This window comes from Methylobacterium sp. CCH7-A2, from assembly GCF_001557075.1.
Lineage (GTDB): Bacteria > Pseudomonadota > Alphaproteobacteria > Rhizobiales > Beijerinckiaceae > Allobosea > Allobosea massiliensis.
Genome location: NZ_LSKN01000177.1, coordinates 57,672 through 111,952 on the forward strand (window position 1 = coordinate 57,672; position 54,281 = coordinate 111,952).

Consider the following 54,281-nt stretch of genomic DNA (forward strand, 5'->3'; position numbering starts at 1 on the left):
CCACACGGTCTCGAACGCCGATTCCTGGCCCTTGACGACCTTGAAGCGATTCATCGCGATGAACATCGGGACTGTCCTGTGCTGAGCCGGCCCGTGGGTCCGGTGGTGAGAATGCCGCGAGCGAGCCGATGGCACCGCGACATCCTGCCGGATCGGTACCCGTCGCCCGCTCTTGACCGCTTCTAGTAAAGCTGAATATCAACGTCAACAACGCCGAGACTAAAATCAGTTTTGAATAATTAAAAACTGACAGTTTACTTGGCTTCGTTCAGTCATGACGGCGGTCGCGCCCCGGTCATCCGGTCGGCGCTGCCTGCGATGGGAGATCGAGTGATGCGCTTCCCCACCCTGCTTTCGGATCGACCGGGCCGCCGGCCTGCGGGCCGGGAGCTGTCCGCGGCGATCGGGCTGAGCCTTCTGGCCGCTGCGAGCCTGTTGGGCGCGTTCGGCCTGCCGGGCACCGCCTTCGGCCAGGCGCCGCAGCGGATCGTGGCCGTGGGCGGCGTCGTCACCGAGGTGATGTATGCGCTCGGCCTGCAGGACCGTCTCGTCGGGGTCGATTCCACCAGCCAGTTCCCGGCGGGCGCCCTACGCGACAAGGCCAATGTCGGCTATGTCCGGGCGCTGTCCGCGGAGGGCGTGCTGTCGCTCAAGCCGTCGCTGGTGATGCTGATCGACGGCGCCGGCCCTCCCGGCGCGGTGTCGCTTCTGGCCGAGACCGGCGTCACCATCGCGCGCATCCCCGACGAGACCAGCCCGGAGGGCGTCGCTGCAAAGATCGAGGCGATCGGCGCCGCGGTGGGGGCGGCCGCGCCGGCCGCGCGCCTGGCGGCGCAGACGCGGGCCGGCTTCGCCGAGCTGGCGACCCTGCGCAGCGGTATCGCCAAGCCGCGCCGCGTGTTGTTCGTGCTCTCGGTCCAGAACGGCCGGGTGATGGTCGGTGGCCGCAACAGCTCGGCCGACGCGATCATCCGCCAGGCCGGTGCGGTCAACGTCGCGGACGGCATCGAGGGCTACAAGACGATGACCGACGAGGCGATCATGGCCGGCGCGCCCGACGTCGTGCTGATGATGAGCCACAACGTCAACCACGCCACCTCGCCGGACGCGCTCTTCGCCATGCCCGCTTTCGCGGAGACACCGGCCGCGCGCCAGAAGCGTCTGATCGCGATGGACGGGCTCTATCTGCTTGGTTTCGGTCCGCGTACGCCGGCTGCGGCACGTGACCTGATGGCGGCGATCTATCCGGAGGCGTCGATCCCGCCGCTCAAGACGGCGCAGGCGCAGTGACGCTGGCCTCGCCCTCTCTTCCGAGCCTGCCGGCCGGGCTGGCGAGCCTCATCGCGGGGCGGCGGCGGCTGGCGGTGATCGCCGCCCTGGGGCTCGGCTTCGGCTGCCTCGGCCTGACGCTGCTGGCGATCGGGCAGGGGGCGATTGCGATTCCGCCAGGGCGTGTGGCCGAGATCCTGTGGGCGCGGCTGACGGGAGACGCCGCGTTGCTCGAGGGGCGCGATGTTCTCGTGGTGATGAACATCCGGCTGCCGCGTGTGCTGCTCGGCCTGCTGGTCGGCGCGGGACTCGCGGTCTCCGGCGCGCTGATGCAGGGGCTGTTCCGCAATCCGCTGGCCGACCCAGGCCTCGTCGGCGTCTCGGCGGGCGCGGGGCTGGCGGCGGCGGCGACGATCGTGCTGGGAGACCGTTTCCTCACCGGGACGCTGATGAAGCTGCCCTTCGCAGTGCTGCCCTTCGGCGCCTTCTGCGGCGGGCTTCTGTCGACGCTCGCGCTCTATCTGATTGCCACGCGCGAGGGACGCACCTCCGTGGCGACGATGCTGCTCGCGGGCGTCGCGCTCGGCGCGCTCGCCGGGTCGCTGACGGGCCTTCTCGCCTTCATCTCGGACGACCGCCAGCTGCGCGACCTGACCTTCTGGTCGATGGGCAGCCTCGGCGGGGCGAGCTGGACCAAGCTCTCGGCCATCGCCCCAATCATCATTCCGCTGCTGCTCGCCATGCCGCTGCTGGCGCGCGGGCTGAACGGTCTGATGCTGGGCGAGGCGGAAGCCTATCATCTCGGTATCCCGGTCCAGCGCATCAAGGCGATGGCCATCCTGCTGGTGGCGCTCGCCGTCGGCGCGAGCGTGGCGGCGGCGGGGCTGATCGGCTTCGTCGGGATCGTCGTGCCGCATCTGGTGCGCCTCGCCGTGGGGCCGGATCATCGTCTCCTGCTGCCGCTGTCGGCGCTAGGCGGGGCGATCCTGCTGGTTGGCGCCGACATCGTCGCCCGGCTCGTGGTCGCCCCGGCCGAATTGCCGATCGGCATCGTCACGGCGGCGATCGGCGCGCCCTTCTTCCTGTGGCTGCTGCTGCGCCGCTCGGGGTCGCTCGATGGCTGAGACCGCAGCCAAAGAGAGCTTTATCGAGGCCCGCAGCCTGAGCTTCCGGGCCGGCGGGCGCGACCTCGTGCACGAGGCCTCGCTGGAACTGGCGCCCGGGACGACGACGATCCTGATCGGGCCCAACGGTGCCGGCAAATCGACGCTGCTCAAGCTGATGACGGGGGAAGCCAAGCCCTCCGGTGGCGAGGTCCGCATCGACGGGCAGGCGCTCGCCGCCATCCCCGCCTGGCGGCTGGCCTGCCAGCGGGCAGTCATGGCTCAGCATGCGCGGCTCGTCTTCCCATTCAGCGTCTACGAGGTCGCGAGCCTCGGCGTCGACGGCATCGGCCGGGCGATGACGCGTCTGCGGCGCGATGCGCTGGTCGGCGAGAGCCTCGCGGCCGCAGGCGTGCTGGATCTGGCCGGGCGGGCCTATCAGACCCTCTCCGGCGGCGAGCAGCAGCGCGTGCAGTTCGCCCGCGTGCTCTGCCAGATCGAGGCAGGGCGCAGCGTCGCGAGCCGGCAGGCGCTCTTCCTCGACGAGCCGATCGCCAGCCTCGATCTCTGCCACCAGCTCGCCTTGCTCGACATGGCGCGGGCCGTCGCATCACGCGGCGTCGCGGTGCTGATCGTGCTGCACGATCTCAACCTCGCCGTGACCTATGCGGACCATCTGGTGGTGATGGACCAGGGGCGGATCATCACGCAGGGCGCCCCCGCGAAGACGCTGGACGACGCGCTACTGCGGCAGGTGTTCAAGGTCGATCTCTCGCTGAGCCGGGCGCCCGTGCCGGGGTTGCCCTTCCTGCTACCGCAGCAGCATCGTGTCAGTCCCGCTGTCTGAAGCTGCCGCGGTTTAGCGGCGATTCATCCTGAATCCAGCCTTCACCATATCGTTCAACCGCCGATTCAGCGCTGCGGTCGCAGCCTTCCACCCGGATTTTCGGGAGGGAGCGAGCAATGATGTCGAGGCGCGCCGCGATGGAGACGGTTCTGGCTGCGGTGGTCGCCCTGCCGGTCTGGGCGGCGTCGGCCGGCGCCGGCGAGGCCCGCGAGATCGTGCAGGCGCCCGACCCGCGCTATCGCCCCGGCACGATCGTGATCCGCACCGGCGAGCGAAGGCTCTATCTGGTGACGGCGCCGGGCGAGGCGATCCGCTACACCATCGCCGTCGGCAAGGCCGGCAAGCAGTGGCAGGGCGTCAAATACGTCGAGGAGATGCAGGTCGATCCGGCCTGGTCGCCGCCGGCCTCGGTGAGGCGCGACAATCCGCGCCTGCCGGACGTCATTCCCGGCGGCTCGCCGCGCAACCCGATGGGGGCGCGCGTGATCGGGCTGGGGCCGGGCGGCGAATATGCGATCCATGGCACCAACATGCCGGGCACCATCGGCACGGCGGCCTCCTATGGCTGCTTCCGCATGCACAACCACGATGTCGCCGATCTCTACGAGCGCGTCCGCATGGGGACGCCGGTCGTCGTGCTGCCCTAGCGGCTAGAGCGGCACGCCCGAGGGCAATGGCTGCCCCGAGAAGAAGGCCTCGAGATTGCGCAGTAGGAGCGCCTGCTGGGCCGCCTGGGCGCTGTCGGCCATGGCGGCGATGTGCGGCGTCAGCACGGCGTTGTCGAGCGCCTTGAGACGGTCCGGCACATGCGGCTCCACCTCGAAGACGTCGAGTCCGGCGCCTGCGATGACGCCCTGTTCCAGCGCGTCGCAGAGTGCCTCCTCGTCCACGGCGATGCCGCGCGAAATGTTGATCAGATGGCCCTGCGGCCCAAGCGCCTTCAGGACTTCTGCATTCACGGCATGGCGGTTCTCGGCGCTGGCGCGCACCGCGACCATCAGCACATCAGACCATTCCGCGAGCCCGGTGAGGCTGCCCTCATAGCGATAGGGCAGTTCCGCGCGCCGTAAGCGGTTATGATAGGCGATCTCCATGCCCAGTGCGGTCGCGATGGCGGCAATACGGGTCCCGATGGCACCCAGCCCGTAGATGCCGAGCCGGCGTCCCCGGAGCCCCGGCACGATCGGCATGCGCTCGACGGCGTTGCCCTGCCAGCGCCCGGCGCGAATGAAGCGGTCGCCCTTGCCGATCTGGCGCACGCTGGCAAGCATCAGGCCGATCGCGAATTCCGCCACCGCGTCGGCATTGGCGTCGGCCGCGTTGCTGAGGAGGATGCCGTGGGACTTGGCATGTGCCTGATCGACTCCTTCGATGCCCGTGCCGTAGCAGGCGATCAGGCCGAGATGGGGCAGGGCATCGATCAAGGCAGCGTCCGTGCGCCAGCCACCGACGGTCAGAAGCACGCGTGCGGCCTGCGCGCCCGGCGGCAGGGCCTCGGGAACGGGCCGATCCATCGGACCCAGCACGACGTAGTCCTGCTGCAACCGCGCCACCAGCCCGGCTGGCATCTTCGGGGCCATGAGGAGGGTGGGCTTCATCGTCATATCGTCTCCGGTCGATGCTGCATCGCAGCATTCCGGAGGTTCTGCCTCAAGCGCCAGCGGCGCGCAGGTGCCATCCTTCTGATGCATCCCGGCCGAATGTTGCGCTGGGTCAAAAATGCGCCCGTGCGGGCCTGTGCCTATCGACAGCGCGTTAATCCGCGTTAACGTTTGGTCGCGCGATAGACACAACCGGGCGCGGCGCCGCTCGGAGCAAGAGGGGCTCACGATGGACCATCTGGCCGACGTCAAGAAATTCGCCAAGAAGCCGCTCAATGAGGCGGCCTTCGCCGGCATGGCGAAGTCCTACGCACTGGTGATGAGCAAGCCCGACACCCGCTACGTCGCCTGTTCCGACGCCGCCGAGCTGGAGCGCGTCCGCGAGAACTTCCTGAAGAAGAAACTGGGCCTCAAATCCGCGGATCTCGACGCCTCGCTGAAGGCGATCTGCGAGCACATGAAGGCCGACAAGACCAAGTCGCGCCTGACCTTCTACTACCTTCTCGCCGAGCATTACGGGAAGCTCGACCTGTTCGTGAAGAAGTAGGCCGGGCGCCGTTTTCGGGCGAAGCCCGGGTCGAGCCCGAGCAACGTCCGGGGGCGCCTCTAGCGATACAGATCCGTCCGCGTCAGCGGCAGGCCCGAGGCGCCCTTGCGGCGCTTCGAGGCCAGCGTCTGGTTGACCAGCGCGCCACCGCGCTCGAAGGCGAGCGAGCAGCCCGCAAGGTAGAGCAGCCACATCCTCGTGCGCTCCGGCCCGATCTCCGCCTCGGCCTGAGCGCGGTTGGCCTGCAGCCGCTCCCACCAGAGCCGTGTCGTGCGCTGGTAGTGCTCGCGCCAGCCTTCGACGTCGTGGATCTCGAAGCCATGGCGCTCGAGATTGGCGATCGACATGCCGAGATGGTCGAGTTCGCCGCCGGGGAAGATGTAGCGCACCAGCGCGCGGTACTCGGCCGGCATCTTGTTGAAGGCTTTGTCGGTCTTCTTGGCGCGGCGCGAAATGCTGTGATGCAGATAGAGCCCGCGCGGCTTCAGCAGCCGGTTCACCGCCTTGAAGTAAGTGGGGTGGTTGCGGATGCCGACATGCTCGAACATGCCGATGGACGAGATCTTGTCGAATTCGCCCTCCATCTGGGTAAAGTCCTTGAGGTGTAGCGTCACGCGCCCCTGCAGCCCGAGCCGCTCGACCTTCTCGCGGGCCAGAGCCAGCTGCTCCTCGGCGAGCGTCACGCCATGGGCCTCGACGCCGTAATGCTGCGCGGCATGGCAGACCAGCGCGCCCCAGCCGCAGCCGATGTCGAGCAGGCGGTCGCCGGGCTTCAGGCGCAGTTTGCGACAGATCATGTCGAGCTTGTCGCGCTGGGCGCGGTCGAGATCGCCATGGTCCTCGGTGAAGTAGGCGCAGGTGTAGACCATCTCGGCATCGAGAAAGAGCCGGTAGAAGGCGTTCGAGACGTCGTAATGATAGGCGATGTTGGCCTTGTTGGTCGCCGGCGCGCCGTCGCGGGCGATCTCGTCGCCCCGCTTGTGGTCGACCGCGTCCGGGGCCGCGCCCGGCGCGAAGAGGAAGCGGCGCAGGACGTCGAAAACGGCGCCCTTCGGGATGGTGCGCGCCAGCCGGCCGATCTTGCCTTCGGGGCGTGCGGCGGCGAGATCGAAGACCGAGCCGTTTTCCAGCGCGATGCGGTCGGTCACATGCAGGTTCAGCAGCGTGTCGAGCTTCGGCTTGCGGATCAGGGCCGCAACGGCGCCGGGGTCGCGGATCGCAATGGCGAGCCCGTCTCGTGGCCATGTCGCCGGGACGACGCTGCCATCCCAGAGCCGGAAGCCGAGCTTCAGCCCCAGCTTCTCATGCGCCTGCGCCAGGAGATGCCGCAACGCTGCAAGACGCTTCTGCCCGGTATCCATGCTGCCCCACCGCACCGATGCCTTCGTCCTGTCTGCCGACGCCATGTCGGCTTGGCAACCCGCCCAGACGCAGAGCCGGTGCGATCTCACCTCTCGTCTCGCGGCGCACAACAAGACCGTTCCCGACTTTGATCTGGATCAATCTTGCGGCGGGTTGGGCTGCGTGTTGATATATGACGCATCGGCGTGACCGGCGGCTGGCGGCCAACGGTCATTTCGATGAAGCTGGCGGTGATCCATTTCTGGAGGGGGTCTCGCAGGGTGGTTGGCGTAATCCTTGCGTCTGCCAGTCCCACAGCCGGAGCCTGTTGGTGCCCGGCAATATATGAGTTGCTTCGCCCTCTGGCCTGTTCGTCCGGGGCGTGACGTCAGGCCGGCTGAGGAGGCGGCCGGAAGAGGAGGCGGGGCGCACGGGAGCGCCTGCCTGTGACGAAGACAGCGTCCTCGTGCCGGTACGGGCCATCAAGGCCGGTCGGTGCGGCAGGCCTGGGTTGCCTGTGAAACGACCAACATCACAACAGAGGGAAAGGCCACACCATGACCGGATTCAAGACCATCGCCGCCATGATCGCCACCGCCGCCAGCCTCGTGCTGGGTTCGCAGGGCGCGCTGGCGCAGAACAAGATGGAACTCAACATGGCGACGCCCTGGGCGGGCGGGCACTGGCTCGACATCGGCGCCAAGAAGTATGCCGAGAATGTCGAGCGCATGACCGAGGGGCGGATCAAGATCAACGTCTTCCCGGCCGGTGCGCTCGGCCCGGCGCTGAAGGTTACCGAGACCGTGCAGAAGGGCGTCGCCGATATGGGCCATGCCTGGCCGGGCTATGACTGGGCGGTCGACCGCACGGGCGCCATCTTCTCCGGCTGGTCGGCGGGGCCGAACCCGGAAGAGATGATGATGTGGCTCTACAATGGCGGCGGGGCCGACCTCTGGAAGCAGTGGCGCAAGGAGAAGTTCGACGTCGTCGCCTTCCCCTGCGGCGTGCTGGAGACCGAGTTCTTCATGCATTCCCACAAGCCGATCCGCACGGTCGAAGACATGAAGGGCCTCAAGCTGCGGACCTCCTCCTCCTGGGCCGAGATCGCGCCGATGCTCGGCGCCTCGACGGTCGTCCTGCCGGGCTCGGAAGTGTTCAGCGCGCTCGAGCGCAAGGTCGTCGACGCGATCGAGTGGGGTGGGCCGGGCAGCAACCTGTCGGAAGGTTTCCACAAGGTCGCGAAGTACATCATCATGCCGGGCCTGCATGCGCCGTCGGGCGCGCATGACTGCATCTTCAACAACGCGACCTGGGCCAAGATCGGCGACAAGGACAAGCAGCTGCTCGAACTGGCCGGCCGCCTGACGGTGCTCGACACCTATCTCGGCTACGCCAAGAGCGATCTCGACGCCTACAAGCAGATCAAGGCGAGCAATATCGAGGTGATCCAGGTCGAGCCGAGCCTGACCGCGGCCGTGGTCAAGGCGTCCGGCGAGTGGGCCGAGAAGCAGGCGGCGTCGAATGCCTGGTTCAAGAAGGCCTATGAGAGCCAGAAGGCCTTCATGGCGAGCGTCAAGCCGCTGAGCGAGTTCCGTTTCGCCGTCGGCTCGCGCTGACCTTCCGCCCGCGGCGGCGGCCCTCGCGGTCGCCGCCACGGGCCCTCCTGCGCGAGGTTGCCATGCCCGTCGTCCGTTTCATCAATGCGCTGTCGCTCTGGTCGGGGCGCTTGGGGGCGCTCGTCGTCGTCCCGCTGGTGCTGGCCATGGTGTTCGAGGTCGTCAGCCGCTACGCCTTCGCCGCGCCGACGCAATGGGCCTTCGAGCTCAGCTACATGATGATGGGCACCATCTTCCTGCTCGGCCTGTCCTATGCCGTGCTGATGGACCAGCACGTGAACGTCGATTTCATTCATCAGGTGCTGCCGCGCCGGGCCGTCGCCGGCATCGACGCGGTCGGCTACCTCATCATGGCGGGGCTGCTGGCCTGGCTGACCAACGCATTGGTCGGCAATGTGGCGAGCGTCTACCGGACGGGTGAGGGCACGGGGCTTTCGGCCTGGAACCCGCCGATCTGGCCCTATCGCGTGATCTACGTGATCGGATTTGCGCTGTTCGCCCTGCAATGCTTCGCGAAGGCGATCGAAAATCTGCTGGTCGTCTTCGGCCGCACGACGGAAAGCCCGGCCCGATGACCTCCCAGACCGTCCTGTGGATGTTCCCGGCCCTGCTGGGGCTGATCTTCCTCGGCTTCCCCGTCGCCTTCTCGATGATGATCGCGGCGCTCGGCTTCGGCCTGATGCGTTTCGGCGGCACGCTGGTGCACCAGTTCGCCCAGCGTATCGACGACATCGCGACCAATTACGTTCTGGGCGCGATCCCGCTCTTCATCTTCATGGGCTCAATCCTCGAGCGGGCCGGCATCGCCGAGCGCCTGTTCGACGCGCTCTATATGTGGACGCGGCGGCTGCCGGGCGGGCTGGCGATCGCGGCGCTGCTGATGTGCACCATCTTCGCGGCGGCCAGCGGCGTCGTCGGCGCAACCGAGACGCTGGTCGGCATGCTCGCCATTCCGGCGATGATGAAGCGCCATTACGACAACAAGCTGATCTCGGGCACAATCTGCGCCGGCGGGTCGCTGGGCACGATCATCCCGCCATCGGTTCCCGTGGTGGTGCTAGCGCCGATCGCGACGCTGCCGATCGGCGATCTTCTGGCGGGAATCCTGTTCCCGGGCCTGCTGATGTCGGGCCTGTTCATCGCCTATATCCTTATCGCGTGCGCGGCGAGGCCGCATCTCGCCCCTCCGGATCCCGAACCCGATCCGCGCGGCCTGGCCGAGAAGATCCGCTTCACGCTGAGCGCGCTCGTGCCGCCCGCCTTCCTGATCTTCACCGTGCTCGGCACGCTGTTCATGGGGCTGGCGACACCGACGGAAGCGGCCGCCTGCGGTTCCTTCGGCGTCATTCTGCTCGCCATCCTCTATCGGCGCCTGACCTGGTCGCTGCTGTTCCAGGCCTGCAAGCAGACGGTCTCGCTGACCGCGATGATCCTCGCGATCGTGCTCGCGGGCGGGATGTTCTCCGGTGTCTTCTTCGCCTCGGGCGGGATGGCCGCCACCAAGGGCATCCTCGACGCCTTCGGATTGTCGCCCTGGTCCGTGATCACCGTCATCCTCTTCGTCGCCTTCATCCTCGGCTTCCTGGTGGATTCGATCTCGATCATCCTGATCATCGTGCCGATCGCGATCCCGCTGGTGAAGGGCTTCGGCATCGACCCGCTCTGGTTCGCGGTCGTGCTGCTGGTGATGCTGCAGACGAGCTATCTGACGCCGCCGATGTCGCCGTCGATCTTCTATCTGCGGGCGATTGCGCCGCCGAGCATCCGGCTGCAGGACATGTACTGGGGCGTGATCCCCTTCATCCTGTGTCAGCTCGTGGTACTCGGCCTGCTGCTGTTCTTCCCGGCGCTGGCGACCTGGCTGCCCAAGGTCATGTATGGCTGATGGTCGTGGGACCACTCCGCTGGTGACGGCGGCGAAGCGAGAGCGAGACAGACGATGATCTATGAAGAGCGCGACTATCGGATCAAGGCCGGCAAGCTGGCCGAGTTCGTGAAGCTCTATGGCGAGTACGGGCTGCCGCTGCAGAAGGAGCATCTGGGCACCTTCATCGCCTATTTCACCACGGAGATCGGCGAGCTCAACCATGTCGTCGCGCTGTGGAGCTACAACAGCCTCGATGAGCGCGCCGCCAAGCGCAAGACGATGCTGGCCGACCCGCGCTGGCAGGACTATCTCAAGCGCGTCGACGGGCTGATCGACATCCAGAACTCGCGCATTCTGACGCCCGTCGTCTATTCGCCGCTGCAATGAGCGCGGCGTCTCCGACCGGCGCGTCCGGCGCCTTCACCGTCACGACGCCGGATGGCGCCGTGTTGCAGGCCTTCGTGGAGGGGGCGGGACCGGCGCTGCTGCTGGTCAGCGGGCTCGGTGGCACGGCAGGGTTCTGGAAAGGCACTACGGCGACGCTCGCGCGCTCCTTCCGGGTGATCCGGTTCGATCAGCGCGGCATCGGCGCGAGCACGCGGGGCAGCGCAACCTGCACGATCGATCAGCTCGCGCGCGACGGCCTGAGCGTGCTCGACGCGGCGGGCGTCGAACGGGCCGTCCTGCTCGGCCATTCCACCGGCGGCTGCATCGGCCAGGCGCTCGGGCGGATCGCGCCGGAGCGGCTCGACGGGTTGATCCTCAGCGCCACTTGGCTGAAGCCGAGCCATTATATGGGCGCGCTGTTCGGGGCACGGCGGGCCATTCTCGCCGAGAATCCGCAGGCCTATGCCGCGACCGCCGTCCTGATCTCCTATCCGCCGGCCTGGCTGGAGGCGAACTGGGGCGTCTACGAGGCCGCCATCGCGGCCGCGCCCGTCACGCCGGAAGCCCGGCAGGTCGTGCGCGAACGCATCGATGCGCTGCTCTCCTTCGACGGCTCGGCCGACATCGCCGCCCTGCCGATGCCGACGCTGGTTCTGGGTGCGCGCGACGACATGATCGTACCCTCCTTCCTGCAGGAAGAACTGGCGGCAGCGCTGCCGGGCGGGCGCTCGATCCTGCTCGACTCGGGCGGGCATTTCTTCCCCGTCTCGCGGCCCGACGCCTTCACGGCCAAGGTCGTCGAATGGATCGGCGAACTGGCATGAGCGCGCGCCGGGTCGTCCTCATAGGCTATGGCGCCATTGCCGGCGATATTGCCGAGGCGCTGAGGGTGGCGCGTGAGCCCGGCTATGCGCTGGCCGTGCTGCTGCGGCCGGGTTCGTCCTCGGCCGGTCGCGTGCCGAAGGACATGCCCATCCTGGACGGCTCCGACGCGGTCGCGGCCTTCGCGCCGGATCTCGTCATCGAGGCGGCGGGTCATGGGGCGGTGCGCGAGAGCGTGCCGGCCTGCCTGGCGCTTGGGCTGCCCGTGCTGATCTCGTCGATCGGCGCGCTTCATGATGACGCCCTCTACGCCGATCTCGTCGCGGCGGCGCGCCGCGGCGGCGGGCGGCTCCTCCTCGCCTCGGGCGCGCTCGGCGGGCTCGACTATGTCAGGGCCGTGTGCCACGCCAAGCAGCTTGAGCTGCGCTATGAATCGCGCAAGCCGCCCGCCGCCTGGGCTGCCGAGTTGCGCGCCCTCGGCCATGATCCGGCCGCGCTCGCCGTGCCGGTGACCTTGTTCTCCGGCACGGCGCGCGAGGCGGCGGCGCGCTACCCGCAGAACCTCAAAGTCGCGGCGGCGCTCGCCCTGGCGGGGCCGGGATTCGAGGCGACGGGCGTCGACGTCGTCTGCGATCCCGCTGCGAGCGGGAACACGCATGTCGTCAGGGCGAGCAGCGAATTCGGGACGATGTCGCTCGAGATTGCCAACCAGCCTTCGCCGACCAACCCGAAATCGTCCTGGATCGTCGCGCAGGCCCTTCTGGCGGCGGTCGATCAGCATTTTTGTCCCGTGGTGATGATGTGAGCGCTGAGCGCCGGGATCGCCGCGGGGTCCTCGAAGGGAGGCCAAGGCCATGAAGCTCACAGGCAAGATCGCGATCATCACCGGCGGCGGCTCCGGCATCGGCCATGCGGCCTGTGTCCTCTTTGCCCGCGAGGGGGCGACCGTCATCGTCGCGGATCGCGATGTCGCGGCCGCTCAGCGCGTCGCCTCCGAGATCGCGGGGCAGGGCGGCCGGGCTTCGGCGCATCAGGTCGATGTCAGCCGGGATGCCGAGGTCGCGGGGATGATCGCGAAAGCGGTCGCCGATCACGGCCGGCTCGACATCCTCGTGAACAATGCGGGCTACGGCATCGCTGGGACCGTGGTCACGACGGCGGAGGCCGACTGGAATGCGCTGATGGCGGTCAACGTCAACGGCGTCTTCCTCGGCTGCAAGCATGCGATCCCCGTGATGGCGCGGCAGGGCGGCGGCGCGATCGTCAATACGGCTTCGGCGGTGGCGAATGTCGGCATCCACGACCGCGCGGCCTATGTCGCCTCGAAGGGGGCTGTGGCGGCGCTGACGCGGGCCATGGCGGTGGACCATGTTGACCAGAAGATCCGCATCAATGCGGTGGCGCCGGGCACGATCGAGTCGCCCTATTTCACCCGCATTCTGAGCGGGCCGGACGGCGCGGAACTGCGCCGGGGCCTCGAGGAGCGCCAGGCGATGGAGCGGCTCGGCCAGCCGGTCGAGATCGCCCAGGCGATGCTCTGGCTCGCCAGCGACGACGCCTCGTTCTGCACCGGCACCGTCATGGTCGTCGATGGCGGCTGGACCGCCCGCGGCGACCGCAAACCCAAGATCGAACGCTGATCCAAGGCACAGGACTGACAGATGTATGGATTGAACGGCCGCAAGGCGATCGTCACCGGAGGAGCGCACGGCATCGGACGGGCGATCGCGGCGCGACTCGTGGCGGAGGGCTGCGAGGTCGGCATCTTCGACCTCGACCGTGCGGCGGCGCAGGCCACGGCGGACGCACTCTCCGCGCAGGGCGGCCGAGTCGTGGTGGCGGCCGGGGACGTCTCGTCGCGGGAGGATGTCGCGGCCGGCATCGGCGCGCTGAAGGAGGCGCTCGGGCCGATCGATATCCTCGTCAACAATGCCGGCATCTGCAAGGTCGGCAAGCTGCTGGAGACCAGCGAGGCGGAGTGGAAGGCGACCTTCGGCATCAATGTCGACGGGCTGTTCCATGTCACGCGGCAGATCGCGCCCGGCATGGTCGAGCGCCGCCGCGGCGCCATCGTCAACATCGCGTCCTGGATGGGCAAGTCGGGCGTGGCGGCCTATGGCGCCTATTGCGCCTCGAAATTCGCGGTGGTGTCGCTGACGCAGTCCCTGGCGCTCGAGATCGGCGAATACGGCATCCGGGTGAACGCGGTCGCGCCGGGGCTGATCGTCGAGACCAAGATGCGCGACGAATCCGAGATCCAGCGCGCGGCCGAAGGGCTGCCGACCGCGAAGGACCGCGCCAAGACGATCCCGCTGCGCCGCGCGGGGCTGCCTTCCGACATCGCCAAGACGGTGGCGTTCCTCGCCTCGGACGAGGCAGACTACATCACCGGCGAAACCATCAGCGTCACCGGCGGCATCTGGAACGACTGACCCGCCGACAACAGGAGACGGCCATGCCTCGCTTCAAGGACTTCCGGCCTGCCGGCGTGATCCCGGCGACGCTAATCGCACTCCATGACGACATGAGCATCGACGAGTGCCAGACGCGCCGCCATCTGCGCGATTGCGCGCTGGTCGACGGGGTCAGCGCGGTCACCGTGAACGGCCATGCCTCCGAGGTGCATGCCTGCTCCTTCGACGAGCAGCAGCAGATCCTGGCGGCGTCGCTGGCCGAGGTCGGCGACCGGGTGCCGCTGATCAACGGCATCTATGCCGATGGCTCGATCGAGGCGGCCCGGCTGGCGGCGATGGCGGCGCGCGAGGGCGCCTCGGCCCTGCTGGTCTTTCCGCCCAACAGCATGGCGATGGGCGGGCAGTTGCGGCCGGAGATGGCGATCGCGCATTACCGGCGGATCGCCGACGCCACGGATCTGCCGATCATCGCCTTCCAGTATCCGATGGGCGGCGGGCTGGGTTATCCGTTCGAGACGCTGCTCGCCCTGTTCGAGGCGGTGCCGACGATCGCGGCGATCAAGGACTGGTCGAACGATCCGATGCTGCACGAGAAGCACATCCGGACGTTCCAGGCCCTGCCTCGCCCGGTGAATGTGCTCACCACCCATTCCTCCTGGCTGATGGCCTCGCTGACGCTCGGCTGCAACGGGCTGCTCTCGGGCTCGGGCAGCGTCATCGCCGATCTGCAGGTGGCGCTGTGGCGGGCGGTCCAGGCGGGTGATCTGACGGCGGCTCAGGCGGTCAATGATCGCATCGTGCCGCTGTCGCAGGCCTTCTACGCCCCGCCCTTCCTCGACATGCACAACCGCATGAAGGAGGCGCTGGTGCTCCTCGGGCGGCTCGACAAAGCGGTGGTGCGGCCGCCGCTGATGAAGCTGCCGGAGGCCGAGATCGCGCGGATCGGCGCGGCGCTGCGGCAGGCGGGCATCGCCCGGGAGGGCGCGCTGTCGCTGGCGGCCTGAGAGCAGGGCAGGCGCTCCCTGCGGGGAGCGCCCATCAACCTCATTTCGTCCCGGCGGTGACGAAGTTGCGCAGTTCCGGCGTCTGCGGGTTTGCGAAGAGCTCCTGCGAGGGGCCGCTCTCCCAGATCTTGCCCTGATGCATGAACACCGTCGTGCTCGCGACGGTGCGGGCGAAGTTCATCTCATGGGTGACGAGCAGCATGGTCATGCCGTCCTTCGCCAGCTTCTCCATCACGAGCAGCACCTCGCCGGTCAGCTCGGGGTCGAGCGCCGAGGTCACCTCGTCGAACAGCATGACCTTGGGGCGCATCGCCAGCGAGCGGGCGATGGCGACGCGCTGCTGCTGACCACCGGACAGATTGTCCGGATAGCTGTCGAACTTCTCGGAGAGACCGACCTGGGCCAGCACCTCGCGGGCGCGTTCGGCCGCCTTGTCCTGCGGCACATTCTGGGTGATGCGCGGCGAGAGCATGATGTTCTGCCCGACCGTCAGATGCGGGAAGAGGTTGTAGCTCTGGAAGACGATGCCGACGTCCTTGCGCAGCTCGCGCAGCTTCTTCGGGTCCTGGTCGACGACATGGCCGGCGACCTCGATGCGACCGGAATTGATCGCCTCGAGACCGTTGATGCAGCGCAGCAGCGTGCTCTTGCCCGAGCCCGAGCGGCCGATGAGCGCGACGACCTGGCCGCTCTCGACGTTGAGAGAGACGCCCTTCAGGACCTCGAGGTCGCCGAAGCGCTTGTGGACGTCGTCAATGAGAACGGCTGGCATTCATCACCTTTTCGAGATGGCGGCTGAGCCGGGACAGCGGGAAACAGATCGCGAAATAGATCACCGCCACCAGCGAGAAGACCTGGAAGGCCTGGAAGGTCGCATTGTTGACGAGCTGCCCCGCGCGGGAGAGCTCGACGAAGCCGACGACCGAGACGATCGAGGTGTTCTTGACCAATTGAACGAGGAACCCGACCGTCGGCGGCAGCGAGATGCGCACCGCCTGGGGCAGGATGACATAGCGATAGGTCTGCGCCGGCGAATGGGCGAGCGAGGCCGAGGCCTCCCATTGCTGGAACGGCACCGACTGGATCGAGCCGCGCCAGATCTCGGCGAGATAGGCCGAGACATAGACGGCGAGCGAAGCCGAGGCCGCAAAAAAGGGCGGCAGCTCGATGCCGATGATCGACAGCCCATAATAGCTCATGAACAGCACCATGAGCACGGGGATGGACTGGATCACCAGGATATAGGCGGAGGCGAAATGGCGGATCGGCGCGATCCGCGACAAGCGCATGATCGCCAGCGCGCCGCCCATGACGCCGCCGATGGCGAAGGCGATGACGGTGAGCAGCAGGGTCCAGCCCGCCGCCCGGAAGATGAAGAGGGCCTCTGGCCAACCGAAGGTCTGCATCAGGCCGCCTCCGCCTTGGCATCGAGCCGGGCGAGGCCCGAGACCTGCGGGAACAGCCGGCGGCCGAGCCAGAGCAGGAAGACCTTCAGCGACAGCGCCATCACCAGATAGACGCCGGTGACGATGATGTAGGTCTCGAACGAGCGGAAGGTGCGCTGCTCGACGAGCGCGGCCGCTCCCGAGAGCTCCTGCACCGAGATGAAGGAGCAGATGCTGGAGGCCAGCATCATCAGCACGAACTGGCTCGACAGCGCCGGCCAGACCCGCGCGAAAGCCGGCTGCAGCATGACGTACTGGAAGACCTGGCGGCGCGAGAGCGCCAGCGAGAGCCCGGCCTCGAGCTGGGATTTGTGGATGGAATCGATGCCCGCCCGAATGATTTCGGTCGAATAGGCGCCGAGATTGAGCGTCATCGTCAGCAGGGCCGCCTCGACGCCGGACATGCGGATGCCGAGCAGGGGCAGGCCGAAGAAGATCATAAAGAGCTGGATCAGGAAGGGCGTGTTGCGCATCAGCTCGACATAGGCGTCGACGACGATGCCGGCCCAGCGGCCCGCCAGCGTGCGCAGCGCCACCAGCAGCACGGCGAGCGTGCAGCCGAGCAGGATCGCCGCGGCCGAGAGCCAGAGCGTCAGCACGATTCCGCTGATGATCAGGTCGGATTCGGCAAGGACAGGGTCGAACTGCAAGGAGGTCTCCTCCCCCGCTCAGGGGCTGCGCCGGGGTGCGAGGAGCACCGCCGTTGGGCGCTCGACGCGGGTCATGAAAAGGCCGGCGCGGACGAATCCGCGCCGGCCCGGTGCAGGGATCAGAAGGTGGGCAGCGCCGGCAGCGGGCCGCCGACCCACTTCTCGGAGATCGCGTTCAGTTCGCCATTCTGCTTGATGTAGTAGATCACGTTGTTGAGCCACTGCTTCAGCTCGTAGGCGTCCTTGCGGACGGTCATCGAGTTCGGCTGCATGCCGAAGAAGAACTTCACCTCCGTCTCGGTCTCGCCGCGTGCCTTGATGGCGGCGTTAGCCTGGGCGTCGGGGCCGGCGATGGCGTCGACCTGACCGGAGAACAGCGCCTGCATCGTGGTCGAATCGTCCTCGAAGCGCAGGATGGTAAGGTTCAGCTCCTTCTCACGGTTGACGAATTCGCGCTCGACGCTGGAGCCGCGATTGACGCCGACCTTGCGGCCCTTCAGGTCCGCCCAGGTTTTGATGGGCGTGCCCTTCTTGGCGTAGATGCCCATCTGGAAGGCGCTGTAGGGGATGGTGAACATCACCGCCTTGGCGCGCTCGGGCGTCGGGGCCAGCGTCGCGACCAGGAAGTCGACCTTGTTCGCCTCGAGCGCCGGGATGCGCGACGGCGGGGTGAGCTGAACCACCTCCATCGGCAGGCCGAGATACTTCGCCACGAGGGCAGCAACGTCGGCGTCGTAACCGATCGCGTTGCCGGTCGAGTCGACGGAGCCGTAGGGGGGGGCGCCGATCAGCACGCCGATGCGCACCTTGCCGCGCTTGGTGATGTCGGCCAGCGTCTGCGCCGAGGCCTGTCCGGCGGCGAGAAGGCCGGCGCCGAACGCGAGCAGCGTGCCGGCGATCTTGAGATGCTTCATCAGGTTCATTGTGCCGTTTCCTCGGTGTGGCGTGGTGTCAGGTGTTGTTGCCCCGGCTTCGGATGGCCGGTTTGCTGGCGATCGGGACTCAGGGCTGTCCTTCTCGCACGACGTTGACGAGAGCGGTACCGGAGAAGCACCGCCTGATGTTGTCCGCCATGACCTGCTGGCGGCGGCGGATGGTGCCACTGGTCCAGCCCGACATGTGCGGTGTCATTAAAACGTTTGAAAGCTCATGGAAAGGCAGTCGGGATGGCAAAATATGAGGCTCCCCCGGATTTGGGTAGCGATACCATGTGTCAATGATCGCGCCGCCGATGCGGCGTTCGCGCAGGGCCTCGAAAAGCGCGGTTTCGTCGATCGTGGCACCGCGGCCGACATTCACGATCACACTGTCGTGCCTCATCGCGGCGAGCGCTTCGCGACCGACGATGCCGGTGGTGTCGGCCGTCAGCGGCACGGAAACGACGAGCGCATCGACCGAGGCGCAGAAGGCCTCCAGCTCGTCGAGGCCGAAAGCGCGGTCGACGAGATCCGAAGTCGCGACCGGGCTGCGGTTGGCGACATGGACCGTCATCTCGAAGGCCTTGGCACGCCTCGCGATGGCCTTGCCGATATGGCCGAAGCCGAGCAGCCCGATGGTCTGTCCCGCGATCTCGCCATGGACCCGATCGGGCGAGCCGGCCCAATAGGCCCAGTCGCCGCGGCGCAGCCGAGCGTCGGCATCGGCGAGCGGGATGGCGCGGGCCAGCAGCGCGCTCATGACATATTCCGAGATCGCCTGCTCGTGGCCGAAGCAGTTGCAGACGCTTGCCCCGGTCGGGAGCCGCGCGAGATCGACCGCGTCATAGCCGGCGCCGGGCACGTGGAAGAGGCGCAGATCATGCGGCATCGGCAGGCCGGCATCGAACTTGACCCCGATGATCGCCTCGGCCGCGGCATAGGCTTCGCGGTCCGCTGCGGCTTCTAGGGCGTCCGGCAGGATGCGGATTTCGGCCTCGGGGCCGACAAGTTCGTCAAAGCCTTGGCTGAAGGAAGCGGCGTTCTCGCCGTGGAAGATGATGCGCATGGTCGGCGGTTCCGGTTCGAGCGGTTGAAATCCGTCAGGGGGCGAGAAGGGGTTCGACGCTGCAGTCGAGCAGCGAGGGATCGAGCCGCGCCTCCATCTCGTCGAACATGGTCTCGACGAAAGCGATCAGCGCGTCGGAGGCCACGACAGCGCGTTCGACATGGCGGTTCGCGATCGCATTCAGCACGGCGAGATGATGGTCGATCGTGCCGGTGAGCCCCGGCTGCTCGGCGATATGCGTGTGGTAGAGGAAGCCGATGCGCCGGAACAGCGTGTGAAGCGGCCGCAGCGTGTGTTCAAGGAAGGGCTCGCCCGCCGCCGCCAGCACCATCTGATCGATGCGCCGGTCGAGGCCGTTGAACTCGGCCAGTGTCAGCCCGTCGCGCTTCTCGCGCAGCAGCCGCTCCATGTGCAGCAATTGGTTGCGATGGGAGGGTCCCGCCCGCTCGGCGGCGAGGCGGATCACGAAGCGCTCGATGTCGCGCCGCAGATGCAGCAGCACCCGCTCGCGGGCGAGATCGATCGGCGCGATCTGCAAACCGTGGCGCGGGCGGACGATGATGAGCGTATCGGCGGCGAGACGGTTGACGGCGTGGTGGACGGGCGTGCGACCGAATCCGGTCATCGCCTGCAGGTCCTGCATCGCGAGGAAGCGGCCGGGGGCCAGTTCGCAACGCACCAGCATCTCCTCGAGGCGCTGGTAGGCCAGCTCGAACAGGTTGACGCGATTGCGCCGCGCGGGGGCCGCATCGTCCGCATCCACCAAGGTCGGCCGGCCTGCGCCCTGCGCCATCTGTTTTCCTCCGACGAAGCTCGTTGGGCGACCCCGATCAGGCAGAGCCTAAACATATTGTGATATTTTACAAGCGGCCCTATGGTCTCGCGGTGCCGTCGTGGCCGTCTCGTCGGACGGCTGCGGCCGGCTGGCACTCATCAACGATGCTCAGCGGTTCGTGCCGCGGAAGAGCGTCCGCCGCCAGGGAGGCAGGCCTTGAAGATCACCGCCATCGAGACGCTGCGGACGGAGGAGTTCGCCAATGTGCTGTGGGTGCGCGTCCATACGGATGCCGGCATCATCGGCCTGGGCGAGACCTTCTATGGCGCGGGCGCCGTCGAAAGCCATCTGCACGATACGCTCGCCATGCGGCTGCTCGGCAAGGACCCGCTCCACATCGAGGCGCTGCACCGGGAGATGACGAACCTGCCGATGGCGCAGGCCTCGACGGGCGTCGAGTCGCGGGCGACCTCGGCGGTCGACATCGCGCTGTGGGACATCTTCGGCAAGCTCTGCGGCCAGCCGGTTCACCAGATGCTAGGCGGGCTGTGCCGTGACAGGCAGCGAATCTACAACACCTGTGCCGGCTATGGATATGTCCGCTCGCACAACATCAAGCCGGTCTCGACCTGGAATCTCGGGCTGAGCGAGGGCCCCTATGAAGACCTCCATGGCTTCATGAACCGCGCCGATGCGGTGGCCGAGAGCCTGCTAGAGAGCGGCATCACGGCGATGAAGATCTGGCCCTTCGACCCGGCCGCGATCGAGAACCACGGGCTGTTCATCACGCCCGAGCAGATGCGCAAGGCCTGTGAACCCTTTGAGAAGATCCGCAAGGCGGTCGGCGACAAGATCGAGATCATGGTCGAGTTGCACTCGCTCTGGAACCTGCCGACGGCGATCAAGATCGCCCGTGCGCTCGAGCAGTACGAACCGACCTGGTACGAGGATCCGATCCGGATGAACTCGCCGCAGGCGCTGGCGGAGTTTGCCCGCGCGACGACCGTCTCGGTCTGCGCCAGCGAAACGCTGGGCTCGCGCTTCCCCTACAAGGACATGCTCGACCGCGACGCGATGCACATCGTGATGGCGGACCTGTGCTGGACCGGCGGACTGACCGAAGGCCGCAAGATCGCGGCGATGGCCGACACCTATCACCGCCCCTTCGCGCCGCATGACTGCATCGGCCCGGTCGGGTTCATCGCGGCGATCCACGCCTCCTTCAGCCAGCCCAACACGCTGATCCAGGAATCGGTGCGCGCCTTCTACACCGGCTGGTACAAGGAGCTGGTCACGACGATGCCAACGATCGAGAACGGCTATGTCCTGCCGATGGAAGGCCCCGGCCTCGGCGTCGAGCTGCTGCCGGCCGTCTTCGAGCGCACGGACCTGACCGTCCGCCGCTCCAGCCTGTGAGGATGTGACATGACCAATCCCCTCTTCGACCTCTCGGGCAAGACCGCCCTCGTCACCGGCTCCTCGCGCGGGCTCGGCCGGGCCATGGCGGAAGGGCTGGCGGTCGCCGGTGCGCGCATCCTGATCAACGGCACCGATCCGCTGCGCGTCGCCGAGACGGTGTCCCAGTTCCAGGCGGCGGGACACGCGGCCGAGCCGGCCGCGTTCGACGTCACGGACGAGGCGCAGATCGTCCGGGCCTTCGACACCTTCGACGCTGCGGGCATCGCGGTCGACATCCTCGTCAACAATGCCGGCATCCAGTTCCGCAAGCCGATGGTCGAGCTCGCCACCGCCGACTGGCAGCGCGTGATCGACACCAACCTGACCTCGGCCTTCATGATCGGCCGCGAGGCGGCCAGGCGCATGATCGCGCGCGGCCATGGCAAGGTGATCAATATCGGCTCGCTGACCAGCGAGCTCGCGCGGGCGACGGTGGCGCCCTACACGGTCGCCAAGGGCGGCATCAAGATGCTGACGCGGGCCATGGCGGCGGAATGGGCCGAGGCCGGCATCCAGGCCAATGCGATCGGGCCGGGCTACATGATCACCGACATGAACCAGGCGCTGATCGACAATCCGAGCTTCGATGCCTGGGTCAGGGGCCGCACGCCGGCGCGCCGCTGGGGCAAGCCGGACGAGCTGATTGGCACGGCGGTGTTCCTAGCCTCGCCCGCCTCGAACTATGTCAACGGCCAGATCATCTATGTCGACGGGGGCATGTCCTCGGTTCTCTGAGCCACAGGGCGTTTGGAACTTTACCAAAGGTGAGGCATTTCTGAGGGGTAGCAGGTGCGGCTGGCCGCCCTGCCGTCCTCTCTCCGATCCCGGTCGGCGAGCCGGCATTTCTGAAGGCCTTCGCACGACCCGTTCCGCCCCATGCCCGCCTCCTCCTTCCGCTTTCTGCTGCGCGACCGGACGCGGCCCGCGCATGAGCGGCTCGACCGGCTCGTCGGCCCCATCGACAGCGAAGCGCGCTATGCGGCATTCCTGCGCGCCTCCTATGCCCATCGCGGTGCGGTCGAGGCCTATCTCGCCGGAGCCATCTGGCCGGCGGCTTTCGGCGCATGGCGGCCGGCGGTGCTGCTGCCGTTGATGCGGCGGGATCTCGCCGATCTCGGACTGGCGCTGCCCGACATCCGGCCGCTCGACCTGTCAAAAGACATCTCCAGCCTGATCGGCGTCGCCTACGTGCAGGAAGGCTCGTCGCTGGGTGCCCGCCTGATCGTGAAGATGGCCGGGCGCCTCGGCTTCGACGGGGCCCATGGTGCGCGCCATCTCGCCGCGCAGGCCGGCGGTCTCTCCAACTGGCAGAGCTTCGTCGGGATCATCGATGGCCTTTCGGGGGTCGATCAGGCGGTCGCGATCGAGGCGGCGGCCGCCGCTTTCGACCATGCTGCGGCGGCCATGAAGGGCAACGGATTTTCCTGAGATGGCGACCGTCGATCTGACGAATTGCGACCGCGAGCCGATCCATGTTCCGGGTAGCATCCAGACGCATGGCTGCCTGCTGGTCTGCGACGAGGGCGCGGTGGTCATCCGGCGCCAGTCCGCCAATGCCGCGGCCTTTCTGGGCCTGCCGGAACAGAATCTGGTGGGGCGGAAGCTCGAGGAGGTTCTGGGCGGGACGCCGGTCCACGAGTTGCGCAACGCCCTGTCCCGCTCGGGACAGCCGTCGCGGCCGGGGCTGATGCCGCGCCTGACGCTGCCGACCACGGGGCGGACCTTCGACATCAGCGTGCACCGCTTCAAGGGCAACGCCATCGTCGAATGCGAGTTGTCGACGCCGGACGGTCCGGCCTCGCCGCTGGAATTCGCACGGACACTGGTCGGCCGGCTCAGCCATGTCCGGACGCCGCGTGAGCTGATCGAGAGCGCGGCCCGGCTGTTGCGCGCGATCCTGCAGTACGACCGGGTCATGGTCTACCAGTTTGCCGCCGACGGCTCGGGCAAGGTCGTCAGCGAGGCCAAGCGCGGCGACCTCGAGAGCTTCCGCGGCCAGCATTTCCCCGCCAGCGACATCCCCCAGCAGGCCCGCCAGCTCTATCTGCTGAACCCGATCCGTCTGGTGTCGGATGCGAGCGGTGCCCGCCATCCGATCGAGCCCGTGCTCGACGAGTCCGGGCAGCCGCTCGACATGACCTATTCCCATCTGCGGAGCGTTTCGCCGATCCACTGCGAGTATCTGCGCAACATGGGCGTCGCGGCCTCCATGTCGGTCTCGATCATCGTCGACGGCGCGCTCTGGGGTCTGATCGCCTGCCATCATTACACGCCGCGCGCAATGTCGATGAATCAGCGGATCGCCGCCGAGATCTTCGGAGAGTTCTTCGCGCTGCAGCTCGGGTCCCTGACCCAGAAGCAGAAACTGGAGGCGGGAGACCGCGCCCGGCGCTTCCTCAAGGATCTGCTCGCCTCCTCCGTCCATACCACCGACATCGCGGCTTTCCTGCGCGGGCATCTCTCGTCCTTCCCGCAGCTCGTCGCCTGCGACGGCGTCGGCCTGATGCTCGACGGTGCGTGGTCGTCCTGGGGCCGGGTCCCGCCGGCCGAGGCAATACCGCCCTTGGTGGCCTTTCTCGGCCAGGTTTCGCCGGGCGCCGTCCATGCGACGGATTGCCTGTCGGAGGAGGTGCCGGCCGCGCGCGCCTTCGCCACTGAGGCGGCCGGGGTGCTGGCGATCCCGCTCTCGCAGCTGCCGCGGGACTATCTGCTGCTGTTCCGGCGCGAACTGGTGCAGACGGTCGAATGGGGCGGCGATCCCAACAAGACCTACAGCTCCGGCCCGCTCGGCGACCGGCTGACGCCGCGGCAGAGCTTCGCCGTCTGGAAGCAGACGGTCGAGAACCGCTCGCTGCCCTGGACGCAGGTGGAGCGGGATCTCGCCGAATCGGCGCGGGGTGCGCTGATCGAGGTGGTGCTGCGCCAGGGCGAGTTGCTGTCGGAAGAGCGCGGCAAGACCGAAGCGCGCCAGAAGATGCTGAATCAGGAGCTCAACCACCGGGTCAAGAACATCCTCTCGGTGATCCGCTCGATCGTCTCCTATCCGGTGCAGGACGAGACGGCGATCCGCGCTTATGTGCAGACCATCCAGGGCCGCATCGACGCGCTCTCGCTCGCCCATGACCAGGCGACGCTCGGCGCGGGCGGCGGGGCGCTGCGGGAGCTGTTCGAGGCCGAACTCGCGCCTTATCTCGGCAATGGCCAGCGCATCGCGATCGCAGGGCCGCCGGCGGCCCTCGAGCCGCGCGCCTTTTCGGTGTTGGCCCTCGTCATCCACGAACTCGCGACCAACGCCGCGAAATATGGCGCCTTGTCGCGCGAGAGCGGGCGACTTTCGGTCGATTGGGCGCGCTCGGCGACCGGCGACTGCGAGATCAGCTGGCGCGAGAGCGGCGGTCCGCGCGTCGCCGCTCCCCAACGGACCGGTTTCGGCAGCGCGCTCGTCTCCCGCAGCATTCCCTTCGATCTCGGCGGACGCAGCGACATCAGCTTCGAGCCGACGGGCGTGGTGGCATGGCTGAGCATTCCGGCCGCCTTCCTGTCGTGGCCGGACGCGGCTGCAACCTCCGAGCCATCGGCACCCGTGGGGATGCCGGAGAACGGGCCTTCGCCGGTTGAGGGGAAGTCCGTGCTGCTGCTGGAGGACCAGTTCCTGATCGCCATGGATGTCGAGGAGATGCTGCTGTCGATGGGCGCAGCGAGCGTCTCGATCTGCGCCAGCGTTGCCGAGGCGATGAGCCTGCTCGAGCACGGGCTGCCGGATATCGCCGTGCTCGACGTCAATCTCGGGGCGGAGACCTCGGAGCCCGTGGCCCGCCGGCTGGTGGCAGCGCGGCGCCCCTTCATTTTCGCGACGGGCTATGATGACGGCTCGCGCCTGCCGATCAGCGACCACCCGGCGCCGGTCGTCCGCAAGCCCTATTCCACCGCCGCCCTCAGTGCCACGCTGCGTCAGGCGCAACTCGGCCTGAGCTGAAGGCGCTGCGGGGGCGACACCGGGCGCTTTGCCGCCTGGGTCGGAGACCGTCGCGGGCCCCAAAACGCAAAAAGCGCCGGGAAGCCCGACGCTTGCGACAGTCTCGAAGGCTGCATGTCCTGGAGCGGGAGAAGGGATTCGAACCCTCGACCCCAACCTTGGCAAGGTTGTGCTCTACCCCTGAGCTACTCCCGCATCAGGACATCGGCGCGGCGTTTCCGCCGCGGAGGCCGGCTTATTGCCCCAAAGCGGCGCGCAGTGCAAGCGCCTTGTTGCAGCCTCGTCATCTTTTTCGGGATGGCCCCGAGATGACCCGATTTCGGCCTTCGCCGCGCGCTTGTGGTGGCGGTTGCGGCGGGTTACGCAGCCCGCCAACGCTGTTTCGAGGCCGGACCCGCCGCTCCATGTCGCCGACCATCCCCGCCACACCCCTGACTCCCGAGCAGCTCTGCGCGCATCTGGACGAGCGCGGGATCCCCTATGTCCGCGTCGATCACGAGGCGGTCTTCACGGTGGCCGAATCGCAGGCCCTGCGCGGCACGCTGCCGGGGTTGCATTCGAAGAACCTGTTCGTGAAAGACAAGAAGGGCCGGCTCTTCCTGGTCTCGGCCCGCGAGAATGCGCGCATCGATCTCAAGCGCCTGCACGAGACGATCGGCGCGAGCGGGCGGCTCTCCTTCTGCTCGGCGGAGGTGCTGATGGACAGGCTCGGCGTGACGCCGGGCTCGGTCACTGCGCTCGCCGTCATCAACGACCGCGAGGGCGCGGTCACGATGGTGCTCGACCGGAACCTCGCCACGGGCGAGCCGGTGAACTTCCACCCGCTGATCAACACCGCGACGCTGCGGCTCGCGCTGGACGATCTGCTGGCCTTCCTGCGCGAGACCGGCCACGATCCGATGATCGTCGATTTGCCGGTTCCCGCCGATGGACAGAACGACTGATCCTCCCCATCTATGGGCTGGCTGCGGGCGCGGCCGGACCACCCCTTTTCCGATCTGCGTGCGATGAAGGACGACCCATGCTGGTCAATGGCGATGCGGCCGAGCAACCCGGCCTGATCAAGGACACGAGCACCCAGGGCTTCCGGCAGGACGTCATCGCGGAGTCGATGAAGCAGCCGGTTCTGGTCGATTTCTGGGCGCCCTGGTGCGGGCCCTGCAAGCAGCTCACGCCGGTGATCGAGAAGGTCGTCAAGGCGGCGCGCGGCAAGGTGCGCCTCGTCAAGATGAACATCGACGAGTACCCGGAGATCCCGGGCCAGCTCGGTATCCAGTCAATTCCTGCCGTCATCGCCTTCAAGCAGGGACAGCCGATCGACGGCTTCATGGGCGCCCAGCCCGAGAGCCAGGTGAAGGCCTTCATCGAGAAGCTCGTCGGCGCGATGGGGCCCGGCCAGACCGAGGAGCTGATCGCGGCGGCGAAGGCCGCGACCGAGGCCGGCGACGCGGCCGGCGCCAGCGAACTCTACGCCCATGTGCTGGAGCTCGAGCCCGACAACATCGCGGCGATCGCAGGGCTGGCGAAGCTGCATCTCGATCTCGGCGATCTCGAGGGGGCGACGGGCATCCTCGGCATGGTGCCCGAGGCGAAGGCCGCCGATCCCGCGGTCGCGGCCGTGCGCGCGGCCATCGAGCTGGCACAGCAGGCCGCCTCGCTCGGCGACACGGCCGAGCTGGAGGCGAAGGTCGCCGCCAATCCGAAGGACCATCAGGCCCGTTTCGACCTAGCGCTGGCGCTGAATGCGCGCGACCGGCGCGAGGAGGCGGTCGATCATCTGATCGCCATCATCAAGGCCGACAGGGCCTGGAACGAGGACGGCGCGCGCAAGCAGCTGCTGCAGTTCTTCGAGGCCTGGGGTCCGATGGACGAGCACAGCATGGCGGGGCGGCGCAAGCTCTCCACCCTGTTGTTCTCCTGAACGCGAGGAGCGGCCGATGGGCATGAACGCCGTCTACAAGGGACCGGAAGATTGCCCGGCCGTGGTGCCGGTCTTCCCGCTCGGCGGCGCACTTTTGCTGCCGCGGGGGCAGATGCCGCTGAACATCTTCGAGCCGCGCTACATCGCGATGATCGACGATGCGATCCGCACCCATCGCGTCGTCGGCATCGTCCAGCCGGAGCCGGAGAGCGGCCGGCAGGCGGCGACGCCGCCGCTGCTGCAGGTCGGCTGCCTTGGGCGCATCACACAGTTCGCCGAGACCGGCGACGACCGTTACATCCTGACACTGACGGGCATCGCGCGCTTCCGCATCGCCGAGGAGCTGCCGGTGACGACGCCTTACCGCCAGTGCCGCGTCGGCTATGACGACTATCTGATCGACTTCACGGCGCGCGCCGGCGAGGATGCGGTCGACCGCAACGCGCTGCTCAAGGCGCTGCGGGCCTTCGCCAAGGCGAGCGAACTCAAGATCGACTGGAAGGGCGTCAACGAGGCCCCCAATGAGGCGCTGGTCAACGCGCTCTCGATGATGTGCCCCTTCGGTCCGCGCGAGAAGCAGGCCCTGCTGGAGGCGCCGACCCTGAAGGAGCGGGCCGAGGTGCTGGTCGCGATCACCGAGATCGAGCTGGCCCGCAGCGGCGGCGATCCCGAGACGACGCTGCAGTGAACGTCTCCCGGTTTCCCTGTCCTCGCCGTCATTCCGGGCGACCCAAGGGAGACCCGGGACCCATTCCTGAGCTTCCCAAAACCAGCGTTCTGGAATGGATCCCGGATCTCCGCTGCGCTGCGTCCGGGATGACGGCGCTGTTGGGCTCGGGTGCTGAAGCCTCCAACGGTTGGTGGTGTCGATGAACGCGGTCATCGAGACGGCGGCCATAGCACCCGCCCATTATCCCCCCCGCCGAGCCGTCACAGCCTGGCTGTTCTTCGACTGGGCGGCGCAGCCCTTCTTCACGCTGATCACAACCTTCGTCTTCGCGCCCTTCTTCGCCGCGGCGCTCGCCGCCGATCCGGCGCAGGGGCAGGCGCTGTGGGGCTATGCCACGGGCTTCGCCGGCCTGTGCATCGCGCTGCTCTCGCCGCTGCTCGGCGGCATCGCCGACCGGACCGGGCCGCGCAAGCCCTGGATCGCGGTGTTCGGCGCGATGCTGGTGCTGGGCTCGGGCGCGCTCTGGTTCGCGGTGCCGGGATCGCCCTGGGCGGTGCCGATCGCGCTGACGGGCTTCGTGCTGGCGACGATCGGGGCCGAGTTCGCGACCACCTTCAACAATGCGATGATGACGCGGCTGGTGCCGCCGGAGCGGCTGGGCTGGCTCTCGGGCACCGGCTGGGCGATCGGCTATCTCGGCGGGCTGATCTCGCTCGGGCTCACGCTGGCGCTGCTCGCGGCCGATCCGCTCACCGGCAAGACGCTGGCCGGGCTGGCGCCGATCCTCGGGCTGGATGCCGCCGCGCGCGAGGGGGACCGTTTCTCCGGGCCGCTGACGGCGCTGTGGTTCATCGTCTTCGTCGCGCCGATGTTCCTGTTCACGCCCGACACGGTGCGCTCGGGGCTGAGCCTGCGCGAAGCGGCGGAAGGCGGCGTCGGGCGGCTGATGGCGACCCTGCGCGAGCTGCCGCGGCTGCCCTCGCTCGGGCGCTTCCTGCTCGCAAACATGGTCTATCAGGATGCTCTCGTGGCGCTTTTCGCCTTCGGGGGCATCTATGCCGCAGGCGTCTTCGGCTGGCAGACGATCGAGATCGGCGTGTTCGGCATCCTGCTGACGGTGACGGGCACGTTCGGCGCCTGGATCGGCGGCCGGGTCGATGACGCGATCGGCGGCAAGACGGTGGTGCTGGGCTCGATCGCCTGCCTGCTGCTGGCTTGTGTCGGCATCCTGTCGCTGGCGCCCGATCGGATCCTGTTCGTGATCGAGGCGGCGCCGGCGACGTCCGGCGACGGGCTGTTCGGCTCGCTGCCGGAGAAGGTCTATCTAGGCTTAGGGCTTCTGATCGGACTCGTCGCGGGGCCGCTGCAGGCCTCCTCGCGCAGCCTGATGGCGCGGCTCGCGCCGCCGGAGCGCGTCGGCGAGTTCTTCGGGCTGTTTGCCCTGTCGGGGAAGGTGACGTCGTTCCTGGGGCCGACGCTGGTGGCGCTGGCGACCACGGTGTTCGCCAGCCAGCGGGCTGGGCTGGCCGTGCTGATCCTGTTCTTCCTCACCGGCGGGGCGCTGCTGGCGGGGGTTAGGGTACAAAGGCCGAAGTGACGGGCGAGGCCCTTGCCGTCATGCTCGGGCTTGTCCCGAGCATCCACGTCTTGACCGCCGCCCTCGACCAGCGAAGACGTGGATGGTCGCCACAAGGGCGACCATGACGGCGTCGGATGCTCTCAGCGAACCAGAATGTTCCGGAACTGCCAGGGATCGCTCTCGTCGATGTCTTCCGGGAAGAGGCCTGGGCGGCCATCGAGCGGGGTCCAGTCGGTATAGTAGCCGTTGACCGGGCCGAGATAGGGCATCTGGATCTCGAGGCAGCGGTCGAGATCCATCTCCTCGACCTCGACGATGCCGGCGTTCGGATTCTCCAGCGCCCAGACCATGCCGGCGAGCACGGCCGAGGTGACCTGCAGCCCGGTCGCCGTCTGGTAGGGGGCGAGCTTGCGGGTCTCTTCTGTGGAGAGCTGCGAGCCGAACCAGTAGGCGCCCTTCTCATGGCCGTAGAGCAGCACGCCCAGTTCATCGATGCCGTCGATGACCTCCTCCTCGTCGAGGATGTGATGCTCCTCCTGCGGGCGGCCGGCATTGCCGAACATTTCGTGCAGGGAGAGCACCGCGTCATTGGCGGGGTGGTAGGCGTAATGGCAGGTCGGCCGATAGATCGCCTTGCCGGTCTCGTCGCGCACCGTGAAATAGTCAGCGATCGAGATCGACTCGTTATGCGTCACGAGGAAGCCGTGCTGGGGACCCGGCGTCGGGCACCAGCTGCGGACCTTGGTCGCGGCGCCCGGCTGCATCAGGTAGATCGCCGCCTGCGAGCCGGTCTCGTGGGTGCGGGCGTTCTCCGGCATCCACTTCTCATGGGTGCCCCAGCCGAGTTCGGCCGGCTGGACGCCCTCCGAGATGAAGCCCTCGACCGACCAGGTGTTGACGAACACGCCCGGTGGCTTGGGGTTCTTCGAGCGCTGCGTGTCTCGCTCCGCGATGTGGATGCCCTTGACGCCGACGCGCTGCATCAACGCGGCCCACTCCTCGCGGGTGGTCGGCTGCGGCACGTTCAGGCGCATGTCGGCGGCGATGTTCAGCAGGCCCTTCTTGGCGAGCCAGGAGGCCATGCCGGGATTGGCGCCGCAGCAGGAGACGGCGGTCGTCGAACCGGGCGGGCGGGCGCGCTTGGCGGCGAGCGTCATCTCGCGCAGCGCATAGTTCGAGCGCTCGCCCGGGCCCTTGGTCTCGTCGAAATAGAAGCCGAGCCAGGGCTCGTTGACCGTGTCGATATAGAGCGCGCCGAGGCTGGAGCAGAGCTCCATGATGTCGCGCGAGCCGGTGTCGCAGGAGAGGTTCACGCAGAAGCCCTGCCCGCCGCCGGCCGTCAGCAACGGCGAGAGCATGGTCTTGTAGTTCTCGAGCGTCACGGCTTCGTGGATGAAGCGGATGCCCCGCTCGTCGAGGAGGTGGCGGTTCTGGTCGTCGGGCGCGATGACGACGAAGCGGCTCTTGTCGAACTTCAGGTGCCGTTCGATCAGCGGCAGCGTCCCGCGGCCGATCGAACCGAAGCCGATCATCACGATCGGGCCGGTGATCTCTCCATAGACGGGCCAGGTGCTCATTCTCGGGTTGTCTCCTTGGGATCAGCGGTGTTGGGGGTGGCCGCGCGGAGCCACCCCGGCTCCTAGGGGGGAAGCGTCCCCCAAGTCAAACATCAACCGCACAAGCGGTCGCCGCTGCGCCCTCGTGACGTCTAGTGGCTGCCGGGATAGTCGGCGTCGAGAACGAAGGGGTAGGGGCCGGGCGAGCGTTCGACGAAGGCCGTGTGCGTGACGAAGCCGGCGCCCTCGCGGAAGGAATGGAGCAGATAGGCCGGCGGCTCCATGTGGAAGGTCGAGGGGCTCGCCTCCGAGAGGTCGAGCGTGACGGCGTGGGTCACGCTCGGCGCGATCTGCGCGATCGTGCCGGCAAAGCGCGTCACGATCGGCCGGTGGTGGTGGCCGCAGAGAATGCGCTCGATATTGGGATGACGCGCGACGATCGCCGCGAACTCCTGCGCGCCGTCGAGGAGGCGGATCGCATCCATGTGGCGGATGCCGCAGTCGAAGGGCGGGTGGTGCATGAAGATCGCGACCGGCTTGCCGTCGGCTTCCGTCAGAGCCTTTTCGAGGAATGCGAGCCGCGTCGCGCAGAGCGCGCCGGCGCTCTTGCCAGGCAGCAGCGTGTCGAGGCCGATCAGGCGCATTGGGCCATAATCGGCGACGAACTGGACGAACCCGCCGTCGAGAACCTGGCGGGAATCGAGCGAAAGACCCGCGGTCAACGTCTCGCGGCGGTCATGGTTGCCGGGCACGAGCAGAACCGGGATGCCGAGCCCGTCGAGCATGGTGCGCAGCAGCGCACATTCCTCGGCCAGCCCGCAATCGGTGAGATCGCCGGTGATGACCAGCAGATCGGGCCGGGGCGAGAGCCGGGCGACGACATCGAGCGCGCGCTCGCTCAGCGCATTGGTCTCGGAGACGCGATAGGCGGGCTTGCCGCGCGGGCGGATATGCAGGTCGGTGATCTGGGCGATGAGCATGGCGGTGTCCGGATGCGACCTCCCCGTCATGCTCGCCCTCGTGGCGAGCATCCCCGTCTTGCGACGGCGAGGAGGAAAGACGTGGATGGTCGGGACAAGCCCGACCATGACGGTAGAAGGCGGTGATGAGGGTCATCCCCGGCTCGAGGCCGGGCATGACGTCGAACAAGCGTTCAGTTCGTCGGCAGCTTCAGCGCGGTCTGCTCGACGTAAGGGCGCATGATCTCGTCGGCGCCCTTCTGCGCGGCGACGAGGGCCTCCTTCGGCTGCTTCTTGCCCGAGAGCACGGCGGCCAGCTCGTCCTCGATCGCCTTGCGGACGGGGACGGTCTTGTAGGTGGCGAACCACGGCTTGGCGACGGCGAGCTGGCTCACGGCGATGCCGGCGTCGGGGTTCTTGGCGAGGAACTCCTTCATTTCCGGCAGGTCATAGGCGGCCTTGTTGGGGGCGAAGTAGCCGGTGGCGCGGCTCCACCAGCCGGACTTCTCAGGGCTCGTCATCCAGTTGATCAGCGTCCAGGCGGCCTTGCGGCGCTCGCCCTCGACGCCGGTCGGAATCACCAGCGAGGCGCCGCCGATCGGAACCTCGTTCTTCACGTTCTTCGGCACGAAAGCGACCTTGTAGGGGAACTTCGCGTTGTTGCGGATATGGGTCAGCGAGCCGGTCGAGAGCAGCATCATCGAGGCCTGGCCGGAGAGGAAGGCCGAGGAGACGGCGCCGCCCGCCTGCACGCCGGCCGGATGCACCTTGTGCTTGGCGATGAGGTCGGACCAGAAGGTCAGGGCGCCGAGCATGGAGGGGGTGTCGTAATAGACCTCGCCGCCGTAATCGACATTGAACCACTGGCCGCCATTGGAATGGGTCAGGGCCTGCAGGATCCAGCCGCCGTAGTCGTAGTTCGACGGCATCATCATGCCCCAGCGGGTGACGCGGTCTCCCTCGCGCTTGGTCAGCTTCTTGGCGGTGGTGACCAGCTCTTCCCAGTTCGTCGGCAGCTTGTCGGGATCGAGGCCGGCTTCCTTGAGATGGTCGGTGTTGACGTAGAGCAGCGGCGTCGAGTTGTGGAAGGGCACGCCGTAGACCTGCCGGTCGAGGACGGCGTTGCCGTGCAGCGCGTCGAAGAACTGGCCCATGAACTGGTCGTTGGTCTTGCCGTCGGCCTTGATCAGGCCGTCCATCGGCTGGATCTCGCCCTCGATCTTGAGGTCGAGCAGGAAGTTCGCGGACATGATGACGGCCGCCGGCGGCTTGCCGGCCTTCATCGCGGCGCGGGTCTTGATCAAGGTCTCGTCATAGGAGCCGGTGTAGACCGGGGTCGCCTTGATCGAGGGGTTCTTCTCGTTGAACTCCTTGATCATCGCGGCCATGTCGCGGGCGAGCTGGCCGTCGACGGGGACGGGGAAGAACAGTTCGATCTCGGTCGGCGCCTGGGCGAAGGCCGGCGAGAGCGCGAAGCTCGCGGCGAGCGCGGCGCCGGCGAGGACGTTGCGTCTGGTGGTTGTCATGGTGGCTTCCCTTACTTGATGCCTGAGGAGACGAAGGAGTTGACGAAGGCGCGCTGGAACAGCGCGAAGGCGATCAGCAGCGGCGCGCTGACCAGGAGCGTCCCCGCCGCGATGACGCCCCAGGCCTGTGCGCCCTCCGCCCCGCGGGTGAAGGAGGCGAGACCGACGGTGAGCGGGCGTAAGTCCGGCGAGTTGATCACCATCAGCGGCCAGAGGAACTCGTTCCAGTGGGCGGTGACGGAGACGATCGAGAAGGCGACGAGCGAGGGCTTCGCCAGCGGCAGATAGATGAAGCCGATGCGTTGGAAGACGCTGGCGCCGTCGATCAGGGCGGCGTCCTCGAGTTCGCGCGGGATCGCCCGGAAGGCCTGGCGCATCAGGAAGGTACCGAAGGCCGAGGCGAAATACGGCGCCATCACGCCGAGCAGGCTGTCATAGAGGCCGAGCTGCGCGATCGTCGTCAGATTGGGGACGATCAGCACGACCGGCGCCAGCATGAGCTGGAGCAGGAAGAGATAGAAGCAGACGGTGCGGCCGGGAAATTCGAGCCTTGCGAAGGCGTAGCCGGCGAGCGTGATGGTCACGATCTGCACGGCGAGGATGCCGAGGCTGATGATCGCCGTGTTCAGGCCGTAGCGCGGGAAATCGGCCGAGGCCCAGGCCTCGCGGAAGTTGGCCAGCGTCGGGATGTAGGACGGCACCAGCGACGCCATGCCGGCGCCGACGCTTTCCGGATTGAAGGCCGCGACCAGCATCCAGAGGAAGGGCACCATCCAGAGCGCCGCGATCAGCAGCGTCGCGGCATAGCCGAGCTTCGGCGTGATCTCGCCGGTCGAAACGCCGGTGCTGGCGTGGCTCATGCTCGCGGCGCTCATGGCTCCTTCTCCCCGAAGGAGCGTTCGAGCGTGCGCAGCGAGGAGGCGGTGACGACGAGCAGCAGCGCCAGCATCACCAGCGTGCCGGCGGCGGCGCGGCCGGCGTCGTAGTTCTCGACCGCCTGCTGGTAGACATAGAACAGCAGCAGATTGGTGGAGTCGGACGGGCCGCCCTTGGTCAGCACGAAGACATGGTCGACCTGCGTGACGACGTTGAGCAGGCCGATGACCAGCACGAAGCCGATGGTCGGCTTGAGATAGGGCAGGGTGACGTAGCGCAGGCGCTGCCAGGGGCCGGCACCGTCCAGGATCGCGGCCTCATAGGCGTCGGCCGGCACGGCCTGCAGCCCGGCGAGGAAGAACAGCATATAGTAGCCGGCGTTCTTCCAGATCGTCAGCGCCATGATCGACCAGAGCGCGACATCGGGATCGCCGAGCCAGTTGGGGCCGGAGAGGGCGAGCTTGGCGAGATGGTAGTCGAGCAGCCCGACATTGGGCAGGAACAGGAACAGGAAGATCGAGGCTGCCGCGACCAGGGGAATCAGCACGGGCAGGAAGAACAGGGCCCGGAACAGCGCATTGACCCGGCTCGACCGCGCCAGCGCCATGGCGAAACCCAGCGCCAGGACGAGGCTCGGGATCACCGTCCCGAGCGCGTAGACGAGGTTGTTGCCGAGCGCCTTGCGGAAGGCGGGATCGGCGAAGAGCTTGAGGAAGTTCTGCGCGCCGATGAAGGTCTGCGGGCCGCCGACGCGGGCCTGACCGTGCAGCGACTGCCAGAGGACCTGAACGACCGGCCAATAGGTGAAGAGCGCCAGGAACAAGAGCGAGGGCGCCAGCATCGCGAAGGCGAGCAGGGTCGCAGGGCGCGGCCGCCAGCGCGGCGCGCTCCAGTCCCTCGTCTTGCCCGCTGTCAGAACCGCCTGCGCCATGGACCTCCCCTTCGGGCGGGGTCATGGCGGGCGGGGACGACGGAGCGGCTACGTTTCGATGACGGATGCGTGACGGCCCCTGCGAAACGCCGTGGCCGCCACCTTTATCCTCAGGCGGCGCGGCGCGCGGGCTCAGCGGCCGGCGAGGCCTCGGTCGGACGGCCGGTGGCGACGAGAACGCCGCTCGCGCCCGCCAGCGCGCCGTCGCGCAGTTCGAGGCCGAGGAAGCGCTCGCGCTCGACCGGGCCGGGCATGGCGAGATCGCGGGCGAGATCGCCCGAGAAGCCGAAGCGCTCGTAATAGGCGGCGTCTCCGACGAGCAGCACGGCGCCATGGCCGCGGCAGGCGGCGCGCCAGATCGCTTCCCGCATCATGGCGCGGCCGAGACCTTCGCCTTGCAGCTCGGGCGCGACCGCGAGCGGGCCGAGCAGGAGCGCGGCCTTGCCGCCGGCCTCGACATGCCAGAGCCGCACCGTCGCCACGACGATGCCGTCGCGCTCGGCGGTCAAGGCCAGGCCTTCAGCCGGCAAACGACCCTCGCGGAGGCGCTCGCTCGACTTGGCGGTGCGGCGCTCGCCGAGGCAGCGGTCGAGCAGCGCCTCGCGGGCGGGGACATCGGCAGCGATTTCGTCGCGGATCGTGATCATGACGCACCTCCGGCCGGAGCGCCTGCGCGCAGCAGACCTTCCCGGCGCCGCGCGAACGCGGCCACAAGCAACAGGGATGTGGGGAAGAGGGTCCGGCGGGAGCCACGTCCGCCGCGCTTCCTTCTGGACGCGCGGACGCTCCGCCCGAAACCGCGGGCGGCCTGCCGATGACGGCAGGGCGCTTTGCCGGACCCGATGGTGGAGGGGCGCGGGTTAAGGCCGCGCCCCGATCACGTCAGATGACGTACTGCTTCAACGGCGGGAAGCCGTTGAAGGCGACGGCCGAATAGGTCGTCGTATAGGCGCCCGTGCCCTCGATCAGCAGCTTGTCGCCGATCTCGAGGCTGAACGGCAGCATGTACGGCGTCTTCTCGTACATGACGTCGACCGAATCGCAGGTCGGGCCGGCCAGTATGCAGGGCACCGTCGCATCGCCGTCACGGGCGCTGCGGATCGGGTAGCGGATCGCCTCGTCCATGGTCTCGGCGAGACCGTTGAACTTGCCGATGTCGAGATAGACCCAGGCGACCTGATCGTCCGCGGCCTTCTTCGAGATCAGGACGACCTCGGTCTCGATCAGGCCGGCATTGCCGACCATGCCGCGACCCGGCTCGATGATCGTCTCCGGGAGCTGGTTGCCGAAATGCTTCGACAGCGCCTGGAAGATCGCATCGCCATAGGACGGCACGCCCGGGATCGGCTTCAGGTAGCGCGCCGGGAAGCCGCCGCCGAGGTTGACCATCGACAGCGAGAGCCCACGGGTGGCGCATTCCTTGAACACCGCCGAGGCCGAGGCCAGAGCGGAATCCCAGGCGTTCACATTCGCCTGCTGCGAGCCGACATGGAACGAGATCCCATAAGCGGCCAGGCCGAGGCGATGGCCGTGCTCCAGCACGTCCGCGGCCATTTCGGGCACGCAGCCGAACTTGCGCGAGAGCGGCCAGTCGGCGCCGGCGCCGTCGCAGAGGATGCGGCAGAAGATGCGCACATCCTTCGCGCCGGTGGTACCGGCCGATCGGGCGACCTTCTCGACCTCGGCCGTGCAGTCGACGGCGAAGAGGCGCACGCCGAGCTCCATGGCGCGGGCGACGTCGCGCTCCTTCTTGATCGTGTTGCCGAAGGAGATGCGATCAGCCGTCGCGCCGGCCGCGAGGGCGAGCTCGATCTCGACGACCGAGGCGCAATCGAAGCAGGAGCCGAGCTTGGCGAGCAGGGCCAGCACCTCCGGCGCGGGATTCGCCTTTACGGCGTAGAAGACGCGCGTGTCGGGAAGGGCCCGGGAGAAGGCATGATAGTTCTCGCGCACGACATCGAGGTCGATGACGACGCAGGGCCCATCCTCGCGGCGGGTACGAAGGAACTCACGGATGCGCTCGGTCATGAGACGCGACTCCCTCCGGCGCAATCGGCGCCGATGCGACATGAAGCCGGCTTGATTCGATCGGGCGATTGGCGACGCGTTGGAAACGCCGCACATCACCGAACGAAACGTCCGGACCCTGGTAACCGTCGCTTGGGGAGACCCCGCACGCCCGGCAATGAAGGACAAGCCTCTTCGGTGCTGGTCTTTGGAGGACCAGCGAGACCAAAAAAAGCCCGTTCCGTCGTTGCTTTAAGCTGCGTCCCCCGTGGAGATTCGGGGTTCGCCGGTTTCGCCTCCGGCTGCCAGTCGCTGTTCGGTGACAGTTCCCCGGAGAAGGGAACCGGGAGCGTGATTTGAGGGGATATCCATCCCCCTCCATCCGTCTCCAACACCTGGCGGCTGTCCGGCCTCTTGTCCGGATGCCCACCGACCGGCACGCGGCCACAGGCACGTGCGAATTGGGTAAAGCGCATATACGGATGATGGCCCCCCGCTACAAGAGGTTTTTTGGGGTGCGGGGTCAAAATTGCGGACGAGATCGTCGATGTGTATGGTGTTGCCGGTTCATACACAGAGGGGCAGCGATGCGCACGAATATCGACATCGACGACGCTCTTCTCAAGGAGGCGATGGAGGTGACGGGGCTGCCGACCAAGAAGGCGACCGTCGAGGAGGCGCTGCGCCGACTCGTCAAGAACGCCGAACTGCGCCAGGTGATCAGCGATATGCGCGGTCTGGGGTGGGAGGGCGATCTCGACGAGATGCGCACGGACAGGCCCGCCGACCATCGCTCATGATCGTGGTCGACAGCTCTGTCTGGATCGCACAGCTGCGTGCGCAAAGCAGTCCATCCGTCGCCGCGCTGTCAGGGATGCCGTCGCCGACGCGGATCATCGTTGGCGATCTGGTCCTAATGGAGGTTCTGCGCGGCGCCCGCGACGAGCGCCACGCCGAAAGTCTCGAGTGGGCAATGCGCCGCTTCAGGGTCGAGCCGATGGTCGATGTGTCGCTCGCGCTGGCCGCCGCCCGGCATTCGCGCTTTCTGAGGGGGCGGGGAGTGACCATCCGCAAGACGATTGATCTCCTGATCGCCACCTTCTGCATCGAGCGCGGCCATGCCCTGCTCCATCAGGACCGGGATTTCGACCTGATGGCGCTGCACCTGCCGCTGACCATCGCGTAGCGCGAGCGAATTCTCCGTTCTTTCCGGCCCTAGACCGGCCCCATTTCCTCGCCTAAGTCACGGGCGTGCAAGCCTTCGGCGGCCGTCATCCGGCGGTCGCCAGACCACGGATCCGTCATGTCCACGATCGACCGCCGCCGCGTCCTGGCGGGGCTTTCAGCCGCCCTCGGTTTTTCGACCGCGCCCTCGGCCCTTCTGGCGCAACAGCCCGCCCCGCCGAGCGATGCTTCGGCCGAGCCGCCGCAACCGCGCTTCGGCTTCGAGAACGTCCTGCAGCGGGCGCGCGAGATCGCGGCGGTGCCCTATGATGCGGGGCCGACGCTGCCGGAGCCGCTGTCGCGGCTCGATTTCGATGCCTGGCGGGACATCCGCTTCCGGCCGGAGCGGGCGTTGCTCGCGCAGAACGGCAGCCCCTTCCGGATGCAGATGTTCCATCCCGGCTTCCTGTTCACGCGCCCGGTCGTGGTCAATGTCGTGCGCGACGGGGTGGCGACGCCGGTGCCCTATGCGGCCAATCTTTTTGACTATGGCCGGGTGCGCTTCGACAAGCCGCTGCCCGTCAATCTCGGCTTCGCCGGCTTCCGCCTGCATTACCCGCTCAACGATCCGCGCATCTTCGACGAGCTGATCTCCTTCATCGGCGCCAGCTATTTCCGCGTGCTCGGCCGCGAGCAGCGCTATGGGCTGTCAGCGCGCGGCCTCTCGATCGGCGCCGGCGTGCCGGGCGAGGAATTCCCGATGTTCCGGGAGTTCTGGGTCGAGGCGCCGGCGGCGAATGCCGAGCGGGTCACGGTCTATGCGCTGCTGGATTCGCCCTCCGTGACCGGGGCCTATCGCTTCCACATCTATCCGGACGTGGACGCCGTCGTCGATGTCGGGGCGACGCTGTTCCCGCGCAAGCCGATCGACAAGCTCGGCCTGGCGCCGCTGACCTCGATGTTCTTCACCGGCGAGAACGACCGCCGCTTCCACGACGATTTCCGGACCGAGCTGCATGATTCCGACGGGCTGATGATCCATTCCGGCACGGGCGAGTGGATCTGGCGGCCGCTGCGCAATCCGCGGCAGCAGGCCATCTCATCCTTCGTCGAGCGCAATGTCCGCGGCTTCGGCCTGATGCAGCGCGACCGTGTCTTCGAGCATTATCAGGACCTCGATCTGAACTACGAGCTGCGGCCCTCCTATTGGATCGAGCCGCAGGGCGACTGGGGCGAGGGCGTGGTCGAGCTGATCGAGATCCCGACGACCGACGAGACCAACGACAACATCGTCGCGCTCTGGGCGCCGAAGACGCCGCTGGAGCCCGGCCGCGAGTTCTCCTTCGGCTACAAGCTCACCTCGATGATGGATTCCAGCGACCTGCATCCGGGCGGGCGGATCATCAACACCTATCAGGCGAAGCCCAAGGCGCTGGGTTCGGGCGAGCCGGTCAATGCCGGCGCGCGGCGCTTCATCGTCGATTTCGCGGGCGGTGACCTCGACTATCACCTGAAGCAGCCGGAGAAGGTCGAGATCGTGCCGTCGATCGCCTATGGCCGGATCGATCGTGCCTTCATCGTGCCGAACCCCAAGACCAGCGGCTTCCGCGCCTTCATCGACATTGTCGTCGAGCCGGGGCAGTTGGCGGAGATGCGCGCCTTTCTCCGGAGCGGCGACAAGACCCTGACGGAGACCTGGAGCTATCCCTGGCGGGCCGAGAGCTGAGCGCGCCACCGGCGGGGCCGGCATCCGGGCAGCGGAACGAGGCCTGACCTCCAGGGTTTGTGAAGCGGGCCGGAGCGGCTCTGACGGAACCGAGGAGATTGCGCATGGGCCTGCTCGTCGACGGAGAATGGCGCGACCAGTGGTATGACACCGCCAAGAGCGGCGGGCGTTTCCAGCGCCAGGACAGCGCCTTCCGCAATTGGGTCACGGCCGACGGCTCACCCGGGCCGAGCGGCGAGGGCGGCTTCGAGGCCGAGCCCGGGCGCTATCATCTCTATGTCTCGCTCGCCTGCCCCTGGGCGCATCGCGCGCTGATCTTTCGCGCGCTCAAGGGGCTGGAGGCGATGATCGACGTCTCCGTCGTGCACTGGCTGATGCTCGACCAGGGCTGGACCTTCGCGGAGGGGCCGGGCGTGGTGCCGGACCCGATCGGCACGTCGCGCTACCTGCACCAGGTCTATACGCGGGCCGATCCGCGCTACACCGGCCGCGTCACCGTTCCCGTGCTGTGGGACAAACGGCAGGGGACGATCGTCAACAACGAATCCTCCGAAATCATCCGCATGTTCAACAGCGCCTTCGACGGCGTTGGTGCCAAGCCCGGCGACTACTATCCGCAAGCGCTGCGCGGCGAAATCGATCAGCTGAACGAGCGCATCTATGGCACCGTCAACAACGGGGTCTACAAGGCCGGCTTCGCGACGACGCAGGAGGCTTACGAGGAAGCCGTCGGCCCGCTGTTCGAGACGCTGGACTGGCTGGAAGAGCGCCTCGACGGCCGCCGCTTCCTCACGGGTGACGCCGTCACCGAAGCCGACTGGCGGCTCTTCACCACGCTGATCCGCTTCGACGCCGTCTATGTCGGCCATTTCAAATGCAACATCCGGCGCATCGCCGACTATCCGCGGCTATCTGCCTATCTGCGGCGGCTGCTGGCGGTGGAGGGCGTCGCGGAGACGATCGATTTCGGCCACATCAAGCGGCACTATTACGAAAGCCACCGCACCATCAATCCGACGGGGATCGTGCCCGTGGGGCCGGATCTGTCGGCGCTGGTCGGAGTCTGAGACCAGACCGTCATTCTCGGGCGTAGCGAAGCGACGACCCTAGAATCTCCTGACTGGAAAGCGCTGGTTTCCGAGAGGGTCGGGTCAAGCCCGACCATGACGCTCTCTAGGCCTTCTTACCCCGGGCGCCCGGCCGCTTCTTACGACCGTAGAGCTCGAGCCGGTGGCGGACGAGTTCGTAGCCGAGTTCGGCGGCGATGCGGCGCTGCAGCTCCTCGATCGCGTCGGAAGAGAACTCGATCACCTCGCCGCTTTCGACGTCTATGAGGTGGTCGTGATGCTCCTGATCGGCATGTTCGTAGCGCGAGACGCCGTCCTCGAAGGCGTGGCGCTCGATCGCGCCTTGCGTCTCCAGCACCTTCATGGTGCGATAAACCGTTGAGAGCGAAAGCGTCGGATCAACGGCGAAGGCGCGGGTGAAGATGCCCTTGGCGTCCGGGTGGTCGTCGGCCTCCGCGAGCACGCGCAGGATCAGCCGGCGCTGCTGCGTCATCCGCAGCCCGGCATCCCGCAGCTGGCCCTCGAATCCGGCCACGCGCTGTTCGACTCCCGTCATGATGCCGGCATAGCAAGACTGCGACGCATCTGCAAAAGCTTCTTATTGCAAATGTGTTGCAACTGCATTGACAGATGCGATTGCGTTGCAATAGCGTGTGTCTCGCCCTGACCGAGGAGCCGACCATGTCGACGAGACGATCCGTTCTGCTCTGCGCGGCCGCGCTGCTGGCGGCCGCATTCGTTGCCCCGTCCGGCAGCGCCCTTGCGCAGGACAGGAAACTGCGTGTCGTAACCACTTTCACCGTTATCCAGGACATCGCCCAGAACGTCGCGGGCGAGGCGGCGATCGTGGAGTCGATCACCAAGCCCGGCGCCGAGATCCACGATTACCAGCCGACGCCGCTCGACGTGGTGAAGGCGCAGTCCGCCGATCTGGTGCTCTGGAACGGGCTCAATCTCGAGCGCTGGTTCGAGCGCTTCTTCGACAATGTGAAGAATGTCCGCAGCGCCGTGGTGACCGAAGGCGTCGAGCCGATGGGCATCACGGAAGGGCCCTATCAGGGCCGGCCCAACCCCCATGCCTGGATGTCGACCAAGAACGCGCTGATCTATGTCGAGAACATCCGCAAGGCGCTGGCTGCGGCCGATCCGGCGCGGGCGGAGATCTACGCCGCCAATGCGAAGGCCTATGCCGAGCGCATCCGGGCGGTCGATGCCCCGCTGCGGGCGAGGCTCGACAAGGTGCCCGAGGCGCAGCGCTGGCTCGTCACCAGCGAGGGGGCCTTCTCCTATCTCGCCCGTGACTATGGCTGGCGCGAGGCCTATCTCTGGCCGATCAACGCCGATCAGCAGGGAACACCGCAGCAGGTGCGCCGGCTGATCGACCTCGTCCGCAAGAACAAGATTCCGACCGTGTTCAGCGAAAGCACGATTTCCGACAAGGCGGCCAAGCAGGTCGCTCGCGAGACCGGCGCCCGCTATGGCGGCGTTCTCTATGTCGATTCGCTGTCTGCCTCCGACGGGCCGGTGCCGACCTATCTCAGGCTGCTCGAGACGACGGTCGGCACCATCGCCGCAGGGTTCGGCCATTGAGCGCGCAGTCAGCTGTCCCCGAGCTGCCTGTGCCCTCGATTGCGGTCGAGGGTGTGACCGTGCGCTACACCAATGGTGTCACCGCCGTGCGGGATGCCTCTTTCCGGCTTGGCGGGGGAACGATCTGCGCGCTGGTGGGCATCAACGGCTCCGGCAAGTCGACGTTGTTCAAGACGCTGATGGGCTTCCTCAAGCCCGCGGTCGGCTCCGTCTCAATCGCGGGGCTTCCGGTGGGCCAGGCGCTGAAGCGTGGGCTGGTCGCCTATGTGCCGCAGGCCGAGGAGGTCGACTGGACCTTCCCCGTCCTGGTCGAGGACGTCGTGATGATGGGCCGCTACGGCCATATGGGCTTCCTGCGGATCGCGCGGCAGGCGGATCGCGAGGCGGTCGAGCAGGCGCTCGCGCGCGTCAATATGCTGGAGTTCCGCACGCGCCAGATCGGCGAACTGTCGGGCGGACAGCGCAAGCGCGTCTTCCTGGCGCGGGCGCTGGCCCAGGGCGGACAGGTCATCCTGCTCGACGAGCCCTTCACCGGTGTCGACGTCAAGACCGAGGAAGCGATCGTCGCATTGATGCGCGAATTGCGCGACGAGGGCCGGCTGATGCTGGTCTCGACGCATAATCTCGGCTCGATCCCGGATTTCTGCGACCAGGTCGTGATCATCAACAAGACGGTGCTGGCGGCCGGGCCGACCGCGACGACCTTCACCCATGACAATCTCCAGCGCGCTTTCGGCGGCGCGTTGCGGCATTTCAGGCTGGGCGGCGCCGATCTGCACGACGATGAAGACGACCGGCGCGTCACCGTCATCACCGACGACGAGCGCCCGCTGGTGCTCTACGGCAAGCGCGACAGCGAGCGCGTCGCGGGCGGACAGACCACCGGCGAGGCGGCCGACACTGCAAAGGATCGCGCGCCGTGATCGCGCTTCTGCTGGAACCCTTCGGCTACCAGTACATGCTCCGGGCGATCTGGGTCTCGGCGCTGGTCGGCGGGGTCTGCGCCTTCCTGTCCTGCTTCCTGATGCTGAAGGGCTGGTCGCTGATGGGCGACGCGCTGGCCCATGCGATCGTGCCGGGCGTCGCGCTGGCCTATCTGCTGAAGGTGCCTTACGCGGCCGGCGCCTTCTTCTCGGGCCTGCTGGCGGCGCTCGCCATGGCGCTGGTGCGGCTGCGGACGCAACTGCGCGAGGACGCCGTCATCGGTGTCGTCTTCACCACCTTCTTCGCGGTCGGGCTCCTGATCGTCTCGATCAACCCGACCTCGGTCGACGTGCAGTCGATCGTGCTCGGCAATATTCTCGGCATCGCGGACGAGGACGTCGTCCAGGTCGCGATCATCGCCGCGGTCTCGCTCGCCGTGCTCATGCTGCGCTGGCGTGACCTGATGCTGGTCTTCTTCGACGAGAACCAGGCGCGCGCCGTCGGTCTGTCCCCGACCCGGCTGAAGATTCTGTTCTTCGTGCTGCTCAGTGCCTGCACGGTCGCCGCGTTGCAGACGGTCGGGGCCGTGCTGGTGATCGCGATGGTGATCACGCCGGGAGCGACCGCCTATCTGCTCTGCGACCGCTTCGGCCGGCTGATCTGTGTCGCTGTGGCGCTCGGCGTCGTCACCAGTGCGGCCGGCGCCTATGCCAGCTACTTCCTCGACGGATCCACCGGCGGGCTGATCGTCGTCTTCCAGACGCTGCTGTTCCTCGCCGCCTTCGTTTTTGCGCCGAAGCATGGACGGCTCGCCGCGGCGCGGGCGGCCCGGTCGGTGTCGGAGACGGCGCCATGAGTGGTGCTCAGGATGCTCGACGGTGTCCCCTTCCCCCCGCTTGCGGTGGGGAAGGGTTAGGGATGGGGGGGCGCAAAGCCGCAGCGCCGTACTTGATCGTCGCGCCGAGCGGGACTGCCCCCCACCCCAACCCTCCCCACCGCAAGCGGGGGGAGGGAGCAGGTTCGCGCCGGCATCGCCCCATTCGGAGAGGGTTCACGCCATGAGCCTGATCGAAGCCTGGCTCGTCGCGCCGCTGGCGCATGAGTTCATGCAGCGCGGCCTGCTCGCCGCCATGCTGGTCGGCGTGGTCTGTGCCGTTCTGTCCTGCTTCCTGATCCTGAAGGGCTGGTCGCTGATGGGGGATGCGGTGTCCCACGCGGTGCTGCCCGGCATCGTCCTGGCGCAGATTATGGGCCTGCCCCTGGCGGCGGGGGCCTTCGTCGCCGGCCTGAGCTGTTCGCTCGCCATCGGCTATCTCAAGGAAAACAGCCGGGTGAAGGAGGACACGGTGATGGGCATCGTCTTCTCCGGCCTGTTCGCGCTCGGCCTGGTGATGTTCGTCAAGGTCGAGAGCGACCAGCACCTGCTCCATATCCTGTTCGGCAACATGCTCGGCGTGAGCTGGTCCGATCTGGCGGAGACGGCCGTCATCGCGGTGCCGACGATCGCGATCATGCTGGCCCTGCGCCGGGACTTCCTGCTGGTCGCCTTCGATGCCGCCCATGCGCGGGCGATCGGCCTTCCCGTGCGGTGGCTGAATGTTGGCCTGCTGATGCTGCTGGCGCTGACGATCGTGGCCGCGCTCAAGGCGGTCGGCATCATCCTCGTCGTCGCTATGCTGATCGCGCCGGGCGCGATCGGCTTCCTGACGACGCGGCGCTTCGACGTCATGCTGGTGGTGGCAGTCGCCGTCGCGACGGTCTCCAGCGTCATCGGGACGATCCTGAGCTACCATCTCGACGGCGCGACGGGGCCCTGCATCGTCGTGGTGCAGGCGGGGTTCTTCCTGGCGGCGCTTGGTCTCAACCTGCGCCGTGCGGCGCGGCGCGCCACCGCCGCCTGATCAGGCGGCCTGCAGACCGGCATCCTCGGGGGCGCGCGAGACCTTAATGGTCTGGGCCAGGCACTGGCAGTTGAACTGGCTGGTCAGGAAGGCGATGTCGGCGGCGTCGCGGCCGGTTGCGATCCGGACCATGCCCTCGACGGGTGCCAGCCGCGTCGGGTCCACCAGCCACCAGCGCCCGTCGAGATAGACCTCGAAGACGGCGTGGAAGTCCGGCGGGTCGAGGTCGAGCGCATAGGCGCTGACAGCGCGGGCGGGGATGTTGAGCGCCCGCGTCAGGGCGATGCCCAGATGGGTGAAGTCCCGGCAGACGCCGGCGCGGTCGATGAAGGTGTGCTGCGCCGTGGTCTGGGCGTGGCTGACGCCGTGGACATAGTCGAGATGCTCGTGCAGCCAGTCGAGCACGGCCAGGATGCGCGCGCCGCCGCCGTCGATGCTGCAGAATTCGCGCTGGGCGAAGCGCATGAACTCGTCCGAGGGCGAGAACCGACTCGGCAGCAGATAGGGCAGCACCTCCTGCGGCAGCTCCGACCAGTCATGCTGGCGCGCTGCGGCTGACAAGGGCTCGCGGTTGCCGTTGTCGACCAGGGCCCGGTAGCGAATCTCGACCTGGCCGGAGAGCGCCGCCCGGAAACGGCGCTCGCCCGTTTCGGGGTGGAGATCGCGCACCAACACGGCGTCGGGTGAGATCGTGAGGCTCTCGGAGAGGATCGTCTGGTCAGGCGATCGCGCGGCCTCGATGGCCGCGATCACCTGCGTGTCGCTGTCGAAGCCATAGGTCAGCGTCGCCGTCACGTCGAGTTTCATGGGTCCCCCGTATGTCCATGCAAGACCGGGCAACGCCATCGTGGGGCGGAAGTTCCTCGGAAATCAGGCAGCCCGGGCCGCGATGCCCAGCTCCGGCGCGATGCCGGCGAGGATCTCGTAGGAATGCTTCCGCGCCTCGTGGTCGAAGATCGGCGCGGTCACCATGATCTCGTCGGCCTGTGTCGCGGCGATGAAGGCGCCGAGCTGGCGCTTCAACGTCTCGGGCGAGCCGATGAAGGCATAGCGCAGCATGCCCGCGACATGGGCCTTTTCGGCCGGCGACCAATAGGTCTCGATGTCGTCGATCGGCGGCTGCAGCTTGCCGCGCTGGCCGCGCACCATGCCGACGAAGCGCTGCTGCAGGGAGGTGGCGAGATGGCGCGCTTCTGCATCGGTCTCGGCGGCGATGACGTTGATGCCGGGCATGGCGTAGGGCCGTGCGAGCTGCTCGGAGGGCTCGAAGCGTTCGCGATAGATCGCCAGCGCCTGCATCAGGGCGTCCGGCGCGAAATGCGAGGCGAAGGCGTAGGGCAGGCCGAGCTGCGCGGCGAGCTGCGAGCCGAACAGGCTCGAACCGAGGATCCAGAGCGGCACGTTCAGCCCGGCGCCGGGCACGGCCTGGATTGCCTGGTTGGGGCCCGCGGGAGCGAAATAGGCCTGCAGTTCGAGCACGTCCTGGGGGAAGCTGTCGGAGGACATCGGGCTGCGGCGCATCGCCCGCATCGTCATCTGGTCGGTGCCTGGAGCCCGGCCGAGGCCGAGATCGATGCGGCCGGGAAAGAGCGCTTCGAGCGTGCCGAACTGCTCGGCGATGATCAGCGGAGCATGGTTCGGCAGCATGATGCCGCCTGCGCCGACGCCGATGGTCTTCGTCGCGGCGGCGAGCTGGCCGATGACGACGGCGGTGGTGGCGCTGGCGATGCCGACCATGTTGTGATGCTCGGCGACCCAGTAGCGGGTGTAGCCGAGGGATTCGGCATGGCGCGCGAGGTCGATCGAGGCGCGCAGCGCATCGCCCGGCTCCTGCCCTTCGCGCACGGGAACGAGGTCGAGAACGGAGATGGCGACCATGGCAGCCTCGGCTTGGGCTCCCCGGGGAGCCGGTGGCGTTCGGCTTTGCTAGATGGGTCCTGGCGCCGGCCGGGTCCAGTGGGCGGCGGTCCGGATCATGGCGCCTCTGCGCGGCGGTTCTGCCGCAGCCTCTTGCCCGGCGGGAGCGCGGCACAGATGCCGGGCTCGGCCGCGCGATAGGCGCGCTCGTAATCGGCCAGATGCAGCCCGTCCGCCAGCGCGATGCCGTCGCCGAAGCCCGAGGCGAGGCGGCACGAGCCTTCCTCGCGGCAGGCGGTTTCGGCGGAGCCCGCGATGTCGAGCGCGGCTTCCTCCGAGAAGGCGGGCGCTTGGCGCTCGTCGAGCCGCGGGAGCGACGCGATGACGACGAGGCCGGCCCGCCCGCTCAGATCCCGCAGCAGGCCGCGGAACGCCTGGCGGAAGCGGGTGACGGCTTCGGGCGGCTCGCGGAAGCGCTTGCGGTTGGCGTCGTTGGTGCCGACGCTCAGGATGATCGCCAGCGGCGGCCGCGGCAGCGCGAGCTCGTCGATCAGCCCGCGCGTGTCGCGGGTGGTCGCGCCGTGCATTCCACCATTGACCAGAGGCAGCCCGCAGAACTCGCGTGCATGCCAGCGCGCGACATGGGAATCGCCCAATGCCAGGAGATAGTCCCCCTCGACCTGTCGCAGATCGGCGCGGATCTGCACGAGGCGCTGGTCCCGATACGACGGCGGCGCCGTCGAGAAGCGGCCGATGGCCAAGCCCGCCAGCGATCCGCCGATCAGGGCCAGCGGCACGAGCAGCAGCAGCGCGACGAGGCGGCTTCGATAGCGGATGTCGATGGCACAGGGTGTCATCGGACGTCCCCACCGGGATGGGTCTTGCAGGTGCCGGTTGGAGCGGGGAGGTTCCGGCCGGTCACAGGGTCGCGCCAGGCTGCCCCGGCGCAGGATTCGTCGCCGCGCTGCACGAAGCCCTGCCGCGAAAGCAGCGTCGGCAGTGCCCAGAGCCAGAGCGCCAGTACCCCAAGAATCGCCGCGGCGGCCGCGGAGCGAAGAGCTGCCTGGCGCCAGCCGATCCGGCGGAGATCGGGAATGGACAGGGTGGATGATGCGAGATCGGTCATGACGCCATCTGGGGTCCTCTCGCGGACCGTTCTGTGGCGTGGAGTTTTCTGGATGACGTCTGCGCGGGAGCTTCTGGTATCCTTGCTTTTCCAGCGTCGTGTCTGGAAATAATCAGACACAATTCCGGCCGCGACCTCGCCCCGGCCGGGCGCTAGAGCCAGACGATGAGCAGAACCCCCCATATCCTGGTCGTCGAGGACGATCGCGAGATCGCGATGCTGGTCTCGCGCTTCCTCCGCAACAACGACTTTCGCGTCCGGGCCGTGCCGAACGGCCGCGAGATGGATGCCGCGCTGCGGGACGGCCGTTTCGACCTGATCGTGCTCGACCTGATGCTGCCGGGAGAGGACGGGCTGAGCCTGTGCCGCCGCCTGCGCAGCGAGGGCACGATCCCGATCATCATGCTCACCGCCAAAAGCGAAGAGATCGATCGCATCCTCGGCCTGGAGATGGGCGCGGACGATTATCTGGTGAAGCCGTTCAACCCGCGCGAGCTGCTGGCCCGGATCAGGGCCGTGCTGCGGCGCGCCGGTGCCGCCCCGGCCGCCGAGGTGGGCGACAGCCCGGTACTCGCTTTCGCGGGCTGGCGGCTCGACAAGGCGGTGCGTCGTCTCTTCAACCCCCAGGGCGAGCGCGTGCCGCTGACGGGCGCCGAACTCGACCTGCTTCTCGCCTTCTGCGAACGGCCGCGCCGCGTGCTGTCGCGCGACCAGCTTCTGGATCTGACGCAGGGCCGCATGGCTGCCCCGTTCGAGCGCTCGATCGATGTGCTCGTCAGCCGGCTGCGCCAGAAGATGGAGCGCAATCCGCGCGAGCCCGAGCTGATCCAGACCATCCGCTCCGGCGGCTACATGTTCTCTCCGGAGATCGAGAGGTTGGCCGAGAGCCCGGCTCCATGAAGCGGTTGCTTCTGCGTCTGATGCCCGCGCGGGCCGCCGCGCAGATCACCGCCATTGCGATCGGCTCGCTCGTCCTGGCCAATCTCGTCACGATCGTGGCGCTGCTCGTGCTGCTGCCGCCCGAGCTGAAGCGGGTTCCAAGCTTTCCCTATGTCACCGACCTGATCTCGATCACGCGCATGGTCGAGGCGACGCCGTCGCCGGAGGCGAAAGCGACCGTGGTCGAGGCCGCTCTGGCTGCCCATCCCCTGCTCTCGCGCCTGCCCCCAGGCGCACAGACGAGCGAGCGCAATCAGTTCTGGGCCGATCGGCAAATCCTCGCCAATCTGCGGGCCCAGCTGGGGCCGAATGTCGAGGCGCTGATGCTCGACAACGCACCCGGACGGTTCGGGCCGCCGCCTTTTGGCGTCCGCTTTGCGGATGGCAGCGGGCTGGTCATGACATCGAGTTCGATGACACCTCCGCCGCGCGGAGGCGCCTTCATCGGCTATCTCGTCACCATGCTGGCTCTGCTGGCCTCGCTGATCGGGCTGCTCTCGCTGTGGGCGGCGCGGGCGGTGGCGTCGCCGCTGTCACGGCTGGCAGCGGTGATCGACCGCTTCGATCCCGATCGCGACACCCTCGCCGTACCAGAGGAGGGACCCGTCGAGGTCAAGCGCCTCGCCGCGGCCTTCGCCGGCATGGCCAACCGCATCCGGAGGCTGATCGACGACAGGACACGCATGCTGGCCGCGGTCAGCCATGATCTGCGCACGCCGATCACGCGGTTGCGGCTGCGCGCCGACGACATCCCCGACGAACGTCAGCGCCGGGCCACCATCGCGGATCTCGCCTTGATGGATCGCATGGTGGGAGCGGCGCTGTCCTATCTGCGCGACGGGCGCGCCTCGGGCAGCTTGACGGCGACCGACATGCCGGCCCTGCTCCAGACGATCTGCGACGATCTCGCCGATCTCGGGCATGTCGTCGTGTATGAGGGGCCGATGCGCGCCTCCGCCGTCTGCGACGCCGACCAGATGACGCGCGCCGTGAACAACCTCGTCGACAACGCGATCAAGTTCGGCGGCAGGGTTCTGGTCAGGCTGGACGACTCGGCGCCCGACATGATCGCCATCGAGGTCGAGGACGACGGGCCGGGCATCGCCCCGGAGGAGCGCGAGAAGGTGTTTGCGCCGTTCTACCGCAGCGACGCCGCGCGGACGCTCAAGGAAGGCAGCGGCTTCGGGCTCGGCCTGTCGATCGTGCGGGCGATCGCCGAGGCGCATCGCGGCACGCTGACGCTGGCGGAGCGCGACGGCGGCGGGCTCAAGGCCCGGATCACCTGGCCCCGGCAGCTCTAGCGGAACGCCGGCCTGCCTGTCGCGTTGATCCCTGAGTGGCCCGCATGGGGCCGTTCTACGGGGGTCAACATGACGACGAACACCAATCCCGCCAAGGAAAGCCTGCGCCAGGAACAGGCCGAGCAGCGCGAAGCCGCCAAGAGGGGCCCGGACGCCGAGCTCGACAAGGCTCTGAAGGACACCTTTCCCGCAAGTGATCCGATCGCGGCCCAGGCGCCGACCAAGCCCGGCGCGGCCGACGATAAGGCGTCCTGAGGCCTCTCAGGCGCGTTGGTAGAGCAGGCGCGCGCGGATTGTGCCTTCGAGGGCCCGGATTTCGCGCAGGATGTCGCGGGCATCGGCCCCGATGCTCTCCGCCTCCATCACGACATAGCCGACCTCGCCGTCCGTCTGATAATTCTGGGCGGCGATGTTGACGTTGCGTGCGGCGAAGACGTCGTTCAAACGCCGCAGCATGCCCGGCACGTTGCGCTGGACATGGATGAAGCGCGTGCCGACGGCGCGGGCCGCGAGCTGGACCTGCGGGAAATTGACGGCGCCGACCGTCGAGCCGACATCGGAGTAGTCGATCAGCTTACGCGCCACTTCGGCGCCGATGCGCTCCTGCGCTTCTTCCGTCGAGCCGCCGATATGCGGCGTCAGGATCACATTGGGCAGGCCCTGCAACGGCGAGACGAAACGGTCGTTGTTCGAGGCCGGCTCGACAGGGAAGACGTCGACCGCCGCACCCGCCAGATGCCCGCTCTTCAGGGCGGCGGCGAGCGCGTCGAGATCGACCACCGTGCCGCGCGAGTTGTTGATCAGGTAGCTGCCCGGGTTCATCGCGGCGATCTGCTCGGCGCCGATCATGCCCGCCGTCTGCGGCGTCTCGGGGACATGCAGCGAGACGATGTCGGCCGAGCCGAGCAATTCGTGCAGGCTGTCGACCGGCTCGGTGTTGCCGTGGCGCAGCCGGTCGGTCTGATCGTAGTAGATCACCCGCATGCCCATCGCCTCGGCCAGCGTCGACAGCTGGCTGCCGATATTGCCGTAGCCGACGATGCCCAGCACCTTGCCGCGCACCTCGAAGGAGCCGTTGGCCGACTTGTCCCAGCCGCCGCCATGGGCCGAGACCGAGCGGTCGGTGATCTTGCGCAGCAGCATCACGATCTCGCCGATCGTCAGTTCGGCGACGCTGCGGGTGTTCGAGAACGGCGCGTTGAAGACGGGCACGCCGCGGCCGCGCGCCGCCTGAAGATCGACCTGATTGGTGCCGACCGAGAAGCAGCCGACGGCGAAGAGCCGGTCGGCCCGGGCGAAGACGGCGTCGGTGAGCTGCGTGCGCGAGCGGATGCCGAGCACGTGGACGCCTTCCAGCGCCTTCACCAGCGCGTCCTCGTCCAGCGCCTTGGGCAGGCGCGTCATGTTGGTGTAGCCGGCGTTGACCAGCAGGTCGGCGGCGGAATCGTTGATGCCTTCCAGCAGCAGGACCTTGATACGGTCCTTGGACAGGGACAGGCGTTCGCTGGGCAGTGTCATGGGAACGATCGGTCTGGCGGCGGAGCGTCCGCTATAGACCGCTCGCGGCCCGACACAACCTGATTTTGGCGTCGGCTCGTGGCAGGACGCTCACGCCTTCTCGACCACGAGCGTGGCACCGTCGACGCGCACGACCCGCACCTCGCTTCCCGCCAGCAGTTCGGGGCCGGTGACGCGCCAGGACGAATCGTCGATGCGGATGCGGCCCTCGCCGCCCGTCATCGTCGCCTCGAGCCGGAAGACGCGGCCGATCAGCCGGCGGCCGCGATCGTTGAGGCCTGTCGCCGGATCCGGCTCCTCGTCCTTGCGGCGGGTCAGCAGCCGGCCGGCGAAGACGGCGACGAGGCTGAAGCCTGCGAAGACGAGCGCAGCCGCCTGCCAGCCGAGATCGACGAGGCCGACAACGGCGCCGGTCAAAAGCGCGGCCAGGCCAAGCCAGAGCAGGAAGATGCCGGGTGCCAGCACCTCGCCGCCGATAAGGACGAGGCCGAGGATGACCCAGCCCCAGGGGCCGAACAGGAGCGACGACATCGGCGTCTCCTCAGGCGCCGCGGCCGGCCGGCGGCACCGATCCGCGGCGGCTCTCCTGGGCCTCGTCGCCGAAGACGGCGCGGGTCAACTGGGCGATGCCGCCGACGGTTCCGGCGAGCGCAGCCGCCTCGATCGGCACGATCACGACCTTGGCGTTATGGGCGCTGGCGATCGCCTTGAGCGCCTCGGTGTAGCGCTCGGCGATCAGGAAGTTGGCGGCCTGGATGTCGCCACGGCTGATCGCTTCCGAGACCATGGCGGTGGCGGCGGCCTCGGCCTGGGCGGAGCGCTCGCGCGCCTCGGCATCGCGGAAAGCGGCCTCCTTGCGGCCCTCGGCGGCGAGGATCTGCGACTGCTTCTGGCCTTCTGCCTTGAGGATCTCGGCCTGGCGCAGGCCCTCGGCCTCGAGCACGGCGGCGCGCTTCTCGCGCTCGGCCTTCATCTGTCGGTTCATGGCGCCGGCAATGTCGGCCGGGGGCAGGATGTCGCGGATCTCGATGCGCGTGACCTTGACGCCCCAGGGGGAGGCGGCGGCGTCCATCACCCGCAACAGCCGCTCGTTGATCTCGTCGCGGTGGGAGAGCAGCTGGTCGAGGTCCATCGAGCCGACGACGGTGCGGATATTGGTCATGGTCAGGACCATCAGCGCGTCGTTGAGGGACGAGACCTCGTAGCAGGCCTTGGCGGCGTCGAGCACCTGATAGAAGGCGGCGGCGTCGATGCGGACGCCGGCATTGTCTTTGGTAATCGCCTCCTGCGAGGGAATGTCGAGCACCTGCTCCATGACATTAATATCAGATGTACTATTGTCATTGCTCGTTAGCACTTCTTTTCCGCGAGCACGTCAATGTCGGCAGCGATGGCAAGATCGAGAACGAGGGAGCAATCTGAGGCGGCAAAGCCGTGCGCATACTCCTATGTGCGCTTCTCGACGCCAGAGCAGGCGCGCGGCGAGAGCTTTCGCCGGCAGATCGAGGCGGCCCGGACCTACGCCGCCAAGAACGGCCTCGTGCTCGATGAGAGCTTTCGTGACGAGGGCGTCTCCGCCTTCAAGGGCAAGCACCGCGACGAGCGTGCGGCGCTGGGCGCGTTCCTGAAGCGCGTCGAAAGCGGCGATGTCGCGAAGGGTTCCTATCTTCTGGTCGAGAGTTTGGACCGACTCTCGCGCGAAGAGGTTGTCGATGCGCTGGAACTATTCTTGGGGCTTACCCGCAACGGCATCATCATCGTCACGCTGACCGACCAGCGGGTCTACTCGCGGGCGAGCCTGCGGGCAGACCAGACCCAGCTGATCATCTCCATCGTGGTGATGTCGCGTGCGCATGAGGAGAGCGCGTTGAAGTCCAAGCGCGTTTCCGACGCCTGGGCGGCCAAGCGCCAGCGTGCGGCCGACGACAAGCAGGCGATGACGGCGCGCTGCCCCGGTTGGCTCGAACTCGTCGGTGGGCCGAAGTCTGGCGAGTATCTCGAGATCCCCAAGCGCGTCGAGATCGTCCAGAAGATGTTC

General features: G+C 67.6%; 57 protein-coding genes, 1 tRNA gene and 1 pseudogene (2 of these 59 cut by a window edge). 34 read left to right on the forward strand and 25 right to left on the reverse strand.

Annotated features, from left to right (window positions below; translation table 11 throughout):
* Window positions 1–66, reverse strand: the beginning of a protein-coding gene (locus AX750_RS13460) for an antibiotic biosynthesis monooxygenase (protein WP_066723019.1). It extends 282 nt beyond the left edge of the window; the window shows 66 of its 348 coding nt (coding positions 1–66); it begins with the start codon at window positions 64–66; its stop codon lies off the left edge, out of view.
* 267 nt (window positions 67–333) lie between these two features.
* Here AX750_RS13460 and AX750_RS13465 point away from each other — a divergent pair, with 267 nt between their 5' ends.
* From AX750_RS13465 to AX750_RS13480, 4 genes are all read left to right on the forward strand, one after another.
* Entirely contained in the window at window positions 334–1,290 is a 957-nt protein-coding gene (locus tag AX750_RS13465) for an ABC transporter substrate-binding protein (protein ID WP_082735112.1), read from the forward strand.
* Between the two features lie 68 nt (window positions 1,291–1,358).
* Window positions 1,359–2,393, forward strand: coding sequence for an iron chelate uptake ABC transporter family permease subunit (locus AX750_RS13470; protein WP_245282396.1), 1,035 nt, complete (start codon window positions 1,359–1,361; stop codon window positions 2,391–2,393).
* A complete protein-coding gene (locus AX750_RS13475) occupies window positions 2,386–3,219 on the forward strand; it encodes a heme ABC transporter ATP-binding protein (RefSeq protein WP_066723016.1) in 834 nt (277 codons plus the stop codon). Before AX750_RS13470 ends, AX750_RS13475 begins: the two co-directional genes overlap by 8 nt.
* Window positions 3,220–3,338: 119 nt before the next feature.
* Window positions 3,339–3,866: a L,D-transpeptidase gene (locus AX750_RS13480; protein WP_066723063.1), complete on the forward strand. Its 528-nt coding sequence runs from the start codon at window positions 3,339–3,341 to the stop codon at window positions 3,864–3,866.
* Between the two features lie 3 nt (window positions 3,867–3,869).
* On the opposite strand, the gene AX750_RS13485 is transcribed toward AX750_RS13480, so the two are convergent.
* Window positions 3,870–4,817, reverse strand: a complete 948-nt coding sequence (locus AX750_RS13485) for an NAD(P)-dependent oxidoreductase (RefSeq protein WP_066723061.1) — start codon at window positions 4,815–4,817, stop codon at window positions 3,870–3,872.
* 232 nt (window positions 4,818–5,049) lie between these two features.
* Between AX750_RS13485 and AX750_RS13490 the strand changes: the two genes are divergently transcribed.
* Entirely contained in the window at window positions 5,050–5,367 is a 318-nt protein-coding gene (locus AX750_RS13490) for a DUF2853 family protein (protein WP_066723013.1), read from the forward strand.
* 59 nt (window positions 5,368–5,426) lie between these two features.
* Here the strand turns inward: AX750_RS13490 and AX750_RS13495 are convergent, their stop codons facing one another.
* Window positions 5,427–6,728 carry a class I SAM-dependent methyltransferase gene (locus tag AX750_RS13495; protein WP_066723012.1) on the reverse strand — a complete coding sequence of 434 codons (1,302 nt, stop codon included), beginning with the start codon at window positions 6,726–6,728 and terminating at the stop codon, window positions 5,427–5,429.
* 537 nt (window positions 6,729–7,265) lie between these two features.
* Between AX750_RS13495 and dctP the strand changes: the two genes are divergently transcribed.
* From dctP to AX750_RS13545, 9 genes are all read left to right on the forward strand, one after another.
* The gene (dctP, locus tag AX750_RS13505; protein ID WP_066723010.1) at window positions 7,266–8,324 is read left to right on the forward strand and encodes a TRAP transporter substrate-binding protein DctP; all 1,059 of its coding nucleotides are present in this window, start codon (window positions 7,266–7,268) and stop codon (window positions 8,322–8,324) included.
* Window positions 8,325–8,386: 62 nt separating this feature from the next.
* Window positions 8,387–8,899, forward strand: coding sequence for a TRAP transporter small permease subunit (locus AX750_RS13510; protein WP_066723007.1), 513 nt, complete (start codon window positions 8,387–8,389; stop codon window positions 8,897–8,899).
* Complete coding sequence (locus AX750_RS13515) at window positions 8,896–10,209, forward strand: TRAP transporter large permease subunit (protein ID WP_066723005.1); 1,314 nt, start codon at window positions 8,896–8,898, stop codon at window positions 10,207–10,209. Before AX750_RS13510 ends, AX750_RS13515 begins: the two co-directional genes overlap by 4 nt.
* Window positions 10,210–10,263: 54 nt before the next feature.
* Window positions 10,264–10,578 carry an NIPSNAP family protein gene (locus AX750_RS13520; RefSeq protein WP_066723003.1) on the forward strand — a complete coding sequence of 105 codons (315 nt, stop codon included), beginning with the start codon at window positions 10,264–10,266 and terminating at the stop codon, window positions 10,576–10,578.
* Window positions 10,575–11,402 (forward strand): alpha/beta fold hydrolase, encoded by an 828-nt coding sequence (locus AX750_RS13525; protein WP_066723001.1) that lies wholly within the window; start codon window positions 10,575–10,577, stop codon window positions 11,400–11,402. The genes AX750_RS13520 and AX750_RS13525 overlap by 4 nt, the downstream gene beginning before the upstream one ends.
* Window positions 11,399–12,205, forward strand: coding sequence for an aspartate dehydrogenase (locus AX750_RS13530; RefSeq protein WP_066722993.1), 807 nt, complete (start codon window positions 11,399–11,401; stop codon window positions 12,203–12,205). Before AX750_RS13525 ends, AX750_RS13530 begins: the two co-directional genes overlap by 4 nt.
* 49 nt (window positions 12,206–12,254) lie before the next feature.
* A complete protein-coding gene (locus AX750_RS13535; protein ID WP_066722990.1) occupies window positions 12,255–13,040 on the forward strand; it encodes an SDR family oxidoreductase in 786 nt (261 codons plus the stop codon).
* 21 nt (window positions 13,041–13,061) lie between these two features.
* Window positions 13,062–13,832: an SDR family NAD(P)-dependent oxidoreductase gene (locus AX750_RS13540; RefSeq protein ID WP_066722987.1), complete on the forward strand. Its 771-nt coding sequence runs from the start codon at window positions 13,062–13,064 to the stop codon at window positions 13,830–13,832.
* Window positions 13,833–13,855: 23 nt separating this feature from the next.
* Window positions 13,856–14,818 (forward strand): dihydrodipicolinate synthase family protein, encoded by a 963-nt coding sequence (locus AX750_RS13545; RefSeq protein WP_066722986.1) that lies wholly within the window; start codon window positions 13,856–13,858, stop codon window positions 14,816–14,818.
* A 40-nt stretch (window positions 14,819–14,858) separates the two neighbouring features.
* Here the strand turns inward: AX750_RS13545 and AX750_RS13550 are convergent, their stop codons facing one another.
* The 6 genes from AX750_RS13550 to AX750_RS13575 all read right to left on the reverse strand — a co-directional run bounded on the left by AX750_RS13550 (window position 14,859) and on the right by AX750_RS13575 (window position 19,689).
* Complete coding sequence (locus AX750_RS13550) at window positions 14,859–15,590, reverse strand: amino acid ABC transporter ATP-binding protein (RefSeq protein WP_066722984.1); 732 nt, start codon at window positions 15,588–15,590, stop codon at window positions 14,859–14,861.
* Window positions 15,571–16,224: an amino acid ABC transporter permease gene (locus AX750_RS13555; protein ID WP_066722980.1), complete on the reverse strand. Its 654-nt coding sequence runs from the start codon at window positions 16,222–16,224 to the stop codon at window positions 15,571–15,573. Before AX750_RS13555 ends, AX750_RS13550 begins: the two co-directional genes overlap by 20 nt.
* Window positions 16,224–16,913, reverse strand: a complete 690-nt coding sequence (locus tag AX750_RS13560) for an amino acid ABC transporter permease (RefSeq protein ID WP_066722977.1) — start codon at window positions 16,911–16,913, stop codon at window positions 16,224–16,226. The genes AX750_RS13555 and AX750_RS13560 overlap by 1 nt, the downstream gene beginning before the upstream one ends.
* A 119-nt stretch (window positions 16,914–17,032) precedes the next feature.
* Window positions 17,033–17,836: a transporter substrate-binding domain-containing protein gene (locus AX750_RS13565; protein ID WP_066722974.1), complete on the reverse strand. Its 804-nt coding sequence runs from the start codon at window positions 17,834–17,836 to the stop codon at window positions 17,033–17,035.
* Between the two features lie 79 nt (window positions 17,837–17,915).
* A complete protein-coding gene (locus tag AX750_RS13570) occupies window positions 17,916–18,896 on the reverse strand; it encodes a 2-hydroxyacid dehydrogenase (RefSeq protein WP_066722971.1) in 981 nt (326 codons plus the stop codon).
* Window positions 18,897–18,930: 34 nt separating this feature from the next.
* Window positions 18,931–19,689 carry a GntR family transcriptional regulator gene (locus AX750_RS13575; protein WP_066722968.1) on the reverse strand — a complete coding sequence of 253 codons (759 nt, stop codon included), beginning with the start codon at window positions 19,687–19,689 and terminating at the stop codon, window positions 18,931–18,933.
* A gap of 198 nt (window positions 19,690–19,887) precedes the next feature.
* Here AX750_RS13575 and AX750_RS13580 point away from each other — a divergent pair, with 198 nt between their 5' ends.
* From AX750_RS13580 to AX750_RS13595, 4 genes are all read left to right on the forward strand, one after another.
* Window positions 19,888–21,087 carry a mandelate racemase/muconate lactonizing enzyme family protein gene (locus AX750_RS13580; protein ID WP_066722965.1) on the forward strand — a complete coding sequence of 400 codons (1,200 nt, stop codon included), beginning with the start codon at window positions 19,888–19,890 and terminating at the stop codon, window positions 21,085–21,087.
* 9 nt (window positions 21,088–21,096) lie between these two features.
* Window positions 21,097–21,864: an SDR family oxidoreductase gene (locus AX750_RS13585; protein ID WP_066722962.1), complete on the forward strand. Its 768-nt coding sequence runs from the start codon at window positions 21,097–21,099 to the stop codon at window positions 21,862–21,864.
* 141 nt (window positions 21,865–22,005) lie between these two features.
* A complete protein-coding gene (locus AX750_RS13590) occupies window positions 22,006–22,557 on the forward strand; it encodes a biliverdin-producing heme oxygenase (protein WP_066722959.1) in 552 nt (183 codons plus the stop codon).
* Between the two features lies 1 nt (window position 22,558).
* Window positions 22,559–25,105 (forward strand): HWE histidine kinase domain-containing protein, encoded by a 2,547-nt coding sequence (locus tag AX750_RS13595; RefSeq protein ID WP_066722957.1) that lies wholly within the window; start codon window positions 22,559–22,561, stop codon window positions 25,103–25,105.
* A gap of 120 nt (window positions 25,106–25,225) precedes the next feature.
* Here the strand turns inward: AX750_RS13595 and AX750_RS13600 are convergent.
* Window positions 25,226–25,300, reverse strand: a tRNA-Gly gene (locus AX750_RS13600).
* 209 nt (window positions 25,301–25,509) lie between these two features.
* Between AX750_RS13600 and AX750_RS13605 the strand changes: the two genes are divergently transcribed.
* From AX750_RS13605 to AX750_RS13620, 4 genes are all read left to right on the forward strand, one after another.
* Complete coding sequence (locus AX750_RS13605) at window positions 25,510–26,049, forward strand: prolyl-tRNA synthetase associated domain-containing protein (protein ID WP_066722954.1); 540 nt, start codon at window positions 25,510–25,512, stop codon at window positions 26,047–26,049.
* A gap of 77 nt (window positions 26,050–26,126) precedes the next feature.
* On the forward strand, window positions 26,127–27,026 hold the full coding sequence (gene trxA / locus AX750_RS13610; RefSeq protein ID WP_066722951.1) for a thioredoxin: 900 nt from the start codon (window positions 26,127–26,129) through the stop codon (window positions 27,024–27,026).
* A gap of 16 nt (window positions 27,027–27,042) precedes the next feature.
* The gene (locus tag AX750_RS13615) at window positions 27,043–27,714 is read left to right on the forward strand and encodes an LON peptidase substrate-binding domain-containing protein (RefSeq protein WP_066722948.1); all 672 of its coding nucleotides are present in this window, start codon (window positions 27,043–27,045) and stop codon (window positions 27,712–27,714) included.
* A gap of 181 nt (window positions 27,715–27,895) precedes the next feature.
* Complete coding sequence (locus AX750_RS13620) at window positions 27,896–29,293, forward strand: MFS transporter (protein ID WP_066722945.1); 1,398 nt, start codon at window positions 27,896–27,898, stop codon at window positions 29,291–29,293.
* A 122-nt stretch (window positions 29,294–29,415) separates the two neighbouring features.
* Here the strand turns inward: AX750_RS13620 and AX750_RS13625 are convergent, their stop codons facing one another.
* The 7 genes from AX750_RS13625 to AX750_RS13655 form a co-directional block, all read right to left on the reverse strand.
* The gene (locus tag AX750_RS13625) at window positions 29,416–30,852 is read right to left on the reverse strand and encodes a homospermidine synthase (RefSeq protein ID WP_066722943.1); all 1,437 of its coding nucleotides are present in this window, start codon (window positions 30,850–30,852) and stop codon (window positions 29,416–29,418) included.
* Between the two features lie 131 nt (window positions 30,853–30,983).
* A complete protein-coding gene (locus AX750_RS13630; RefSeq protein ID WP_066722940.1) occupies window positions 30,984–31,811 on the reverse strand; it encodes a phosphodiesterase in 828 nt (275 codons plus the stop codon).
* A gap of 173 nt (window positions 31,812–31,984) precedes the next feature.
* Window positions 31,985–33,316 carry an ABC transporter substrate-binding protein gene (locus AX750_RS13635; RefSeq protein WP_066722939.1) on the reverse strand — a complete coding sequence of 444 codons (1,332 nt, stop codon included), beginning with the start codon at window positions 33,314–33,316 and terminating at the stop codon, window positions 31,985–31,987.
* Between the two features lie 11 nt (window positions 33,317–33,327).
* Window positions 33,328–34,191: a carbohydrate ABC transporter permease gene (locus AX750_RS13640; protein WP_066722937.1), complete on the reverse strand. Its 864-nt coding sequence runs from the start codon at window positions 34,189–34,191 to the stop codon at window positions 33,328–33,330.
* The gene (locus AX750_RS13645) at window positions 34,188–35,033 is read right to left on the reverse strand and encodes a sugar ABC transporter permease (protein ID WP_066723058.1); all 846 of its coding nucleotides are present in this window, start codon (window positions 35,031–35,033) and stop codon (window positions 34,188–34,190) included. Before AX750_RS13645 ends, AX750_RS13640 begins: the two co-directional genes overlap by 4 nt.
* Before the next feature lie 200 nt (window positions 35,034–35,233).
* Window positions 35,234–35,770, reverse strand: coding sequence for an N-acetyltransferase (locus AX750_RS13650; RefSeq protein WP_066722935.1), 537 nt, complete (start codon window positions 35,768–35,770; stop codon window positions 35,234–35,236).
* Between the two features lie 235 nt (window positions 35,771–36,005).
* Complete coding sequence (locus AX750_RS13655; protein ID WP_066722933.1) at window positions 36,006–37,151, reverse strand: type III PLP-dependent enzyme; 1,146 nt, start codon at window positions 37,149–37,151, stop codon at window positions 36,006–36,008.
* Between the two features lie 566 nt (window positions 37,152–37,717).
* Between AX750_RS13655 and AX750_RS13660 the strand changes: the two genes are divergently transcribed.
* The 4 genes from AX750_RS13660 to AX750_RS13675 all read left to right on the forward strand — a co-directional run bounded on the left by AX750_RS13660 (window position 37,718) and on the right by AX750_RS13675 (window position 41,087).
* The gene (locus AX750_RS13660) at window positions 37,718–37,930 is read left to right on the forward strand and encodes a type II toxin-antitoxin system VapB family antitoxin (RefSeq protein ID WP_066722930.1); all 213 of its coding nucleotides are present in this window, start codon (window positions 37,718–37,720) and stop codon (window positions 37,928–37,930) included.
* A complete protein-coding gene (locus tag AX750_RS13665) occupies window positions 37,927–38,316 on the forward strand; it encodes a PIN domain nuclease (RefSeq protein ID WP_066722927.1) in 390 nt (129 codons plus the stop codon). Before AX750_RS13660 ends, AX750_RS13665 begins: the two co-directional genes overlap by 4 nt.
* 117 nt (window positions 38,317–38,433) lie before the next feature.
* Window positions 38,434–40,020, forward strand: coding sequence for a glucan biosynthesis protein G (locus AX750_RS13670; protein WP_066722924.1), 1,587 nt, complete (start codon window positions 38,434–38,436; stop codon window positions 40,018–40,020).
* A 104-nt stretch (window positions 40,021–40,124) separates the two neighbouring features.
* Entirely contained in the window at window positions 40,125–41,087 is a 963-nt protein-coding gene (locus AX750_RS13675; RefSeq protein WP_066722923.1) for a glutathione S-transferase family protein, read from the forward strand.
* Between the two features lie 106 nt (window positions 41,088–41,193).
* On the opposite strand, the gene AX750_RS13680 is transcribed toward AX750_RS13675, so the two are convergent.
* Complete coding sequence (locus AX750_RS13680) at window positions 41,194–41,643, reverse strand: Fur family transcriptional regulator (RefSeq protein ID WP_066722921.1); 450 nt, start codon at window positions 41,641–41,643, stop codon at window positions 41,194–41,196.
* Window positions 41,644–41,768: 125 nt separating this feature from the next.
* Here AX750_RS13680 and AX750_RS13685 point away from each other — a divergent pair, with 125 nt between their 5' ends.
* From AX750_RS13685 to AX750_RS13700, 4 genes are all read left to right on the forward strand, one after another.
* Window positions 41,769–42,677: a metal ABC transporter substrate-binding protein gene (locus AX750_RS13685; RefSeq protein WP_066722919.1), complete on the forward strand. Its 909-nt coding sequence runs from the start codon at window positions 41,769–41,771 to the stop codon at window positions 42,675–42,677.
* A 29-nt stretch (window positions 42,678–42,706) separates the two neighbouring features.
* Entirely contained in the window at window positions 42,707–43,600 is an 894-nt protein-coding gene (locus AX750_RS13690; RefSeq protein ID WP_280939904.1) for a manganese/iron ABC transporter ATP-binding protein, read from the forward strand.
* Entirely contained in the window at window positions 43,597–44,457 is an 861-nt protein-coding gene (locus tag AX750_RS13695) for a metal ABC transporter permease (protein WP_066722906.1), read from the forward strand. The genes AX750_RS13690 and AX750_RS13695 overlap by 4 nt, the downstream gene beginning before the upstream one ends.
* A gap of 202 nt (window positions 44,458–44,659) precedes the next feature.
* The gene (locus AX750_RS13700) at window positions 44,660–45,502 is read left to right on the forward strand and encodes a metal ABC transporter permease (protein ID WP_066719590.1); all 843 of its coding nucleotides are present in this window, start codon (window positions 44,660–44,662) and stop codon (window positions 45,500–45,502) included.
* On the opposite strand, the gene AX750_RS13705 is transcribed toward AX750_RS13700, so the two are convergent.
* The 4 genes from AX750_RS13705 to AX750_RS13720 all read right to left on the reverse strand — a co-directional run bounded on the left by AX750_RS13705 (window position 45,503) and on the right by AX750_RS13720 (window position 48,485).
* Window positions 45,503–46,309: a transglutaminase family protein gene (locus tag AX750_RS13705; protein WP_066719593.1), complete on the reverse strand. Its 807-nt coding sequence runs from the start codon at window positions 46,307–46,309 to the stop codon at window positions 45,503–45,505.
* A gap of 63 nt (window positions 46,310–46,372) precedes the next feature.
* Window positions 46,373–47,380 carry an LLM class flavin-dependent oxidoreductase gene (locus tag AX750_RS13710; protein WP_066719596.1) on the reverse strand — a complete coding sequence of 336 codons (1,008 nt, stop codon included), beginning with the start codon at window positions 47,378–47,380 and terminating at the stop codon, window positions 46,373–46,375.
* Between the two features lie 95 nt (window positions 47,381–47,475).
* Window positions 47,476–48,216: an SGNH/GDSL hydrolase family protein gene (locus tag AX750_RS13715; RefSeq protein ID WP_066719599.1), complete on the reverse strand. Its 741-nt coding sequence runs from the start codon at window positions 48,214–48,216 to the stop codon at window positions 47,476–47,478.
* The gene (locus AX750_RS13720; protein ID WP_066719610.1) at window positions 48,213–48,485 is read right to left on the reverse strand and encodes a hypothetical protein; all 273 of its coding nucleotides are present in this window, start codon (window positions 48,483–48,485) and stop codon (window positions 48,213–48,215) included. Before AX750_RS13720 ends, AX750_RS13715 begins: the two co-directional genes overlap by 4 nt.
* 165 nt (window positions 48,486–48,650) lie before the next feature.
* Between AX750_RS13720 and AX750_RS13725 the strand changes: the two genes are divergently transcribed.
* From AX750_RS13725 to AX750_RS13735, 3 genes are all read left to right on the forward strand, one after another.
* Complete coding sequence (locus AX750_RS13725; protein WP_066719614.1) at window positions 48,651–49,385, forward strand: response regulator; 735 nt, start codon at window positions 48,651–48,653, stop codon at window positions 49,383–49,385.
* A complete protein-coding gene (locus AX750_RS13730; RefSeq protein WP_082735098.1) occupies window positions 49,382–50,725 on the forward strand; it encodes an ATP-binding protein in 1,344 nt (447 codons plus the stop codon). The genes AX750_RS13725 and AX750_RS13730 overlap by 4 nt, the downstream gene beginning before the upstream one ends.
* Before the next feature lie 69 nt (window positions 50,726–50,794).
* Complete coding sequence (locus tag AX750_RS13735) at window positions 50,795–50,980, forward strand: hypothetical protein (RefSeq protein ID WP_066719617.1); 186 nt, start codon at window positions 50,795–50,797, stop codon at window positions 50,978–50,980.
* A 6-nt stretch (window positions 50,981–50,986) separates the two neighbouring features.
* On the opposite strand, the gene serA is transcribed toward AX750_RS13735, so the two are convergent.
* The 3 genes and pseudogenes from serA to AX750_RS13750 all read right to left on the reverse strand — a co-directional run.
* Window positions 50,987–52,243: a phosphoglycerate dehydrogenase gene (serA, locus tag AX750_RS13740; protein WP_066719620.1), complete on the reverse strand. Its 1,257-nt coding sequence runs from the start codon at window positions 52,241–52,243 to the stop codon at window positions 50,987–50,989.
* A 90-nt stretch (window positions 52,244–52,333) separates the two neighbouring features.
* Window positions 52,334–52,774 (reverse strand): NfeD family protein, encoded by a 441-nt coding sequence (locus AX750_RS13745; protein ID WP_066719623.1) that lies wholly within the window; start codon window positions 52,772–52,774, stop codon window positions 52,334–52,336.
* A gap of 10 nt (window positions 52,775–52,784) precedes the next feature.
* Window positions 52,785–53,567: pseudogene (locus tag AX750_RS13750) on the reverse strand (paraslipin); the annotation flags it as partial.
* A gap of 126 nt (window positions 53,568–53,693) precedes the next feature.
* Here AX750_RS13750 and AX750_RS13755 point away from each other — a divergent pair.
* A protein-coding gene (locus AX750_RS13755; RefSeq protein WP_066719626.1) for a recombinase family protein crosses the window boundary here: on the forward strand, window positions 53,694–54,281 show its beginning. 681 nt of this gene lie beyond the right edge of the window; the window shows 588 of its 1,269 coding nt (coding positions 1–588); the start codon lies at window positions 53,694–53,696; the stop codon falls past the right edge of the window.

Excerpts from the sequence above, each read along its gene's own strand:
- AX750_RS13465 (WP_082735112.1), top strand. The coding sequence starts at position 334 with ATGCGCTTCCCCACCCTGCTTTCGGATCGACCGGGCCGCCGGCCTGCG.
- AX750_RS13475 (WP_066723016.1), top strand. The coding sequence starts at position 2,386 with ATGGCTGAGACCGCAGCCAAAGAGAGCTTTATCGAGGCCCGCAGCCTG.
- AX750_RS13480 (WP_066723063.1), top strand. The coding sequence starts at position 3,339 with ATGTCGAGGCGCGCCGCGATGGAGACGGTTCTGGCTGCGGTGGTCGCC.
- AX750_RS13485 (WP_066723061.1), bottom strand. The coding sequence starts at position 4,817 with ATGAAGCCCACCCTCCTCATGGCCCCGAAGATGCCAGCCGGGCTGGTG.
- AX750_RS13490 (WP_066723013.1), top strand. The coding sequence starts at position 5,050 with ATGGACCATCTGGCCGACGTCAAGAAATTCGCCAAGAAGCCGCTCAAT.
- AX750_RS13495 (WP_066723012.1), bottom strand. The coding sequence starts at position 6,728 with ATGGATACCGGGCAGAAGCGTCTTGCAGCGTTGCGGCATCTCCTGGCG.
- dctP (WP_066723010.1), top strand. The coding sequence starts at position 7,266 with ATGACCGGATTCAAGACCATCGCCGCCATGATCGCCACCGCCGCCAGC.
- AX750_RS13510 (WP_066723007.1), top strand. The coding sequence starts at position 8,387 with ATGCCCGTCGTCCGTTTCATCAATGCGCTGTCGCTCTGGTCGGGGCGC.
- AX750_RS13515 (WP_066723005.1), top strand. The coding sequence starts at position 8,896 with ATGACCTCCCAGACCGTCCTGTGGATGTTCCCGGCCCTGCTGGGGCTG.
- AX750_RS13520 (WP_066723003.1), top strand. The coding sequence starts at position 10,264 with ATGATCTATGAAGAGCGCGACTATCGGATCAAGGCCGGCAAGCTGGCC.
- AX750_RS13525 (WP_066723001.1), top strand. The coding sequence starts at position 10,575 with ATGAGCGCGGCGTCTCCGACCGGCGCGTCCGGCGCCTTCACCGTCACG.
- AX750_RS13530 (WP_066722993.1), top strand. The coding sequence starts at position 11,399 with ATGAGCGCGCGCCGGGTCGTCCTCATAGGCTATGGCGCCATTGCCGGC.
- AX750_RS13535 (WP_066722990.1), top strand. The coding sequence starts at position 12,255 with ATGAAGCTCACAGGCAAGATCGCGATCATCACCGGCGGCGGCTCCGGC.
- AX750_RS13540 (WP_066722987.1), top strand. The coding sequence starts at position 13,062 with ATGTATGGATTGAACGGCCGCAAGGCGATCGTCACCGGAGGAGCGCAC.
- AX750_RS13545 (WP_066722986.1), top strand. The coding sequence starts at position 13,856 with ATGCCTCGCTTCAAGGACTTCCGGCCTGCCGGCGTGATCCCGGCGACG.
- AX750_RS13550 (WP_066722984.1), bottom strand. The coding sequence starts at position 15,590 with ATGCCAGCCGTTCTCATTGACGACGTCCACAAGCGCTTCGGCGACCTC.
- AX750_RS13555 (WP_066722980.1), bottom strand. The coding sequence starts at position 16,224 with ATGCAGACCTTCGGTTGGCCAGAGGCCCTCTTCATCTTCCGGGCGGCG.
- AX750_RS13565 (WP_066722974.1), bottom strand. The coding sequence starts at position 17,836 with ATGAACCTGATGAAGCATCTCAAGATCGCCGGCACGCTGCTCGCGTTC.
- AX750_RS13570 (WP_066722971.1), bottom strand. The coding sequence starts at position 18,896 with ATGCGCATCATCTTCCACGGCGAGAACGCCGCTTCCTTCAGCCAAGGC.
- AX750_RS13575 (WP_066722968.1), bottom strand. The coding sequence starts at position 19,689 with ATGGCGCAGGGCGCAGGCCGGCCGACCTTGGTGGATGCGGACGATGCG.
- AX750_RS13585 (WP_066722962.1), top strand. The coding sequence starts at position 21,097 with ATGACCAATCCCCTCTTCGACCTCTCGGGCAAGACCGCCCTCGTCACC.
- AX750_RS13590 (WP_066722959.1), top strand. The coding sequence starts at position 22,006 with ATGCCCGCCTCCTCCTTCCGCTTTCTGCTGCGCGACCGGACGCGGCCC.
- AX750_RS13595 (WP_066722957.1), top strand. The coding sequence starts at position 22,559 with ATGGCGACCGTCGATCTGACGAATTGCGACCGCGAGCCGATCCATGTT.
- AX750_RS13605 (WP_066722954.1), top strand. The coding sequence starts at position 25,510 with ATGTCGCCGACCATCCCCGCCACACCCCTGACTCCCGAGCAGCTCTGC.
- trxA (WP_066722951.1), top strand. The coding sequence starts at position 26,127 with ATGCTGGTCAATGGCGATGCGGCCGAGCAACCCGGCCTGATCAAGGAC.
- AX750_RS13615 (WP_066722948.1), top strand. The coding sequence starts at position 27,043 with ATGGGCATGAACGCCGTCTACAAGGGACCGGAAGATTGCCCGGCCGTG.
- AX750_RS13620 (WP_066722945.1), top strand. The coding sequence starts at position 27,896 with ATGAACGCGGTCATCGAGACGGCGGCCATAGCACCCGCCCATTATCCC.
- AX750_RS13625 (WP_066722943.1), bottom strand. The coding sequence starts at position 30,852 with ATGAGCACCTGGCCCGTCTATGGAGAGATCACCGGCCCGATCGTGATG.
- AX750_RS13630 (WP_066722940.1), bottom strand. The coding sequence starts at position 31,811 with ATGCTCATCGCCCAGATCACCGACCTGCATATCCGCCCGCGCGGCAAG.
- AX750_RS13635 (WP_066722939.1), bottom strand. The coding sequence starts at position 33,316 with ATGACAACCACCAGACGCAACGTCCTCGCCGGCGCCGCGCTCGCCGCG.
- AX750_RS13640 (WP_066722937.1), bottom strand. The coding sequence starts at position 34,191 with ATGAGCGCCGCGAGCATGAGCCACGCCAGCACCGGCGTTTCGACCGGC.
- AX750_RS13645 (WP_066723058.1), bottom strand. The coding sequence starts at position 35,033 with ATGCTGGCGCCCTCGCTCTTGTTCCTGGCGCTCTTCACCTATTGGCCG.
- AX750_RS13650 (WP_066722935.1), bottom strand. The coding sequence starts at position 35,770 with ATGATCACGATCCGCGACGAAATCGCTGCCGATGTCCCCGCCCGCGAG.
- AX750_RS13655 (WP_066722933.1), bottom strand. The coding sequence starts at position 37,151 with ATGACCGAGCGCATCCGTGAGTTCCTTCGTACCCGCCGCGAGGATGGG.
- AX750_RS13660 (WP_066722930.1), top strand. The coding sequence starts at position 37,718 with ATGCGCACGAATATCGACATCGACGACGCTCTTCTCAAGGAGGCGATG.
- AX750_RS13665 (WP_066722927.1), top strand. The coding sequence starts at position 37,927 with ATGATCGTGGTCGACAGCTCTGTCTGGATCGCACAGCTGCGTGCGCAA.
- AX750_RS13670 (WP_066722924.1), top strand. The coding sequence starts at position 38,434 with ATGTCCACGATCGACCGCCGCCGCGTCCTGGCGGGGCTTTCAGCCGCC.
- AX750_RS13675 (WP_066722923.1), top strand. The coding sequence starts at position 40,125 with ATGGGCCTGCTCGTCGACGGAGAATGGCGCGACCAGTGGTATGACACC.
- AX750_RS13680 (WP_066722921.1), bottom strand. The coding sequence starts at position 41,643 with ATGACGGGAGTCGAACAGCGCGTGGCCGGATTCGAGGGCCAGCTGCGG.
- AX750_RS13685 (WP_066722919.1), top strand. The coding sequence starts at position 41,769 with ATGTCGACGAGACGATCCGTTCTGCTCTGCGCGGCCGCGCTGCTGGCG.
- AX750_RS13700 (WP_066719590.1), top strand. The coding sequence starts at position 44,660 with ATGAGCCTGATCGAAGCCTGGCTCGTCGCGCCGCTGGCGCATGAGTTC.
- AX750_RS13705 (WP_066719593.1), bottom strand. The coding sequence starts at position 46,309 with ATGAAACTCGACGTGACGGCGACGCTGACCTATGGCTTCGACAGCGAC.
- AX750_RS13710 (WP_066719596.1), bottom strand. The coding sequence starts at position 47,380 with ATGGTCGCCATCTCCGTTCTCGACCTCGTTCCCGTGCGCGAAGGGCAG.
- AX750_RS13715 (WP_066719599.1), bottom strand. The coding sequence starts at position 48,216 with ATGACACCCTGTGCCATCGACATCCGCTATCGAAGCCGCCTCGTCGCG.
- AX750_RS13720 (WP_066719610.1), bottom strand. The coding sequence starts at position 48,485 with ATGACCGATCTCGCATCATCCACCCTGTCCATTCCCGATCTCCGCCGG.
- AX750_RS13725 (WP_066719614.1), top strand. The coding sequence starts at position 48,651 with ATGAGCAGAACCCCCCATATCCTGGTCGTCGAGGACGATCGCGAGATC.
- AX750_RS13730 (WP_082735098.1), top strand. The coding sequence starts at position 49,382 with ATGAAGCGGTTGCTTCTGCGTCTGATGCCCGCGCGGGCCGCCGCGCAG.
- AX750_RS13735 (WP_066719617.1), top strand. The coding sequence starts at position 50,795 with ATGACGACGAACACCAATCCCGCCAAGGAAAGCCTGCGCCAGGAACAG.
- serA (WP_066719620.1), bottom strand. The coding sequence starts at position 52,243 with ATGACACTGCCCAGCGAACGCCTGTCCCTGTCCAAGGACCGTATCAAG.
- AX750_RS13745 (WP_066719623.1), bottom strand. The coding sequence starts at position 52,774 with ATGTCGTCGCTCCTGTTCGGCCCCTGGGGCTGGGTCATCCTCGGCCTC.